The organism is Pedobacter nutrimenti (assembly GCF_003208655.1).
In the GTDB taxonomy this organism is placed as follows: Bacteria; Bacteroidota; Bacteroidia; order Sphingobacteriales; family Sphingobacteriaceae; genus Pedobacter; species Pedobacter nutrimenti.
Genome location: NZ_QKLU01000002.1, coordinates 1 through 57,671 on the forward strand (window position 1 = coordinate 1; position 57,671 = coordinate 57,671).

Annotated in this window: 51 protein-coding genes (1 of these 51 running past the window's edge); 8 read left to right on the forward strand and 43 right to left on the reverse strand. The window is 38.7% G+C overall.

Annotated features, from left to right (window positions below; all coding sequences use genetic code 11):
- From B0O44_RS04670 to B0O44_RS04745, 16 genes are all read right to left on the reverse strand, one after another.
- On the reverse strand, positions 1–91 hold a 91-nt coding region (locus B0O44_RS04670; RefSeq protein ID WP_146229772.1), incomplete at its 3' end, for a hypothetical protein.
- Between the two features lie 77 nt (positions 92–168).
- On the reverse strand, positions 169–1,092 hold the full coding sequence (locus B0O44_RS04675; protein ID WP_110827610.1) for an NAD-dependent epimerase/dehydratase family protein: 924 nt from the start codon (positions 1,090–1,092) through the stop codon (positions 169–171).
- Positions 1,076–2,287, reverse strand: a complete 1,212-nt coding sequence (locus tag B0O44_RS04680; RefSeq protein WP_110827612.1) for a glycosyltransferase family protein — start codon at positions 2,285–2,287, stop codon at positions 1,076–1,078. Before B0O44_RS04680 ends, B0O44_RS04675 begins: the two co-directional genes overlap by 17 nt.
- Positions 2,269–3,321, reverse strand: a complete 1,053-nt coding sequence (locus tag B0O44_RS04685) for an NAD-dependent epimerase/dehydratase family protein (protein WP_110827614.1) — start codon at positions 3,319–3,321, stop codon at positions 2,269–2,271. Before B0O44_RS04685 ends, B0O44_RS04680 begins: the two co-directional genes overlap by 19 nt.
- A gap of 2 nt (positions 3,322–3,323) precedes the next feature.
- The gene (locus tag B0O44_RS04690; protein ID WP_110827616.1) at positions 3,324–4,403 is read right to left on the reverse strand and encodes a glycosyltransferase family 4 protein; all 1,080 of its coding nucleotides are present in this window, start codon (positions 4,401–4,403) and stop codon (positions 3,324–3,326) included.
- Positions 4,404–4,761: 358 nt separating this feature from the next.
- A complete protein-coding gene (locus B0O44_RS04695; protein WP_170123277.1) occupies positions 4,762–5,796 on the reverse strand; it encodes an EpsG family protein in 1,035 nt (344 codons plus the stop codon).
- Positions 5,797–5,845: 49 nt separating this feature from the next.
- Positions 5,846–6,670 carry a glycosyltransferase gene (locus B0O44_RS04700; protein ID WP_146229773.1) on the reverse strand — a complete coding sequence of 275 codons (825 nt, stop codon included), beginning with the start codon at positions 6,668–6,670 and terminating at the stop codon, positions 5,846–5,848.
- 343 nt (positions 6,671–7,013) lie between these two features.
- Positions 7,014–8,318, reverse strand: a complete 1,305-nt coding sequence (locus B0O44_RS04705; protein ID WP_110827624.1) for a hypothetical protein — start codon at positions 8,316–8,318, stop codon at positions 7,014–7,016.
- A 257-nt stretch (positions 8,319–8,575) separates the two neighbouring features.
- Positions 8,576–9,466, reverse strand: coding sequence for an alpha-1,2-fucosyltransferase (locus B0O44_RS04710; RefSeq protein WP_110827626.1), 891 nt, complete (start codon positions 9,464–9,466; stop codon positions 8,576–8,578).
- A gap of 14 nt (positions 9,467–9,480) precedes the next feature.
- Positions 9,481–9,987, reverse strand: coding sequence for an acyltransferase (locus tag B0O44_RS25345; RefSeq protein ID WP_317047131.1), 507 nt, complete (start codon positions 9,985–9,987; stop codon positions 9,481–9,483).
- A gap of 123 nt (positions 9,988–10,110) precedes the next feature.
- Entirely contained in the window at positions 10,111–11,466 is a 1,356-nt protein-coding gene (locus B0O44_RS04720; RefSeq protein ID WP_110827630.1) for a lipopolysaccharide biosynthesis protein, read from the reverse strand.
- 97 nt (positions 11,467–11,563) lie between these two features.
- The gene (locus B0O44_RS04725) at positions 11,564–12,667 is read right to left on the reverse strand and encodes a GumC domain-containing protein (protein WP_110827632.1); all 1,104 of its coding nucleotides are present in this window, start codon (positions 12,665–12,667) and stop codon (positions 11,564–11,566) included.
- An 11-nt stretch (positions 12,668–12,678) separates the two neighbouring features.
- The gene (locus tag B0O44_RS04730; RefSeq protein ID WP_110827634.1) at positions 12,679–15,177 is read right to left on the reverse strand and encodes an SLBB domain-containing protein; all 2,499 of its coding nucleotides are present in this window, start codon (positions 15,175–15,177) and stop codon (positions 12,679–12,681) included.
- A 77-nt stretch (positions 15,178–15,254) separates the two neighbouring features.
- A complete protein-coding gene (gene gmd / locus B0O44_RS04735; protein ID WP_110827636.1) occupies positions 15,255–16,391 on the reverse strand; it encodes a GDP-mannose 4,6-dehydratase in 1,137 nt (378 codons plus the stop codon).
- A 172-nt stretch (positions 16,392–16,563) separates the two neighbouring features.
- A complete protein-coding gene (gene rfbD / locus B0O44_RS04740; protein ID WP_110827638.1) occupies positions 16,564–17,418 on the reverse strand; it encodes a dTDP-4-dehydrorhamnose reductase in 855 nt (284 codons plus the stop codon).
- A complete protein-coding gene (locus B0O44_RS04745; RefSeq protein WP_110827640.1) occupies positions 17,418–18,125 on the reverse strand; it encodes a hypothetical protein in 708 nt (235 codons plus the stop codon). The genes rfbD and B0O44_RS04745 overlap by 1 nt, the downstream gene beginning before the upstream one ends.
- A 483-nt stretch (positions 18,126–18,608) precedes the next feature.
- Here B0O44_RS04745 and B0O44_RS04750 point away from each other — a divergent pair, with 483 nt between their 5' ends.
- Together B0O44_RS04750 and B0O44_RS04755 are read left to right on the forward strand one after the other, a co-directional pair.
- The gene (locus B0O44_RS04750; protein ID WP_110827642.1) at positions 18,609–19,979 is read left to right on the forward strand and encodes an SAM-dependent methyltransferase; all 1,371 of its coding nucleotides are present in this window, start codon (positions 18,609–18,611) and stop codon (positions 19,977–19,979) included.
- Positions 19,964–21,322, forward strand: a complete 1,359-nt coding sequence (locus tag B0O44_RS04755; RefSeq protein WP_170123278.1) for a sulfatase-like hydrolase/transferase — start codon at positions 19,964–19,966, stop codon at positions 21,320–21,322. Before B0O44_RS04750 ends, B0O44_RS04755 begins: the two co-directional genes overlap by 16 nt.
- Before the next feature lie 67 nt (positions 21,323–21,389).
- Here the strand turns inward: B0O44_RS04755 and B0O44_RS04760 are convergent, their stop codons facing one another.
- Positions 21,390–21,938: an RNA polymerase sigma factor gene (locus B0O44_RS04760; RefSeq protein ID WP_110827645.1), complete on the reverse strand. Its 549-nt coding sequence runs from the start codon at positions 21,936–21,938 to the stop codon at positions 21,390–21,392.
- 218 nt (positions 21,939–22,156) lie between these two features.
- Between B0O44_RS04760 and B0O44_RS04765 the strand changes: the two genes are divergently transcribed.
- Positions 22,157–22,693 (forward strand): helix-turn-helix transcriptional regulator, encoded by a 537-nt coding sequence (locus tag B0O44_RS04765; RefSeq protein ID WP_110827647.1) that lies wholly within the window; start codon positions 22,157–22,159, stop codon positions 22,691–22,693.
- Here the strand turns inward: B0O44_RS04765 and B0O44_RS04770 are convergent.
- The 20 genes from B0O44_RS04770 to B0O44_RS04865 form a co-directional block, all read right to left on the reverse strand.
- Positions 22,690–23,463: a hypothetical protein gene (locus B0O44_RS04770; protein WP_110827649.1), complete on the reverse strand. Its 774-nt coding sequence runs from the start codon at positions 23,461–23,463 to the stop codon at positions 22,690–22,692. The genes B0O44_RS04765 and B0O44_RS04770 overlap by 4 nt on opposite strands.
- Before the next feature lie 14 nt (positions 23,464–23,477).
- On the reverse strand, positions 23,478–24,113 hold the full coding sequence (locus B0O44_RS04775) for a hypothetical protein (protein ID WP_146229775.1): 636 nt from the start codon (positions 24,111–24,113) through the stop codon (positions 23,478–23,480).
- Positions 24,114–24,124: 11 nt separating this feature from the next.
- Complete coding sequence (locus B0O44_RS04780) at positions 24,125–24,769, reverse strand: hypothetical protein (protein ID WP_110827654.1); 645 nt, start codon at positions 24,767–24,769, stop codon at positions 24,125–24,127.
- Between the two features lie 17 nt (positions 24,770–24,786).
- On the reverse strand, positions 24,787–27,540 hold the full coding sequence (locus tag B0O44_RS04785; RefSeq protein WP_110827656.1) for an OmpA family protein: 2,754 nt from the start codon (positions 27,538–27,540) through the stop codon (positions 24,787–24,789).
- A 1-nt stretch (position 27,541) separates the two neighbouring features.
- The gene (locus tag B0O44_RS04790; protein ID WP_110827658.1) at positions 27,542–28,018 is read right to left on the reverse strand and encodes a DUF4280 domain-containing protein; all 477 of its coding nucleotides are present in this window, start codon (positions 28,016–28,018) and stop codon (positions 27,542–27,544) included.
- Between the two features lie 19 nt (positions 28,019–28,037).
- On the reverse strand, positions 28,038–29,024 hold the full coding sequence (locus B0O44_RS04795; RefSeq protein ID WP_110827660.1) for a hypothetical protein: 987 nt from the start codon (positions 29,022–29,024) through the stop codon (positions 28,038–28,040).
- Positions 29,025–29,033: 9 nt separating this feature from the next.
- A complete protein-coding gene (locus B0O44_RS04800; RefSeq protein ID WP_110827663.1) occupies positions 29,034–29,465 on the reverse strand; it encodes a hypothetical protein in 432 nt (143 codons plus the stop codon).
- A 36-nt stretch (positions 29,466–29,501) separates the two neighbouring features.
- Entirely contained in the window at positions 29,502–31,190 is a 1,689-nt protein-coding gene (locus B0O44_RS04805; protein ID WP_110827665.1) for a hypothetical protein, read from the reverse strand.
- A gap of 3 nt (positions 31,191–31,193) precedes the next feature.
- Complete coding sequence (locus tag B0O44_RS04810) at positions 31,194–33,029, reverse strand: type VI secretion system Vgr family protein (protein WP_110827667.1); 1,836 nt, start codon at positions 33,027–33,029, stop codon at positions 31,194–31,196.
- Between the two features lie 126 nt (positions 33,030–33,155).
- Positions 33,156–33,551, reverse strand: coding sequence for a type VI secretion system tube protein TssD (gene tssD, locus B0O44_RS04815; RefSeq protein WP_110827669.1), 396 nt, complete (start codon positions 33,549–33,551; stop codon positions 33,156–33,158).
- 228 nt (positions 33,552–33,779) lie between these two features.
- On the reverse strand, positions 33,780–34,175 hold the full coding sequence (tssD, locus tag B0O44_RS04820; protein WP_110827671.1) for a type VI secretion system tube protein TssD: 396 nt from the start codon (positions 34,173–34,175) through the stop codon (positions 33,780–33,782).
- A gap of 41 nt (positions 34,176–34,216) precedes the next feature.
- Positions 34,217–34,627, reverse strand: a complete 411-nt coding sequence (tssD, locus tag B0O44_RS04825; protein WP_110827673.1) for a type VI secretion system tube protein TssD — start codon at positions 34,625–34,627, stop codon at positions 34,217–34,219.
- Between the two features lie 116 nt (positions 34,628–34,743).
- Positions 34,744–35,313 carry an NAD(P)H-dependent oxidoreductase gene (locus B0O44_RS04830; RefSeq protein WP_110827675.1) on the reverse strand — a complete coding sequence of 190 codons (570 nt, stop codon included), beginning with the start codon at positions 35,311–35,313 and terminating at the stop codon, positions 34,744–34,746.
- A gap of 135 nt (positions 35,314–35,448) precedes the next feature.
- Positions 35,449–36,837 (reverse strand): DUF5458 family protein, encoded by a 1,389-nt coding sequence (locus tag B0O44_RS04835; RefSeq protein WP_110827678.1) that lies wholly within the window; start codon positions 36,835–36,837, stop codon positions 35,449–35,451.
- A 36-nt stretch (positions 36,838–36,873) separates the two neighbouring features.
- The gene (locus B0O44_RS04840; protein WP_110827681.1) at positions 36,874–37,320 is read right to left on the reverse strand and encodes a hypothetical protein; all 447 of its coding nucleotides are present in this window, start codon (positions 37,318–37,320) and stop codon (positions 36,874–36,876) included.
- Between the two features lie 68 nt (positions 37,321–37,388).
- Positions 37,389–39,905, reverse strand: coding sequence for an ATP-dependent Clp protease ATP-binding subunit (locus tag B0O44_RS04845; protein WP_110827683.1), 2,517 nt, complete (start codon positions 39,903–39,905; stop codon positions 37,389–37,391).
- 9 nt (positions 39,906–39,914) lie between these two features.
- The gene (tssR, locus tag B0O44_RS04850; RefSeq protein WP_110827685.1) at positions 39,915–42,272 is read right to left on the reverse strand and encodes a type VI secretion system protein TssR domain-containing protein; all 2,358 of its coding nucleotides are present in this window, start codon (positions 42,270–42,272) and stop codon (positions 39,915–39,917) included.
- 10 nt (positions 42,273–42,282) lie between these two features.
- A complete protein-coding gene (locus B0O44_RS04855; protein WP_110827687.1) occupies positions 42,283–43,230 on the reverse strand; it encodes a PKD domain-containing protein in 948 nt (315 codons plus the stop codon).
- 28 nt (positions 43,231–43,258) lie between these two features.
- Positions 43,259–43,750, reverse strand: a complete 492-nt coding sequence (locus B0O44_RS04860) for a type VI secretion system transmembrane protein TssO (RefSeq protein ID WP_170123279.1) — start codon at positions 43,748–43,750, stop codon at positions 43,259–43,261.
- Positions 43,751–43,753: 3 nt separating this feature from the next.
- Complete coding sequence (locus B0O44_RS04865) at positions 43,754–44,275, reverse strand: type VI secretion system TssO (protein WP_110827689.1); 522 nt, start codon at positions 44,273–44,275, stop codon at positions 43,754–43,756.
- Positions 44,276–44,412: 137 nt separating this feature from the next.
- On the opposite strand from B0O44_RS04865, the gene B0O44_RS04870 reads away from it, so the two are divergent.
- On the forward strand, positions 44,413–44,847 hold the full coding sequence (locus tag B0O44_RS04870; protein WP_110827691.1) for a GPW/gp25 family protein: 435 nt from the start codon (positions 44,413–44,415) through the stop codon (positions 44,845–44,847).
- Positions 44,848–45,196: 349 nt separating this feature from the next.
- The gene (locus B0O44_RS04875; protein WP_110827693.1) at positions 45,197–47,053 is read left to right on the forward strand and encodes a type VI secretion system baseplate subunit TssF; all 1,857 of its coding nucleotides are present in this window, start codon (positions 45,197–45,199) and stop codon (positions 47,051–47,053) included.
- On the opposite strand, the gene B0O44_RS04880 is transcribed toward B0O44_RS04875, so the two are convergent.
- Positions 47,044–47,979: a type VI secretion system baseplate subunit TssG gene (locus B0O44_RS04880; protein ID WP_110827695.1), complete on the reverse strand. Its 936-nt coding sequence runs from the start codon at positions 47,977–47,979 to the stop codon at positions 47,044–47,046. The two genes, B0O44_RS04875 and B0O44_RS04880, sit on opposite strands and share 10 nt — an antisense overlap.
- Positions 47,980–48,139: 160 nt before the next feature.
- Here B0O44_RS04880 and B0O44_RS04885 point away from each other — a divergent pair, with 160 nt between their 5' ends.
- Together B0O44_RS04885 and B0O44_RS04890 are read left to right on the forward strand one after the other, a co-directional pair.
- Positions 48,140–49,033 carry a TssN family type VI secretion system protein gene (locus B0O44_RS04885; RefSeq protein WP_110827697.1) on the forward strand — a complete coding sequence of 298 codons (894 nt, stop codon included), beginning with the start codon at positions 48,140–48,142 and terminating at the stop codon, positions 49,031–49,033.
- A gap of 32 nt (positions 49,034–49,065) precedes the next feature.
- Entirely contained in the window at positions 49,066–50,223 is a 1,158-nt protein-coding gene (locus tag B0O44_RS04890) for a hypothetical protein (protein ID WP_110827699.1), read from the forward strand.
- A gap of 50 nt (positions 50,224–50,273) precedes the next feature.
- Here the strand turns inward: B0O44_RS04890 and B0O44_RS04895 are convergent, their stop codons facing one another.
- Positions 50,274–51,092, reverse strand: a complete 819-nt coding sequence (locus tag B0O44_RS04895) for a universal stress protein (RefSeq protein WP_110827701.1) — start codon at positions 51,090–51,092, stop codon at positions 50,274–50,276.
- Positions 51,093–51,264: 172 nt separating this feature from the next.
- Between B0O44_RS04895 and B0O44_RS04900 the strand changes: the two genes are divergently transcribed.
- Complete coding sequence (locus B0O44_RS04900) at positions 51,265–53,040, forward strand: aminopeptidase P family protein (protein WP_110827703.1); 1,776 nt, start codon at positions 51,265–51,267, stop codon at positions 53,038–53,040.
- On the opposite strand, the gene B0O44_RS04905 is transcribed toward B0O44_RS04900, so the two are convergent.
- The 4 genes in view from B0O44_RS04905 to B0O44_RS04920 are tightly spaced (at most 41 nt apart) and all read right to left on the reverse strand, a layout consistent with a single transcriptional unit that may run on beyond the window.
- On the reverse strand, positions 53,037–54,233 hold the full coding sequence (locus B0O44_RS04905) for an anhydro-N-acetylmuramic acid kinase (RefSeq protein WP_110829127.1): 1,197 nt from the start codon (positions 54,231–54,233) through the stop codon (positions 53,037–53,039). The two genes, B0O44_RS04900 and B0O44_RS04905, sit on opposite strands and share 4 nt — an antisense overlap.
- Before the next feature lie 41 nt (positions 54,234–54,274).
- Positions 54,275–55,567, reverse strand: coding sequence for a hypothetical protein (locus B0O44_RS04910; protein WP_110827705.1), 1,293 nt, complete (start codon positions 55,565–55,567; stop codon positions 54,275–54,277).
- Between the two features lie 5 nt (positions 55,568–55,572).
- Entirely contained in the window at positions 55,573–57,579 is a 2,007-nt protein-coding gene (locus tag B0O44_RS04915; RefSeq protein WP_110827707.1) for a hypothetical protein, read from the reverse strand.
- 35 nt (positions 57,580–57,614) lie between these two features.
- Positions 57,615–57,671: the end of a hypothetical protein gene (locus B0O44_RS04920; RefSeq protein WP_110827710.1), read on the reverse strand. It continues 621 nt past the right edge of the window; only the last 57 of its 678 coding nucleotides appear in the window; the start codon falls outside the window, past its right edge — the gene reads right to left on this strand; the stop codon is at positions 57,615–57,617.

Here is a 57,671-nt window from a genome sequence, read left to right on the forward strand (position 1 = left end):
TGTCAACACAGATAACCGTGTTTCCTGTTTCCGCCAAACATGTTCCGGTAACCAAACCTACATATCCAGTTCCTATTACAGCAATTTTCATTAGTTTCTTATTTTAATTTTAATGGTTATGAAGAGTACTTCAGCTCATTAGCTTGATTCTGTTTTGACGAGCTTATTTCAAAAGTTGTTTAATCTTCCTTGAAAAGATTTCAATGTCAAAGTAAGTCCTTCAGTTATTGTTAAAGGAAGAGATTTATTAATCGCTTCTTTAACCTTATGATTACAAACCACATAGTTTTCTGTTAGCTTATCTAAACGTTCTGTATTTATCGGAAGAGGCAAAAAGTCACCTGCTCTTGCGAGCAATCTAATTAACATTTTAGGCACCTTCCAAAGCCTTAAATCCTTACCTAATCCACTGCAAAACAGCGAAATAATTTCATTTGTAGATAAAGATCCATCATCAGCAACTAGATAAACACCTGAAGGTATATTGTTTTGCAAAATAAATTCCTTCAGAATGAAGCAAAGGTTCTCAACACTTAGAAAAGATCTTTGATTTTTAAAGGCAGCAAATGGATAAGGAATTCCTTTTCTAACAAATTCATACAGCAGATTCAAATTTCCTTTATTTCCTGGACCATGTATCATACAAGGTCTCAGGATATAAAATGACTTACCTTCTGGTAAAATTTGACTCTGAATATATTGCTCAGCCATCAATTTTGATTTTCCATAGTCCGTTTCTGGAAAAGACACCGAGTTCTCTGTTAAGGGGCCTTCAACCTTATCCGCTGCTGCTTTAACAGAGCTTAGGAAAAAAAAATTTGTAGCCTCCGATTTCAGAAAAAGATCATAAATTTTCTTTGTCAATTCAAAATTCACTTCATAATATTCCTGTGTATTGGACACGTTCCTAAAGTCATGTGCCTTCCCTGCCAAATGAATGACAGACGATGAGCCATCTAATGAATTAAAAGATAGTTGCTCTCTTAAATCGAGTTTCTTATAATTCAAACTATAATCATCTAGGTATTTAAGAAGGTTTTTCCCAACAAACCCGGAACTACCAGTTATAAAAATATTATTTTCCCGAGACATCCCTAATTAATTTATCCCATTTTTCACTTAATTGAATAACATCATGTTTAGCCCGTACTCCTTTATAGGCATTCGTTCGTTTTTCCAATAGCAAATCCTTTTGATTAAGAATTGTTTTTACCGTTGTATAAAAGCACTCAACAATCTCTGTAATTGATCGTTTTTTTGCTACATTGTCCAAATAATCACCATCGTTCAACTCTAATGATGAAGAGTAAATAGAGTTATTAACAACATAGCCCGCATTTATCGACTTCACAAGTACTGCCAAATCTGACCATTCAGGACATATTGCAAGTATAGCCATCCCGCCAGCCATCATCCCATAGGTTTTACTGGGCAGACAAACGCTTGCCCCACCAGGGCTTAAAGAAACCAAACCAATGTGAAAATTTCGAATATCTTTACGCCATTCATAGCTCGGTACAGCAGAAATAACTTTAATAGGATATCCTTTGAGCGCATTTTTCACGAATTGGGCCTGGGCACCACTTACATAGAAATTAAATTCTACTAAATCAGCTATATCTGATGTATAAATGTACTTAATAGACTCTACAATTGATATCGCGTCATGCAAATGTCCCAACTGTCCACCATAGTGTATAATCAATTTGCTGGAGGGGGGATTATGAACGAAACTCTCAGTATACAAAGCAAGATCTGTAGAAATGTCAATAGTTTCAGAACTCTTTGACCTACCCCACCTCTTCTCTGCATGAAACTTTAAGAAATCTCCAAGATAAACCGTTGCGTCACATTTGGCTTGACTTCTTCGCATAATATTTCCAATACCTTTGGATAAAAACGACGAACGACGAAATGCACCAGCTATTTCCAGGGCGTCAGGAAAAAGGTCATAAAGTAAGTGTATTACTTTTACCTTTCTTAAATGTAAAATATAAGACATTAACACTGGAGCAAAAAAAGTATTACTAGTAATCACAAAAATACTCTTCTTATCGCAAATACAAGCTTTAAAAAGCAGTAACCCTGGATAAAAAACATACATTTGAAGACGTAACCATATTTTCTTTAGTCCCGATGCTTTTGTCCATTTACGATAGTTTACCTCCGTAATCAAAAAAACGGGTTCTACCTCATAGTCAGCTTCTTTCAATGTTTTTGCCAAAAAGAAAAAGTAATCTATACCGACATTACTAGCGATATAAACTTTTAATTTCTTTTTGTCCATGACTCATAAATTTCTTCGAAGGTAGTCTTTAAAGATTTAGTAATACCCCATTGAGGATAGTGTTCCCTCATTTTACGAAGATCGCTATAATAACAAATATGATCGCCAATCCTATTGGTCTCTTCATATATATATTTCATTTCTTTACCACTAATGGCAGAAATCGTATCAAAGGCTTCCAATATGGAACAAGTATTTTCCTTTCCACCGCCAAGATTATATACTTCGGCAATTCTAGGCGCCTTAATAAATTCCTCTATGAATCTTGCCACATCGTAGGAATGTATATTATCACGGACTTGTTTTCCTTTATATCCAAAAACAGTATACTCTTTCTCTTCCAGATTACATTTGACTAAATAACTCAAAAAACCATGCAATTCAACACCTGTATGATTTGGCCCAGTTAAACACCCTCCCCTAAGGCATACAGTTGGCATATTAAAGTAACGACCATATTCCTGAACTGAAATATCAGCAGAAACCTTTGAAGCACCAAATAATGAATGTTTCGTTTGATCAATCCTAAAGCTTTCGGGTATACCATTTGCAAAATCAGGATCCGAATAGTCATACCGCTTTTCGAGTTCAACTATCTTGATCTCATTTGGGGCATCGCCATAAACTTTATTCGTCGACATATGTACAAAAGGAACATTTAAACTATATCTCCTAGTTGCTTCTAACATATTAAATGTACCTACGGCATTTGTATCAAAATCATCAAAAGGAATTGCCGCAGCACGATCATGACTAGGTTGAGCAGCGGTATGGACGATTGCATCCGGTTTAACATTTGCGATTAATTCAATCACTCCATCCCGGTTTCTAATATCGAGTTCATGGTGGTAAAAATTGTTTATTAAATCTCCTAACCTCTTTTGATTCCATCTTGTATCGCCATTTGGCCCAAAGAAAATAGCTCTTTGATTATTGTCTACACCATGTATCTCCCATCCTAGATTTGCAAAATGAATACAAACCTCAGACCCAATTAATCCCGAGGAGCCAGTAACCAATATTTTTTTTTTCATAGTTATTTATAAATTAATTCTTTATATAATTTTAGTGTTTCTTCTGCCGTCTTATCCCAAGTAAAACTTCTTGCAATTATAATACCCCTTTTAACAAGTGTATCTTTCAAATTATCATCTTTTAGCTCCATAATCGCGGTTTTAATATTCGATACAGTAGCACTATTGATTAATAAGGCCGCATTTCCTGTGATCTCTCGAATACAGGAGTTATCACAAGCAATCACGGGACAGCCACAGGACATCGCCTCAATTAGCGGTAAACCAAATCCCTCATAAGATGAAGGATATACAAGACAATACGCTTGGCTATATAGCCCGCTAAGTTCTTTATATTCCAGATTTGTCTTTATTGAGAATCGATTGGGTAAATGCAAGTTCAACAAATTTAGATGAGTTTTTGATACTTTTCCACCTCCAGCGATAATCAAATCAAAATCTTCAATTTTTGCTACTGCCGAAACAACTTTTTCGAAATTCTTATATTGTTGCCTCCCACCAACATACAATACATACTTTCGCTCGAACTTTAAACTTGTCTCTTTATTATCGATAAAATCGTCAGAGATACCATTGTAAATAACTTTAACTACCTTATCTTTAATTATTTTACCATAAAATCGTTCTAAATCTCTTTTGGTATTTTCTGATACACAAATTATTGCATTGGAATTTTGAATTGCAATTTTTTTAAAAAACAAATGTACCATCCTTTTTAAACCCCGTCTCATTATTTTCAACTCATAACCCAGATCATGAATTGTAATTATTTTAATAATGTTTCGCTGAAACGAATATCTATTATAGGTAGAGTGATAAATTGTATTATCAGGAAGTCTTTTAAATAATGGCATAAAGGGCAATAAAAATTTAGGAATCTTTATTTCCATTAATTTATTCACTCCCTCAATAGTAGATTTGTGTGTTAAATTATTAGTTGGCGTACGATTAATTATCAAATTAAGTTCAATATCATTTTCCTTTTTTAATCTTTCAATGAGTCTAGTAAACACAATACTTATTCCTCCAATTCTTTGTAAAACAAATATTGTATTATCAAAATATACATTAAGTTTTCGCATGGTCGATTTTACATAATTTCATAATACTATTTCAATAATTTGTAACCACATGACTGTTAAATCTAAAAATTGTTAAAATTTTACATTTTATCATGAGTCTCTTAAAAGATCTTAATTGTATAATTAAGATCTTCCCCATATGTTAAATATTTTCTAAAGCCATATAACAACATTCTTTTTTACTGAATCAACAAAGGTAACCTACACCTACCAAAATACACGGTTTCAAGATTATCAAAGCAAAAAATTGTTTTACAATTTTCTAAAATATAACAAATCTATAATACAACAAATCTAACCTATCCGAATCAAAATCGGATTAATCAGAAACAAAACAATATCGAAACCTGCAATTCAATTATTTCGTAACTATACTTTTAAATGGAACATACAGATCATAATAACTACCTGTAATAGTCACATAAAGTCTTGCAATTAAATATAAAACCATTATCAAAAATGATAAAAACCGCCAGGAATAAGATTTAATATTTTTAAGAACAAAGGGTATAATGATTATCATAACAATATCAAATGCAAAAGAGAGCCTTACCAATGCTATAGATATAGAAATTGTACTAAAATACAAAATTACTCCGGCCCAATATATATTGAGGTATCCTCTAAATTTATCGTCTGGATCTTCTAACTTCCCTAAAAGTAAAATTGACGCCCCAAAGACAAAAATTTTGTTAGCAAATCCTTTTATCATAATTGTAGACAGGGAAGAATCAGAGCCCATCGTATTTTCACTATCGCTCATATAAAATTGGAGTTTTTGTTGTACTACACCACCAATTACTCCCCCCAAATTTTCCATAATAGTGCTAATTGCAACAGAAATAAACATGCTTATTGCAATACAAGTGTATAAGGTTATGGGTTTCAGTTTTAGTTTATATACCCACCATGTAAATATAAATATAAATGAAGTTCGATGAAATAGCATCGCGAGGCCGACCAATGACAAGAATCTAAAAAACTTCTTTTCCTGAATAAACCTAATGGAATATAATAATATTACTGTTGCGATAGTTTGTCGTACAAAAAAAATGTTCCCAAAAAAAACACTCCAGAGTACAAGTAATGAAGTAATCGGATAGGGACTAAGCCTTAAAATCGCTTTGCTTTGAAAACTAAAAATGATTGTAGCTAGAACAAACAACAGAATGCTATAGTTATCAAAATATATTTTTATGCCCTCATTAATTCTAGCAAAGCCCCATTCAAACTCGCTTTCCATAAACCATTCTCCACTTTCGTTGAAAAACCGGAGATAAGAGTCCCAGTCCGTTCCAGTTTCCCATCTCAGGAAAGAAAGTGCGTAAAGAAAAAAAGAAGCAAGTCCAAACAGAATCAACCTATCAGACTTCTTAATTAAAAAAACCTCCATAAACGAGAATAGAGTTAATAATCCAAAAATTAAGAAATAAACTTCCATATTAATTATTCAGATACCCTATTCTACTTAACTCACTTAATAGTTGTAAACTTATAAGCTCGGGTGTAAGCTTATTCTTAAGTGTTTTGAAGTCTATTCTTTTATTTTCATTATCTTTAATCCTAGCACTCAACTCATCAATCATTTCCTCTAAACTATTGGCAAGAAATCCAAAATCTCCAATCTTTCGAAAAATATATTCAAAATAATCATTTCTAAGTGCCAAAATAGGCTTTTCATAAAAAAGAGCGTCTAAAATAGCGCCACTAGCAGTAATTTTGTAACTATCACCAGAGTAAAAAAACAGAATTAAATCCAGTTTATCTATACGTTCTTTAAAGTCTCTTCTCGTGAGACTTTCATTCTGAGAGCTTACATCAACATCTAACTCCTTTAGTGCAGAAATACCACACGTAACATGGCCAGTAATAGAAATCTTAATTTTATCTTTTATTGAACTATCTATTTTTGAAACAAATGAAACAAAAGTATCTAACCCTTTTATCTTACTAAGTGTTCCAACCGTTCCTATGTGGAAGGTGCCATCAGTGCTAGTCTTACAATTCAATTTAGAATCAAAAATATAAGGATGATCAATACAAATAAATCTTTCAATTACATTTGAAGAAAGGACCTTAGAAAGATTTTCTTTGACAACGTCACCAATTACACAGAAGTGTATACCTTCTGAAATCTTAAAATTTTGATTTAAAAAAAAATTCCAACACAATCGAGATAAAGTCCGATGTAAAATTCCATTTTTTCCAAAATCTTCAACGAGTACCTCCATTTCACCATGACAAAAAATCAATATTCTTCTTTTCAAGAATTTATTAATAAAATTAATCGCCTTCAATGAGAACAAATTATTAAATGGGTAAATCAACACTGCTTCTTTCGATGACAAGAGTAAAAAGAGTATGTTTTGAAAAGCACTAAATAAATATCTCAACATCAAAGAAAATCGACTTCTCCCTTTAACAACATAAAGCGAGCGAAAGGCGAAGTTAGTCGGGATTGGGTCACTTATTAAGTTCTCAAAAGCTTGGAGGACACTCCGGCTCATTCTACAGTCTATTTTATCAAAAATCATAGAACACATTAAAATCAACGAAGAATTAAACATTTCGTGCGAAGTCCCATAGGAAAAAGTATCTATATAAGAGACTTTAGAAAATAATGTTCTCTTTGTCATAATCCTTACTTAAAAGATGAATTTGTGATTCATAACGACTAAATGGTTTAAACACACGAATTAATAGTAGATATCTCTCAAACCCCAGTAATCGATAAATCAACCGCATCAATCTGTTAAATAACATTAGTTTAGATTCGAACCCTTGTAATGTAAATTTTGTTGTCCTTTCAATATTAATAGGAGTCTCTTTTGTCATGCCTAATTTTTGAAGACTTGAATAAAAAGATCTTTCCTCCGAAGAAAAGGGGGTATGGACAACCTGACCTTTGTTTTTTAAGGCGCGATATAGTCTACGGTGAATTTTTTTTATCGTAACACCATTATCAAATACTCCATATTTATACTTTTCTTTTATAAATTCATCGAAAATAAAACTATTTTCTTGTATTGCTCTCGCATAAAAATTTGTTAAAAGTTCAACATCTTCATATTTTTTTAAAGAAGCTATATTATTTTGAATCACATTTCCCTTTTTTAGTTCATTGTAGTTATAACCAGAATAGTGAACGAAAAGTACAGGTAAGACAACTTTTTCAGTATCTGTTTCCCTGTTGCGAGAGGTCACGAATAGCTTCTCATTCTTCAAAAATATCTTCCGCTCAAAAAAGTTCCAAGGAGCTATGTTCATTCCTAGGTGCCGAGTGACCAATAATTCATCGCTATTAAAAAAACACGGCAAGAAATCCATCCATTTCTGATCAGTAAAATACGTTTCATAAGAATCAATATAACACTTATCGAATAATCTTTCACTCCACCAAGTCAACATCCTTTTTGCAATCTCACTTCTCTTAATTGCGCAAAAACCCAGATTAAATACGCCATTTCCCATCAAATCTCTTTCGGGAGTCTCCCCAAGATGTATATCCTGAATAATCGAAAAGTGAGGTGTAATCACAATAGATTGTTCATCTAACATTTTAAAAATAACATCGAAAGAATTATAGACGTATATATCAGGATCCAAATAAATTATTTTTTCATATTCAGTACGTTTAAGGAGATGCATAAAACAAGTGGGCTTAATTGACGTACAAAATTCAGTAAGGTCATATTTAAAGCTCATATCTATCCATTTATCGTCTGGTATTTCTAGAATGCTTCTTGCAAATATGAGATTGTCAGGCAAATTAGTCGCGTTAGTCATATCGTCAAATTCATCTACAACAAAAACAAAAAAATCAGTTTCAGGATTATTATCTTTAAATGACTTCTCAAGTATTCGGGCTAACCCTATATAATTCTTTGCTACAATTGTAAAAGCACAATTTTTCATAATTCTTTTTTTAAGATTCTTTTTAGTCAAAAATAGATACTACTTCTTATTTTATCCTATAATCTTCTAGATCAAAAAACAGCATATAACTTTATCTATTAAATCAGAAACAAATGCAAATGAAACGTTATTTAAATCTGAAATAGAAGCTATCCTTTAGACAAAGGAATAAACAAATTTTCATTCATTATTACGACTTGAAGACCATCTCACACTTTTTGATCATATAAAGGGTTTGGTTAAAATTTAAGGTTTCACTAACTGTAGTTGGTTAGGATTCTCCATCTTTTTGGATAAACATCTTTTGTTTCCACATTATTAATAAAAAATTTTGGAACAATCACTATATTATTTTCATTAACATTAAGCCAGGCCGCCCACCAACTAAAAGAGCTATTTGAATTTATATTATACTTGCAATTACTTATTAGATACATATCTTTCCAACTATCTTTTCCTTTATTACAATCAATAATAGACATATTATCCATCATCAAATTATCTTTCACCCAAGGAATATCATTAGAAAAAATGTAAAAATGAGGATCCTCAACACAAGAACTAATTTCTGATATCGCCTTCTTAAAATAATCCTTTGTACATACAGCTCCAAAAACATTAAAGTTAGTTTCATTCATATAATCGCCTCTTCTAACATGTATTGAGACACTATTAGTTTCCTTAATTTTAGTAAATGCTTCAATATTTGATATATCATCACTGTACTCAAAACAAAAAGCCTTAAGTATCTCTTCTCTGTTTGATTTAAAATACTTCTCAGAATGCCATCCCCCGTAATAGAATCGAAGCCCTTTAGAAGGTGTCATCAAATTTTCATCATAATCATAATTAGGGGACTCTTTAATTAGTTTAATATTAAAAAAATTAAAAAACTTTAAAACGGGCCTAGAAAAATGCGGGAATCTCTCTATACTTAGAATTCGAAACACCAACCATAGTAAACGATTTACAAACATATTTCCAGAAGGAATACCAAAGACTCTTTCGAGTTCAAACCCATTATGCTGGGAGGAAGATCTTCGATCATAAATAAATCTCGTTTTTTTGTTTATACTCTTCTTTTTTAAAAAAAAAGCATATTGAGACATCTGATTCCCCAAGCCATTACATATTATCACAATATCCATTTCTATAAATTAACTCATCTCATTTTTATAAACTTAGCAGGATTTCCTCCCCATACTTGATTATCAGGAATATTCTTCGTAACGACCGAACCAGCAGCGACAATCACATTCGAACCAACAGTGACACCTTTTAGAATAATAGAGTTCATGCCTATAAAAACATTATCTTTTATTACAACAGGAGAACTTTTCATATTCTTTGAATCATTCGCGGAATGCCAATCTTCGGAATCCAAAGAATGAAAATCAGTGTCAACAATCGTAGCTCCACCGCCAACTAAGATATTATTCCCAAAAACAATAGACTTTGTTGAAACTATTGTCACATTACTAATTCCAATTTTGTCCCCAATAATCAAGGATGCACCTTCACCAACTACTATTTTACATCTATTATTTTTTCCTAAAACTGCACTCTTTGCATCATTTATCATTACAAACATCCTCCCTATACTAAATTTACCCTTAGGACTAATCTCCAAATTAGGTATTCCTAATGAATCAAAAGAAGAATAATCCACATCATTCAAGTAGAATAACAACCTACAATAAAGTTTACTATAACGTTGATAAAGTCTTACTTTAAAATATCTGTACAGTTTATACAATGAGACTAACATATTAATATCTTAAACTGGTTCAATCTATTTATTCCAAATGCCACTTGCTGTACCTGCAACAATTTTCTTATATTGTATATAGGAACAAACGACCAAAGGCATTAATACTATTGTTGAGGCATTAATTACACCACTAACACCCATAAATTTACATAACAGATATGCTAACGGTAGATAAACGATTATCGATACAATTGCGTGAATAGTTTGTATATAGACTTTTCCTGTCCCATTAATTACATAGTTATATGTTGAGAGTAAATTAAAAACAATTGCATAAGCGGCCATGGAAAGGGTCAAGGAAAGGGGTATTTTTATCGATTTTCCTATCCAAAAACGGTAAAAAAAACTGCCTATTACAATTAATAAGGCAGTAATTAAAAGCGAAAAAAGCCAAAGTATTTCAATTTTTTTTACCGTCCTTTTAATCCATACTAAATCACCTTTGGCGTACGCATTTGTAAACGCAGACCACAGTGGAGTGACAATAATAGTAAACACCATAATAACAATATTAAAATATTTGTAAGCAATATTATAAGTTGTTACTTCTTTTGGACCATATAACTGAATTATAATAAAATTAGCTGATGAAAATATTAGTAAACAGCTCAGCTGTATAACAAAAAATTTTATCCCTAAACCCAAAAGTCCCTTCACATATTCAATTTTTATGTAGTTGAAACTAGGAGATATCTTTTTATAACGCTTCCTAAATAAAATAACTCCAGCCACAAGAAATATAAGGGGTGGTGCTGCACTGAAGGCTATAGCTACATACTCTAACGACCCGTTTGTGGTTTTCGTGAGAGTAAAAATAATGCCAATCGAAAGAATATTACTCAAAACACTCAAAAAAGAATCAATAGCAGGTCGCTGATCAGCAGAAAGAATAATGCCTAATAATTTAAAAACAAAACGAAGGCAGAAGAATGCCAAAACCCAGATAACTATTTCACCAATATACTTCCCCATTTCGGAATCCACATTTAAAATGGAAGACCAGTTAAGAAAAGGATTGATACAAATAAAAAAGATAAAAAACATCAATGAAATCAATGAAAGAAAGGCAAATGATGTACTCACATAGCTTTTAGCTAAGTCGTATTCTTGCTTAGCTAATGCCTCAGATAGTTTATTTCGAAGCCCATGACCAATTCCTATATCAAAAAAATCTACCCATATAAGAATCGAGCTGAGGGTTAGCCAAAGCCCATATTCTATCGGATTCAAATAATTAATCGTCATTGGCACTAACAGGAATGATATGACAACACTCATTCCTTTCAACACGAATAAAGCTAAAATATTCAATTTTAACAAAATAGTTCGTTCGTGTCCTGTAGTAAAAAAGGCCTTTACTTTAGATAATGCGTTCATTAAATGATTATAAATTATAATACAATTATTTCTTGAGTTGAATTTTAAAATTTGTCTTTCTCAAATTTTATTTTGTAGTTAAAGCTCTATATAGATTTTAAATCAAAGAAATGAGCAACACCTTCCTAATTGATAAGGCTAATACTACAACAAAGACAAAAAGTATTCCTCCTAGTACTAATGCTTTTATCTTACCTATCTTTTCTACTTCCAACGGAAATACGGGGTTATCTACAACTTGGATTAAAGGGGTTTCTTTTAATAAGGACATTTTTGCCATTTCTAAATTTTTGACTAATTCTGTTAACATAGCCTTATTTGTTTCAGCATTAAACTGAGATCTTTGCATCGGAGCAATTCTCTGTACCTGCTTTGTAGGGTTTAAATTTACTGTTGCATCTACCACTGCAGCGGATGTATATATTGAACGATTCATACTTAATCTTACCGAGTCTGTTTTCTGTTGCAGTATTGAAATGTTATTAAGAGATTTTTTTGTTTTCGTCTGAATATAAAAATCATTTACATTTTTGACAATTTGATCATTAAATGCCTTCGCAAAAATTTCATCTTTAGACCTTACATCTACTTTAATTATACTCAGTTTTTTATCTAACTTACTTACACTTAAATAATTTTTATTTATGTCATCAACTATTAAAGTTATTATACTGTCTTTTAAGCGTCTGACATTTATTAAATCTGCATTTGAGTCATTACCAAAGTAAATTTTAGCCAAGCTTTTCTTTTTTCTCCACGATTCTCGCAGATGATTTATTTTAATATACCGGTCAATTAATAATTCATTATTACCATCATAATTAACGCCACTTAGCAAAGTCTTTTTAATCATTTTACGTGATTTATAAAGGACTAATATATTATCACCTTGAAAAATCCCCCCACCTCCTGCCATACCACCTAAGTCGATTCCAACCATGGAGGCAAGTCCAGCATACTGCCCCATTCCCCTACCACTATCTTCATTTTCCAGAACAAAAGTTGTAGAGGCAATAAAGACTGGTTTTTTATAATATGCATAAATAAATCCCACTATTGCACCCACAATACCAACAATTAAAATAAAAAGCCATTTCGTTAAAATGTATTTATACCAGTCTCGTATTTTAACGATTAATTCTCTGAGAGAAGTTTGCTCATCATAATTATCTAGGGAGGAATTCTGGCTATTTACAGTCATGAATTAATATATTATTTTAATAAACTCACCACAATTGCAGCTAAAGATGCCAAAGCTGTTCCAATACCAATCCAGCTTTGGGCAGTCAATCGTTCTCTTTGAGCACGTTTAGGCACTAATATCTCCGCACCGGGCTTCACTTTGGGGAAGTTATTAAAGAACAAGAATTTTTTCGCCGCTTCAACAGATCCATTTGCATATTTAATATACGCTCCACCACGCAATGCATTACTTGTAAAGCCCCCAGCTCCATTTATATATTGTTTAAATCCTTTATTCCCTGAATAAACAATACTATTTGGGTTTAAAACTTCTCCAGTAACTTTAACCGTTTGCAATTGCCTTGGAACACGAATCACATCTCCATCTTCTACAATCAGATCCATTTTAGATAAGGGTTTGTTCAAAATCCGCTGTAAGTCAATACCAACCAAATCAGATTGAATCAATTTTTGTTCAACATCTGCTTTCACCGTATCTTTTACACCTGCTTCCTGCGCTCTTTTTAAACCCAAAAACTTCTTGTCATCTTCTTCTTTATTGTTGATCGCGTTTTTATCGGCTGGATTAACTTTCTCTGCTCCGGGCCTTTTTAACGAAGCACCTTCCACATAGGCAGTAGGAGTTAACCCCCCTGCCCTTTTTATTAAGTCGGAAATCCGTTCATTTTTATTTGTAATCGTATAAATACCCGGGTATAATACCTCACCTTCCACTTTAACCTGTTTTTGTACCTGATAGCCTTCTGAACTCCTTACCGAAATTACATCAAAAGGTTTCAATACAAAGTTGTCACCTAATACTTTCAAATGCTCATCTACATTCACTGTAAAAACATCAGCAGTTTTCGCTGATGCCGACATGGCATCACTGTTTTTAATCCTTCTGGAAATCTCAATCCGGTTCGGTGTAGCACCTTCTTTAAAACCTCCCGCCATCTGAATCACGTCCTCCAAGCTCATGTTATCTGCATAATTAAAGGTACCAGGAGTTCTCACCTCACCCTGGATACTTACTTTATATTCGTCCTTTAAATCAAATAATGACGAAATGGTAATCTTATCTTCCCTTTGCAGTTTAATGTCATTATCTGTACCTGCTATAACCTTAGCCACATCAAAAGAAATCAGTGAAGGCGTATTATCGGCATTTAACCTATTAATATAGCCCCTATTTAAAAAGGCATCCTCAGTCAAACCATCTGCCTTATTGATCAGCCCCTTTAAGGTTAAACCTTTATCCAATTCATATTGTCCCGGACGAAAAACGGCACCAGAAATTTCTACCCTGTTTTCAAAACGGTCTAAAATACCTTCCACTACATATTTATCACCATTTTTCGGATAATAAGTATTGAACTCAGCAGCTGAAATATCTGTCAAACGACGTTCCTTATCTGTATTCTGAAACACCTTGATCTTTGCAGTATACGCTTGTGTATTAAAACCACCGGCAAAATCTAAAACATTCTGAAGCGTTTCACCTTTAAGTACTTCATATAAGGCGCCCGGTCTTTTGGTTTCTCCTACTACCTCTACACGGGTTTTATAAACGGGTATATTGATCACATCCTGGTCCTGCAAACGGACATTTCCCTTCTGGATACCACCGATAATAAAATCATAAACGTCTATAGAGCTGACCACTTTATTACCCCGGATGACCTGTATATTACGGAATGAACCATTTTCATTGGGCCCACCCGAAGAAGACAAGGCATTAAATACCGTAGCCAGAGAAGGCAATGTATAAGTACCAGGTTTTACAACTTCACCCGTTAATACAACTTTGATACTGCGAATATTTCCAAGGTTAATGGTTAGGTTAGAGCGGCCGGAACGCAAAGCCGGATAAGTTTTTGACATCGCAGACCTGATTTTTGAGCTGGCCTGTTCAATGGATAAGCCTGCTACAGAAACCAGACCAACATATTGCAACCTAATCGTTCCATCCGGACTCACTTTCAACCTGTAGCTGGCCTCATTATCACCCGTCAGGTCTACCAGCAGTTCATCATCCGGACCAATCACGTAGCTTTTAGGTGTAGCCATTCTTAAATTTGGTTCAAAAGTTATGTTGTTGTTTTTGAACAATTCAGAGCCAAAAATTTTAGGTTTTAAGCTCTCCAGCAAGTCCGGAGTTGGAATATTATTCTTATTAAAACTTCCTTTTCTGGAGCTGCTGTCTGCGTATTGACGGCTATCATCCTCCATAACTTTAGGCACAGTTTTGTCCCCGCCTGCATCACCCTGTTTACGAATTTTTGCTACCCTTACCCTCAGTTTTCCGATCTCCTCCTGCTTCATGCCCTGTGCGGCAGCCATTTGTTCCAGCTGGGCATCATTGTAACCAACAGACTCTGCCCTTTGGATCATTTGTCTGATCTGTGCATCTGATAGTTCGTCTACCTTCACATTCGCATAATTTGTTGTATTCTGTGCCCAGGAATTCACATTGAAACACAAAATGTTGAATATAATGATCAGTAGTGTAGTAAATTTTCTTTTCATAGGTTTCCGATTAAATCGGGGTATTCATATCAATATGTAATCACTTGCCATTACCCTTCAGTATCATGGCTTATCCCTTATTCAAAATAGTTAAGCGTCTTAAAACCACCATCTTTAAGGTACTCATCTTTCTTCATCAAATGCAAATCAGAGATCACCATATCCTTCACCAGGGCAGGCAAATCGTACTTTGGCTGCCAGCCCAATTGTGTCTTGGATTTAGTCGGATCCCCCAATAAAAGGTCTACTTCGGTAGGCCTGAAATATTTAGGGTCTACTTTAACAACAGTTGTGCCAAGTTTCAGATTGGCTTCATTTAAACCCAGTTCTGCAATCTTATTCTGATCCACATCTATAATCACTCCTTTCTCATGCTCATCTTTTCCTGAGAATTCAATTTCAATGCCCAATTCCGCAAAACTCATCCTCACAAAATCACGCACAGCAGTGGTAATTCCAGTTGCAATCACAAAATCTTCTGCTTTATCTTGTTGAAGGATCAACCACATGGCTTCGATATAATCTTTAGCGTGTCCCCAATCACGCTGTGCCGATAAGTTACCTAAATATAAACAATTCTGAAGTCCTAAAGCAATTTTCGCTGCTGCACGGGTAATTTTACGGGTTACAAAAGTTTCACCCCTCAAAGGGCTTTCATGATTGAATAAAATTCCGTTACAAGCATAAATGTTATAAGCTTCACGATAATTTACTGTAATCCAGTAGGCATACATTTTGGCCACAGCATAAGGAGACCTGGGATAAAAGGGGGTTGTTTCACTTTGAGGAACGGCCTGCACCAAACCATATAATTCTGAAGTAGAGGCCTGATAAATCCGGGTTTTTTTTTCCATACCCAAAATCCGAATGGCTTCGAGGAGCCTTAGTGTGCCGACACCATCTGCATTTGCGGTGTACTCTGGCATTTCGAAACTCACATGAACATGGCTCATGGCTGCCAGATTGTAAATCTCATCTGGCTGGGTTTCTTGTATAATTCGGATCAGGTTGGTTGAATCGGTCAGATCGCCAAAATGCAGTTTAAAGTTTACCCCATTTTCATGCTGGTCCTGGTACAAATGATCAATACGGTCTGTATTGAACAAAGAAGAACGTCTTTTTAAACCATGAACAAAATACCCTTTTTTCAATAAGAATTCTGTAAGATAGGCACCATCCTGACCAGTTACCCCTGTAATTAAAGCTACTTTCATTTAGTTATATTCCTTTATTCAACGATTACATTCACACAATCTTAATTCTGAGAATTTTATAGTTGAACTTTTAGTTAATTTTTAATTATTTTTCTGATTTGCGAATATACAGAATATTTGTTTTTACGACCTTATTTCTAATCCATTACCTCAATTCTTCTGTTGTTCAGGATTATAAATTATTTATACACTGATTTAAACTGTCCCTCCAGTATGGAATGGCCAGACCAAAAGTTTTTTTAAATTTTGTTTTGTCCAGAACAGAATAATGAGGACGAGTGGCTTTAGTCACAAAGACATCAGAATTGACCGGTGTAACGGTTATATCAATTTCTGCGAACTCAAAGATTGCTTTAGCAAAATCATACCAGGAGGCGACACCTTCATTACTATAGTGATAAACACCATATACCTGGCTACCTGAATGTATAATATGCACAATGGCTTTGGCTAAGTCAATTGCATAAGTTGGGGTACCCACCTGATCGGAAATCACTTGTAAATGATCCTTAATCTGGGCCAGTTTTAACATGGTTTTGCAGAAATTATTTGCCTTTTCGGAATACAACCAACTCGTTCGCAAAATAAAATACTGATTCAATGTAGCAGATAATACCTGCTCTCCTTTTAACTTGGACAGACCATATACATTGATCGGTCCGGTTGCTCCATCTTCTCTAAGTGGAACACCTGTCTTTCCATCAAACACAAAATCAGTTGAAATGTGTATCAGTACCGTTTGATGAACACGACATGCTTCTGCAATTCTTTGGATCGAAAGCTCATTGATTTCATGTGCAAGTTCAACATCTTCTTCTGCCTGGTCTACAGCCGTATAGGCTGCACAATTGATACAATAAGCTGGCTTGTACTGTTCAAATACATCTTTCACTTGGCCGGCATTGGTAATATTCAACTCCTGTTCGGATAAAAAGATATACTTAAAAAGCTTTGAAGGTATTTTAACCACTTCCTGAAGGCACTGGCCAAGTTGACCTCCTCCACCGATAACAATAATATTTTTCATTAATTTTTATTCACAAAATGAAACTGGATCCCTACAGACACAGGATTGATCAGATACTCCCCTTTGTTGTACTTGCTCAACGTACGGGTATTTGCTGCATCCTGTGTAACGGCATCCTGCCGTTCGTAAGAGTAAAAAAACTCCAGATTGGTTTCTGCAAATATAGAAATCTGTTTGACAGGACTAAATTTAATCCCAAGAACAGGCGTAATGGTAAAGCCTTCTTTAGTGGCAATAATACTGCTTGCCGGAATAGCAGCAGCTCCCTGGCCACCAGCTGCCAGTTTATCGGTATTTACAACAACAGAATTACCTGTAAAACGATTATATCTATAACCTAAGTCTATGGCGAAATAAGGCTGAACTGCAGTATAAGTTAAATTTTTCTCAAAGCCTAACTTGAAGGCGTAGTCCTTTAAATTGCCTTTAACCAGCTCACAATTATTACAATTGTTAAAAAATTCGTCCGATCGGGTTAAATAATTACCACTGATCCTATAACTGAACTGGTTGTCATTAAATTTGATCATCCCCCCATTAAAATAGGCCTTCAAATAGTTGTTGCTATTTGACTGGTTCAAGATTTTAGGCATTTGTGCATAACTGAATCCGCGGACAACGATGCTGTAATTGTAGTCACCATTTTGCTGGGAAAAAACGGTTAGAGAGAGCGTTATAAAAGAAAAAATGAGTAGAATTTGTTTCATATATAACTTTTTGGGAATTTTTTACTTAAAAATAAGGATTTAAATGCATAAAAACCATTGCCAAAGCTCTAAGCAAATACCCGTCCAAAGATTTACATATATACCTTATACCGGAGATTTAACATAGAATTTATATGAGCAGCATAAATACTGGCTCTGGTTCAATACAATTTTTAGTACTCGAAAAGACCTAAAATCTTCAATTGTTGGTTCCAATTTTACAGAACATGCATTTTTAATCTCATTTTAATTGCTTTTTAACTAAAATTTAATTTTTATAGTTAAACTTTGATCAATAATACCTGTCTTACCTAAAACCTCTATACCTATGTTAAATCACTTACTTTACATTGACCCTGGAACAGGAAGCCTGTTTTACCAGGCCATTTTATCGGCAATACTCACCGTCTCGATTTTTGGCAATAAAATTAAACTGTATTTAAAGAGCATAATACACAGAACCAGAAACAAGGAGGGCAAAGGATGACACCCACCCAGCAAGAGATTTCTTATAAAGATCCTGCTGGTTTTGTGGTTAAGTTGGAAGATGGATTTTTCAGGTTCATTGCTTATGAATATGCTGATACATTTAATTACCTGATGCAATCAGGTTTGTATCAATTATTGGTCGAGCAGCAATTAATGATCCCTCATAAAAATGCAGATTCAAATACTGAATTCCCTTCTTATTATCAGAAAATTTTTCCACAGCAGCTCGATTTTATATCCTATCCATTTGAATGGTCCTATTCACAATGGCAGCAGATGATTTTAACTTACATCCGCATTAACGAAATTGCCTTAAAGCATGGAATGATCTTAAAAGATGCGTCCCCTTACAATTTCACTTTTTACGGCAATAAGTGTATTTTAATTGATACTTTGTCTTTTACCTTTTACAAAGAAGGAGATCCCTGGATTGCTTACAGGCAATTTTGTGAGGAAACCTTATCTCCCTTCCTTTTAATGCACTACAGAGATCCCAACTGGCTCAAATTGTATAGATCTGCCCTAAACGGCCTCCCTCTACGTTTTGTTAGCCGACAGCTTCCCCTTTCTACCTATTTCAACCCGGTTTGCTTAATGCATATCCATTTGCATAGCCGTTTTCAGACGAATAGGAAAGATAATGGCTCTTCAAGTACAGGATTAAACAAAGAGAAGCTCCAAGTCCTTTTGAGTTCCATCAAAAACAGCATTGCTAAAAAAACCAGGCCATTACTCAACACGAGTATTTGGGACAATTATTATGAAAAGGACATTGAAAGTGAAACTTATATAAAAGACAAAACAGAAATCATTACCCAATGGCTAAGAGAGATCAAGCCCAACAAAACAATTGATTTAGGTGCAAACACCGGAAAATTCTCCCGGATTGCCTCCAGTTTTTCAAAAGTAGTGTACGCCCTAGAAAGTGACATTTATTGTATTGATGAGATTTATAAAAGTAACCAGCAGACCGGATACAATAATATCACCCCCATTTTTTCTGACCTCGTTGATCCCTCCCCAGGCTTGGGCTGGAGCAACAAAGAGAAATCACCTATTTTAAAGCGTTTAAAAGGAGATATGATTATGGGCCTGGCCCTGATCCATCACCTTTGCCTAAGCAGAAACATTCCTTTGACTTTTGTTGCCAGGTTATTTGCAGACCTAAGCGTTTCTTTTGCCATTGTAGAATTTGTTCCCAAAACGGATCCAAAGTCGCAGCTTTTACTTCAAAACAAAGGGGATATATTTAGCCATTACACCGAAGAAACTTTTATTGAGTCCTTTGAATCGCATTTCAATCTAATTGCAGAGCATCAATGCAAAAATTCGTTAAGAAAATTATATCTATGGGAGAAAAAATAAAAAAATGGCTGGGCCGACCAATATATATTTATCTGTTTGGATTGTTTTTCCTCATTTACAAGACTTCTTTATGTTTTATTTTTTTTGACCCTTTAGTTTTTGTTTTTTTTTTATTTGGCTATTGTTCGATCAATTACATCATTATTCTGATACTTAAAAGGTTAAACCTGTATAAATATGGCGTACTTTGGATCCTATTGCTTTGGATATGTGTATTATTCACATATCCAATTGTATTAACATTAGAAAACTTTATAAATCCTGTCTTGATACGATTCAGGTACTTTCTAAGTATCATTGTCTTATTGACTTTTCTTATTTATCAAATTAAAAAAAGAATATCCCCTAAAAAAACACGAGCCATCAACTATGTACTAAATACTTTTACACTAATATTAACTGGATCGGTACTCTTCTCAGGATTAAATTCAGCAATAAAGGAACAAAAAAACTATACTAATCTTCAAAACAAAAAAGCCCCATCCATAGAAGTAAAAAACAAGAAAGACTTGATTTGGATTCTTCTAGACGAATATGCTTCTCCAAATAGTTTAAAAAGTCAGTTTAATTTCCATAATCCTTTAACCGACTCCTTAAGTTCAAAGAATTTCTATATCTTCAACACAATATTTTCAAGAAATGATACTACAATTCATTCTTTAAGTTCCCTATTCAATCTAGACGATAGCATTCCCAACCAGAATTTCACTTATGCCGCCAACAAACTAATTCATAGTTTATGGATTAAAAAATTAAAACAAGATGGATATAATTTCACAAATCTCGATTTTTTAAATATCGGGGCTGAACCAAAATTTCAACACTTAAGGATATTTCCCGATAATTATATTGATCAGATTTTAAATGAAACTCTTATTGCTGGTTTATGGGATAAGTTTAAAGGTAATACAATGCCATTTGACAACTACAACCAAAATATAATTCAAAAACTCCCCAGCATACTCCACCAAAAACACAAACAGCCTAATTTCTTATGGATACATCTTCTGATTCCTCATCCCCCATTTTACCGGGACGCAAACGGGAACTTAAACAAAAATCCAGTAGATGACCCCAGCAAATTCCCACCTTCTGAAGTCATTAAACAATATACCGGCTACGTCTCCTACGCCAATAAAGTCGTCCTAAACATCCTTAATCAAATCCCAGACTGGAAAAACAAAGTCATTGTCATTTCGGGAGACCACGGTGCAAGAATGTTGATCCCGCCCAACGACCCAAGAAGAAAACAGCCCTTCGCGGCCATCTATTACCAGGGTATGGACACAACCGCACTAAGCAAAATCAAATACTTACAACAAATCCCATTTCATCTGCACTAAAAAAACCTTTCAGCCGGGGGCCCATCTCTCTTATTTTCCCGGCCCCCGGAGAACAGTAAGCCCCAAGCTATCTCAGCACTTTAATACGGAGCAATTTAAGTGCATTACTGATTTGCTTCTTTACTGTTTTGTCTGAAAGGTTTAACTTTTCGGCGATATTTTTCTGGCTCATGTATTCATTTCTGCTCAGTTCAAAAATCTGCCGCATTCTTGGTGGCAGGGAAACCACTGCAGCCTGGATGGCAAGTGTCAGTTCTCTTTCCCTGATATAATCATCTGTAACAAAATCGCCTTTATCTATAAAATCTCCAAAGAAGACCAGGTAGCGCTCTATCACCTTTTTACGGTTGGCCATATTCAGGACCATGTTCCGAACAGAACCATACAGATAAGACCTTAAAGAAGTGGTAATCCGGATTTCTTCGCGTTTGGTCCATATATAAGCCAAAACTTCCTGGACAACATCTTCGGCATCTTTATGGTCAAACAATAGCTTGCGGGCATACAGATACATAATTCTCCAATAACGTCTGTATATTTCATTGAAGGCAAACCTGTCATTTTCTTTAAGCAGAGCCACCAGCTCTGCATCCGAAAAGGCTTTGTATTTTATCATTTTCACTGATTAAATTAAAAATCACTCCTGTTTTAGAAACAGTCCTTGCCCAGGGGACTGTTCACTCCACGCTCTTATTTCAAAATATTGTATTAATTAACAAATTATTACTCATTTTTATTATCTAGTTAAATAAATACACTCAAATATAAATAAATCTTATTCAATATACCAAATAATATATTAAATAAGATAAATCTTATCGCTCCCTTTGATTGGTGTCTGAAACTCATAAAAACGCAAAGACGGAATATGCAGAACGCTTAAAAGCATTCCGCAAAATGGCAGATGTCTCTCAGGAGAACCTGGCAAAGGCGATTTTTGTCCATCAACCTTATATAGCCTCCTTAGAAGCCGGAAATATTAGCATCGGTTTGGACAAGATGGAACAGATTGCCGCTTATTTTGGGGTAAAATATTATCACCTGGCCGATCCGGAGTACAGCATTCCGCCCAGACAGGTGCTTCGTGAAAATATAGAAAAGTATATTCGCTCTACCCAGACCGAATCAGGCTATCTGAAAAACGAAAGTCCTAATTTCACCAAAAGCATTGACCAGATACTGCAGGGTAGTTTTTTAATACAGCCCAGAAGCGCAAAAGAAATTGCAACAGAATGCAACAGATTATATGCTTCAGGCATCAGTTCTTCGAGGGTTTCAGATATTCTGGCACGTTCACCAAGAAAGGACCTGGTCGAAGTATTGAAAACTGCGAAAGGCCGGATCAAGCGGTATCAATTAAAACAAGTTTAAATAACTTCAAACTCTGTTTTCCCGGCAGGAACATAAAACATCAGGTCCAGCATTAATTCCTCTCTGGTTTGCTCATTCAGTAGATAAAGCGCAGGCTCCCCATTTGGTTTTTTCAGGGCAGCCGTTTTTCCACCCCCGCAAAGATGTACAATCGCATCTGCAGCAAGGGGAGCCATTTCGAAACCGGATTCAAAATCTTCAATCAGTCCCCCGACCCTTGCGTTGGCCTGCCCCTGGTCCAGATACATGGAAGTACACATAATATGTTCTCGTGCGGCAATGAGTTTTTTGAACCCATCATAATCTTTACGGCTTATCATTTTTCCAATCCTTTCATGAGCAGCCCTTAATTTGATTCCCACATCTTCTACATCCTTTAAAGGCCTTCCATTTTCCCAACCCTGCAGGTCATAAGGAACTGTTGCAGAAAATTCATTTTGATAGCGTTCAGCAGGAATCGGTTTTGCCTGATCAACCGCTGGGAATTTCTGCTGCAACAATTGCTCTTTAAACACAAATTCTCTTTGCGTATCATACAATTTTAGTTCAAACTCCAGAAAGGCTGCCGGGTTAAGGCTAAGTTCACCAGGATGCGGAAGCATTGTGGCCTTTATTGATTGCTTTCCGCTTTTAAGAATTGCAAAATTAACGGGGGCGACCGATGCGGCCTGACCAGGCAGGTTAAGCGTCATGACCGGGACATCGTTAATCCGGATCTGGAACATACAGCAGCCTGCACTAAAATGCAGCATATAATAGGGTTGTGCCATTGTTTGTGATTCAGTTAAAACCTTTTTAAATTTTTCTTAAGGGCATCCAGCGCGGTTTCGTTATTCCCGTTACCAGGTGCTTTTACATCATTATCCATGATAAATACATCTATGGTATATCCTTTTCTTTCTCCGTGACCAGGAAAATTATCCACCACGATCATCGTCTGATTGCTTCCTTGTCGTTTAAACATAAAAGGAGCATAACCATTCACCTTGTCCCTGTCCCGGTCTTTAGGGGCCGGACGCTCAAAAGACAGAGGCTGACCATAATTACTCCAGATATAACTGCGCAGCTTTTTGGCTTCCACCTCTTTTTCAATGTGCAGCTCAAGTCCCACCAAACGACCGTGCGCCCCATCATCGAAAACAAAGGTAACCCTGTTTACAGGAATATCTTTTGGCCCTTTTGCGCCACCATTACTAAATTCAACCGGACCAAAACGGAAAATACCCATGTTTTCTGTTTTCATTCCTGGCAAAAAAAACCAATCCGAACGTTCCGTGGCATAGGCGCCGGCTACCTTTAAAATACTTTCTGCTCCGGTATGATATGGTAGTTTTTCCAGATCTGTTTTTTGCTGTGCTCCGGCCTTTGCGGCCCATAATACGATCATAGTTATGGATAACAAATAAAATCTTTTCCTCATGGTTTCTCTGGTTATTTGTTCGCTTTTTGTTTCATCGCCGCGGTTACTTTCTCTATCATAAAACCAACATCTGGTGTGTAATTTTTTAAAGAGGTCAGCTGGGCCATTGGCTTGTCTGTATAGTTAACCATCGCCAGTCTGGCTTCTTCTTTATCCTGCGGATTTAAGGAAACCGTTAAAAAATAAGCCATGCTGTGCTCCACATCCAGCCAGGTTCTTTCAAAATACCTGATATTTTTATTAAACACAGTGGTATACGCATCCTGCGGATAAGGTGCCTTGCCCAATTTCTGGTCCATCGCAGCAGTCAATAATTTCACCTGCGTCTCTGAAAACAAGCGCAGCTCCACCAGGTGAATGGTGTTATCCTTAACCGAATAGTGGATCAGTACTTTATTTACAGAATCGGTTCCTTTACCGGCCAGTTCTGCATCCCCAAACTTCAGGATTTTAGGGTCGCTACTTTCAAAAATTTTATAGCCCGAAAGTGTCATGGCTCCGGACTTCCCATTTTCCAGCTTTAATCCGGTTTGCTCCATCACCTGGGTAATACTGACCTGGCCGTTAATGTTCGCCAGGTCAAAGCCGGCAGGTTTTGTGTTCTTACAGGAAAAATTCATCAGTGCCAGGGCAACAATTAAAATGGCTTTCTTCATAGGTTTAAATTTTACTCTTAATTCCTCATTAGGGGCACTTGTATAGTAATTCCGGATACTTCTTCCAGGCTTTCGATCACATCAAACTTTGGAATGATGCCTTTAAAATCGCCTTTGGCAATTACCCAGTCCCCTTTTTTATCTTTGATCACTTCAGCAGCCGGTACACCTTTTTTTGCCGCCAGCCCGACGCTGGCAGTAATCACATAATCTGCATCCATTCCGTCAAAGCCCAGTTTTGGTTTATAATACAATCCTTTATCATCATAATAAACACCATGCCCAAAAGTCACAGAGGCCCTTGCACTGGCCGAAGCTTCAAAATAGCCATCGACTTTAACCACGACCATAGCCAGTTCTCCTTTTATAATTACACCGGCCTCCAGTACAACACCCAATTTATTTGTTGCCTCTATTTTAAAAGTATCGTCTTCTCTTCCCGAAACGGTATTGAATCCGAAGCCTACATCGGTACTGATCCTGCTGAAAATTTTCAGGTTCATAAAAATGTCGGCATTTGCCTTAAAACCAACATCGTCATTCCCCAGCTTTAGCCCCGTTTTTAATTTATCTTTGAGCAAATAGTAAAATTTCAGTACGGGTTGTGAGGCGGTCCCTCCTGATACCGCTCCTGCGGCTGCCCCAATCAGGGCACCCAGTAAATCAATGGTCACTTCAAGGCCAATGAGTGGCTGGGCATGAAAGCCAATATCTATCCGGGTGCCCACTCTGGCAATAGGTGCCCTGTCTTTTTTTGCCCTTTGAAGCATCCAGGTTGCATCCAGGTCCAAATTCGGTGGCTCCACTTCAAATTTTACCGGAAGTTTATCAAAACCAATTCCCCTCACCGTACCTTTTGTAACATTGGTAATCCCGTCGGCAATAGAATTCAACGAAGAAAACAGGTCATAAAGTTTTTTGAACTTCCCTTCATGTTCCTTTTTAAATTCATCATGAGCTGTATAAGCTCCCTTCTGACTGTTCCAATCGCTGGTCAGGCTAAAGCCAAAGGTTGCATCCTTCTGTTTCCATCTCCGTTCAGCACCTTCCTTACCCGCCTTCTTTTGCATCTCTTTGTGCTCGGCTGGTGAAAGATTTTGCCATTTAACACTTAAAGCATTGTTTAGTTTCAGAAAAAAAGTAAGTCTCCACTTAATGTCCGAGTAAGCCTTAACCACCAGACTGTGTTTGTCCCTGTTGGTAAAATAAGCGCAGGAATTAATGTAAAAGAAAAAGCTGTTATAGGTGGTAGACATTGGCCAGATGTACTCATAGGCATGCTCTTTATCATCCAGGGGTGAATAAATTTTCGGGTGAATAGTTTCTTTCCCGTCCAGCTGCAAAGGCGTTTTTTCCTTTTTTTGGACCAGGTTACCGTAAGGTACATTGACCTGATGAGGGTTGGAAGGAAAATTACAAAGGCCCGCGGTTTTAAAATTGGCAATCTGAATGGGCAGTTCCCTCGCCTTACTTAAACCGGGGGCAATGGTTTCATATTGCATACTCAATGCATTGTGTGTAAAAATGAGCAGCTTGATGGTTGTCCTGCGGTTGACCAGGCTTTCCTTTTTATCCAGGTTCGGATCGGGATTGGCCAGCATGGTTTTGCCATAACCTTTGGAAACAATCCTTGAAGCATCCACGTTCCGGGAAATCAGGTAATCCATAGCGGCTTTAGCCCGCTTTTCCGAAAGCTGTAAATTGTACTCTGCAGTACCGAAGCGATCGGTATGTGAGCCCAGCTCCACGGGGATATAAGGGATTTTCATCAGTACTTCAGCAATTTTATCCAGTTTCTTTTTATCTACGTCCCGGACCTTAAAGGCATCGAAATCATAATTGATCTTTTCGTCTATATAAAATTTTGACTCCGTTATTTGTCCTTTAGCGTCAATTTTACCTTCATCAAAAACAGGGACCCTTTCCCCAAGGTCGGAGATCTCAATTTTGGTAAATTTACAGTGGTCAGGCTGCTTCAGGTTTTTTAGTGGCTCACCCACCGTCGCCACAGTCAGGTTGGTAGATTGTGCCATCGCCGAGGTCACCACTTTATTTTCCAGGCGCAGGAACCTGGCATGGATGTCCTGGTTCCGACTGTCTTTTACATAGGTTTTGGTATGGTTATCGATGATCTTAATGTAAAGCTCCTGTTCGCTAGGGCCAGATTTCAAGGCAGCGTACCATTTATAGGTGTTGCGGATCAGGTAATTGATTTCACCATTCTCACAAAGCACATTGTACAAGGTATCCACCGGCTCGTCTGTAAACCATTTGCGCCGGAAAATCTGTACAGTCAGCCGGTTTCCATTCAGTCCTTCGGTTTCCACGTGAAGGTGCACATCATCTCCAAAACGGATGGGCGATGTACCCAGGGGCGCTCCTTTATAGCTTTTACTCCAGTTGGATTTTACAATCAATTGCCCACAAATGCCCCTAACCAACAGGCCGGCATTTATTGATTTTTCCATCAGGCCACTTAAACTGGCTTCCAGGTAATACATCGGCACACTCCCACATAGTTTTTTCGGAACAGCAAAGGCCCTGAGCGACGGTCCACCTGTTTTAGTGGAGGTGAGTACTTTGGTTCTTTTGGCATCTTCGAAGAGCCAGCTGGTGTCATTTTTCTGAGCATCGGTTGTGCCGGGAAGCCACTCTGTAACTTCAAATGCGTGCGCTACATCGGCCGTTACGGCAATGACACCATTATTGGAAGAGCCTTTGTAATAACGTTCTCCAACACTTAAGCCTATTTTTTTTGGTCCTTTTGCCATATTATTCAAAGATGATACCTTCAATACTCACCGGTTCTTCTGTAAGCTCTCTTGGATCCACCGCCGGATTTAAGGTTTTGCTCACTTTAGGTTCGGCATTTTTAAAATTCTGACTGCCAGGTTCGGCTGTTTGGCCGTGTTTAATAATTTTAATACATCCTGACCCGCCTATAGGGCAGGTTGCGGTACTGTCTTCCAAAATGATTTTACCTCCATTGGTCAACAGGGTATGTTCATAAAAGCCCTTCCATTCGGTTACCACGGCTGTACAGGGATTGTTTTTCTGCTTTGCGCAAGAACCAAAACTATTTTTTTGAAAGGTTGATCCAATGTCTTTTGTACTGGCAATGTATTTGGCAGCACCATCTTTATCATTTGCATATTCTTGCTGATGCGTTTTTACCTTCAGGTTATCTGGGCTTGTACCGAAATTACACATACACATCGCCCCGTCTACCACTAAATGTTTTCCTGCCATAATGCGTGTCTTTAAATGATTAATCCCATAAAAAATTAAAAATACTGGTGATCTTCCGTTCCTTACCAGACTTGCCGCCGTCTATGAAAACCATGCCTGGTCTGATGGGTTCTTGACCCTGTTCTTTTATTTCCTGTTGATCTTGTTCCAGGATTTCAAATATTTTAAGTTCTGTCTCTTCCTGGCTTTCAAAATCAAGCAACCAGGTAGCATAAATTGAACGGATGGCCTTGGTTTCGGGTTCCAGTACATATCTCGCTGCGTACTCCCCTGTTAAGGCAGTAGCCTCAGGATTGGTCAGCTGTTCTATGGGAAAGCAATGCCCATCGAGCAAATCCTGTTCGGTTCTGGGATCACAGGCATTTCCTTTGCATTCAATTTCTACATTCCCCGCTTCATTAAGTAAAGGGTTCACCTGTTGAACAGACGCAAATCGAAACGGATCTACCCGGCTCAACAGCGGTACGCTGACCTGATTTTCTTTTTTAAGTTCAGGTCCGTAGTTAATGTATAAGGGAACAAAAAAAGAAGTAACAAACAGATCCTGCCTGAAAATCCTGCTTACCTGCTCCGATGAGGAAAGGGCAAGGTCCATGAGATCCAAATACTTTTCGGTATATATGCCTTTGAAATATTCATTGACTTTTGGTCTGAGCGTCTTCCAGCGCGCAATAATTTCATCATAATTATAAACAGACAGGTATTTTCCCTCAAAATCAATCTCCAGTAATAGTGGATAAAATACCTTTCCACAAGCGTAAGCCAGTTCATCTGCAATCAAATCCGGCTCGCTGTCATTTACATAGACATCCTCACTCCGCTCAAGCCGAAAAATCCTAGACCGGTCCAGAAGTGTCCTGACATAGCTGACATCCATATTGTATTTTACACTTTGCTCCTGATCGCCTTTGGCATAACGATGTTTCACCGCATAATGCCGCATAAACGCTGAAGCTTTCAGCTGAAGCTTTAACGAGAAATGATCTGTAAAACTAACCTTTTCCATAGGATCATTTTATTGGTCTTTTAACGTCAGTTCTATACCCTTTTTATCAAAACATGGTTTGAAAATATCCAGATAACCGGGATTAACCAGCATCGCTTTTACCTGCCCCTGTTCGTTGTAAAAGCGTACAAAAAGCAATGGGGTCTTTTTACCTGCCCGAAAAAACTGATAAAGGGTAGTAGACGCCTCCTGATTCACTTTTTGATGATCCTTAATCAGATACCCTTTAAGCTGATCGGTATTTACATTGATGGTGCAAGTGAGTTTTTGTTTTACCTGGCAAACTTTTAAGCTGACCCTACCTTCCTCGCAGACATCACTGTCTGAGGTTGCCGTGTACACTTTATTGAAGCGTACATCTTCAGTTTTTGAGGTTTTATTTTGTGCCGCAGCAATAAAAAAACAACAAAAGGACATCAGAATTAAAAGATATTTTTTCATAGGGAGATTTTGTTTACGATCTGTTGTTACAATTAGTTACTGACTTCTCTCAGTTGCAGTAGCAATCTGGCTTTCCAGTTTGGTTTTTTGCTTTTCTTCGTTTTTGGTTAATTTTTTCTTTGCTTTAAGTGGAGTAAGTGCCTGATTGGCCAAAACAATGTACCTGCTATAAGCAGTCTTGGAAGTTTCAGTTCCCGAGTGGGCATCATTTTCACCGTACAGCAGGTTTGCAAATTTCCAGACTGAATCTTTTGAATCATTGCATTTACTTGTCGAAAGCAAATAAGTCCCCAGGGTACTCAAATCCTTATTGGCACAACTGCCAATGGCATTTAAATTTTTCTTCAGGTTTTTTTCCCTGTCCCTGTATCCGTTAAAGCCACCATTGATCCTGTAGGTCACATAGATCAGGTCGTCATCATCCGCGTAAGTATTTAAATTCGTTGGTGATAAATGTACTTTCCAGTACCAACCTGCTGAGTCCACGGCGTACAATGGTTGTTCCATTTTCAGGTTGTTCTCGCCGTCGGTAAAATTTACACTTTTATAGGTTCCATAACTGGTGTAATTGGCCCTTCCGGTAATCTGGATCAAACCCCGGCCCATAAATTTCTTACCATCCCCGGTTTCGGTATTGCCCAGATTTGTATTTCCCTCGTAGTTCAGCTGATCGGCGGTAGGTCCCCAGATTTCTTTACTGGCTGTAAACTCTATGGATTCATGCTTAAGTTGGGCAACAAAATGAGCAATCCGGATACAAGTATTAATTTCGTAGTTTTTAATGGCCGCGTTCATTCCATCCAGAAAATCCCCTGCTTTTTTATCAGAAATCCCCAGAGAAACCAAATCATCCTTTTCCAGTTCCCGGTTGCAAAAACAGGTTTTAAGTTTCAGCCACAAATCGGCTTTATTCTGAAAAACCCCTTTGTCTGTACTGTTTCCTTTGATCGCATCGTCTTCATTGGAGTAGGTGACTTCTTTCTCTCCCTGGGCCTTCACGGTTAAATGAAAAAAAGCTGCCTTTTCCTTACTGTCATTGATCTTTTTAATCCAGTCTTTTTTGGTATCATCGCTTTTAGGTTTAAATTCGATTTCCACAACAGCCTTGTTTTTAAAGAATACTTCAGGTGTTTCAAACTCTGTTTTGGTAACATAAGCACCAACCTTCGCATTGATTTCTGTTTTTTCAGCCCCTCCTTCCAACACACTTGCAGTTTCTCCGGGCTTTAGAAAAGTGGTATTGTTACTTCCTATAATCTGGAAAGTAATGTTGTCATCTATCAGGCCTGTGGTTTCGGCCACCAGAAAAATTTTTGAGCCAAGAATTGCGCTTTTGATCCTTTTCAGCTCAAATTTGTTTTCATATGATTTGATGGTTATTTTCTTACCTGGAACAGGTTTTTTAGGAATTTCTGCTTTATCTACGCCTTTGTCTTTTGCAATAGAGGCTTGGGTGTCCCCTTTTGCGACCGTGTACTCTTCTGTAGACTTAACTACTTTTTTTTCGTATTTTTTTGCAAAATAAGCTTTGGTCACACTTCCTTTTCCGGCGACTGCGGGTGCATCAAGTGGCTTATTCCCAAAAGTTACCCCTGAATCATCGCCGTTCATATTCATTTTGTTACCGGGGTTAAACTGTACAGTATCCCCGTATACATTGAAATCATTATTTACTGTGGTCTGAATATTCCCACCCGCAATTTCAGTGATCTTTCCTCCAGCCATGATTTAGAACAATAAGCTTTTTTCTCCACTGTTTGACTTGACTTCCTTTTTCGCGTGATGGTTTATATTACCACTCAGGCTATTGACCACCACATCTTTAGTGCCTTGTTGGGTGTGGGTCTCGGAGTGGGTTGTAATGTCTCCTGTGGCCATTTTTAAAATATTTGCCGCGTTCAAAGAATAATCCGAAGTCACATTAATCTGATGACTTGCCCCAACAGTTGTGTTCATATTATTGCCAGCCATCGTACTCATGTCTTTCCCAACCTGTATATTCAGGTCCTGGGTAACATTGATATTCATATTTTTTGCATTCAGGGACATATTTTCGTTGGCCGTAATGGTAATGTTATTCCCCTCAGTATCAATATGTATAATATTCCTATTGATATCGGTAATGGTGATCCCCTGCGCCGTCGGGCCATCGTTAAACTCGATCAAGTGCCCGCTCCTAGTGGTAATACTTTTCATGTGGTTCGATTCCAATCCCCCGGCACCTGTGGCACCATGAAAAATGCTACCCATAACAAAAGGCCTATCGGGATCATTATAACGGAAACCTACAATAACCTGATCTCCAATTTCGGGGATAAAAACATAGCCCCTGTTTTTAGCGAAAGGTTCACTGCTCCCGCCATCGGGGGTCAGTACCCGGATCCAATCTGTAGTCATGTTTTCTTTTTGCCACAGCATCTGAACCTTAACCCTTCCGCTCTGTGAAGGGTCTGCATTATCGGTCACAATAGCTACTTGTGATTCAGCCACGGGAGCTTGTACCTGGTCCACAGGCAGGGATTCTGTATCTGCCGGAACTCCTTTAAAGGAGTTGATATAGCGGTTTAATCCATCAATATGATGGGTAATTTCTGTAATTAAAAAACGGCTTAAAGCTTCTTTGCTAAAAACACCGCTCAAATCCTGACGGGAAACCTGCACGTCCGCAATAGAACCGATGTTCAGCCCGGTCTGGGTACTCTCGCCACAGAGGTCTGTAAGGCCTGCGGCCATTGCAGCTTTATGTTTTTCGGCCAATCTTTCCAATTGTCCTTTACTTTCAATTCTGGGTTTTACCGGATGGCTTACCTGGTCCTGAAACACACTAGAGGATTGTTGCAGGGCATGCCTTGAATAATCATTTAGTCCTTTAACCTGAGCCGGAGCATCCGCATCGAAAGTAGAATTTTGTTGTGACCTGTAAGAATAGTAGGAAAAATTTGCAGGAAGAATACGAAGCGCCATATTCATGACATTCAGGTTTTCTCCATGAATCAGGTTAACTGTTTTTTGATTTGCGGGTTTGCCAAAATGCAGTACCCTGCCATCATAATAAAAAAGCTCTCCGTACTCAGCACTCAGGCGGTTGATAAAAGCAAAATTACTTTCCCTGAACTGGGTAATGTATTTGAGGCTTTCTGTATAATCTGGTTTAATGGCATATTCCATATCATTAGCGGCCAGTGAAGAAGTCACTTTTTTCACAATGGCATCCAGGGGCATATCGCTATAGGAAACCAGATGACTTCCTGTTTCGAGCAAAATGGTCGGGGAATAGCCCTTGACAATCAGGTTCCCTCTTAGGCCATGGCCCTGGGAAAGATTTACTTCACATACAATACCTTTAAAATCAGTATTGCCCTGATCTATGCTGACCACAAAACTTTTCCCAACCCAGGCTTTAGACTGGTCTATTTTAAAAGACGCAGTTTGTTCGATCACATCCTGGTTGATGATCAGTTCAAACTCATGATGACGGTTAAAGGCCTGGGTAATCCTCAGAGAATTAAAATGAACGATTTCCCGGTCATCAATATGTATTTCCAGATTAATTTTCTTTTCCATGGTAGGTGATGATGGTTTTTAAAATTCAAAATGATCATGGTCCTGTAGGCCCAGTGATGATCCTGATCAAGCCGGATTTATCATAAATCGTTTTGTAATTCATAGGTAGATGAATAAACAATAGATTTAACCTTTTGGCCAATTGTTAATGTGTTCTGCAACTCCCATTTTTAATATCCGGGCAGAAATAACAAAACTCAATGTCATTGGGGTTTTGTCATTCACCGAAATCCCTTCATTATACTGGATAATATAAGCATCTTCAAAAGACAGCTCTTTCATTTTGGCATCTTCTTCTCCCTTTTTGAAAATAATACTGCCCCTTAGTGGCTTATATTGATTGTTCACCATAGATTCGATCACCGAGGTATCCTCGGTTGACTCAATCTCCACATGAATGGTTCCGCCGTATACTCCGGAAGAAGGCCTTCCTTTTGCATCAACATCCCTGCTTAGTGAAAAATTGCATTGTAATACATCATAATCTTTTGGTCCAAATTTTAAAATAGTTCTAAATGACATAATAGTGTGTTTATAAATTATAATTGTTGTAACTGATCAGAACTAAATTAGCGATAATTCCCTGATACCCTGAACAAAATGAGCACAAACAATAAGCACAACTATTGATCAGATTTCACTTCTCAACTGAAGTACAGCACATTGTAACTCCTTAGACCCGGGCATTAAAAAAAGAGAAAAAATGCCGGTGATGCAATTGTCACCGGCATTGATGTATAAGATTTTGAGTTAAGCCACCGGCCAGGTATTCACCTGCTCTGCATTGCCCATTTTTAGCTTTCGGGCAGACAGGACAAAACTCAATGTCATTGGTGTATTGTCGTTCACGGCAATACCCTCATTGTACTGAATAATGTAAGCGTCCTCGAAGTGCAATTCCTTCATTTTAGCATCCTCCTCACCTTTTTTGAAGGTGATTGTTCCGGCAAATGGTTTATACTGATTGTTAACCATCGACTCAATAATAGAAGTATCTTCTGTTGATTCGACTTCCAGATGTATGGTTCCCCCATAAACACCTGATGACGGACGTCCTTTAGCGTCCACGTCCCTGTTTAATGAAAAGCTGCATTGCAGCACATCATACTTTTTTGCTCCAAATTTTAATTCGGCATTGAATGACATAATCGTGATTTTTAAATGTTAAACTTCCTTTTAATTTTGAACTAGCTGGCAGAATTAGCAGTTTCAGGCCATTTGTTGACCTGCGTTGCATTGCCAATAGAGAGCTTGCGTGCAGTAAGCTGGAACTTGAGGGTCATTGGATAATTGCCAACAACATTGATTCCTTCGGAATACTTAACAATGTACGCATCTTCAAAAGTCAATTCCTTCATTTTGGCGTCTTCTTCTGATTTTTTGATCAGCAAACTTCCTGATAAAGGTTTGTACTGGTTGTTTACCATTGCTTCAACAATTGAAGTATCATCGGTCGATTCGATTTCGATATCGATTGTTCCGCCATATACTCCGGAAGAGGGTCTTCCTTTTGCATCCACATCACGGTTGAGGGAATAAGAACAATTGAGCACATCATGCTCCTTGTTCAAACATCTAAGATTTGCTTTGAAAGCCATAACTTTTTGATTTGGGGTTATTTAATAATGGTTAATTACAAAAGCAAAAACAAAAAGTTTGCCATTATTCTCTTGTAATCAGACAAATACAAAAAACCTCTGTATGGCTTTTGAAGCTACATTATTTTTGAGCCAAAGCTTTCCAACTTTCTCAACCACTTTTTACTGTAGTCATTTTCGAGCGAATAGAGCTGCCCTATAGTGCTGGTATGGACCGGTGAGAAGCGGCAGTTTTCAAATACGTTTCTTTTTATGGACAGATATGTCACCTTTTTGTCTGTTTTCCAGTACTCAAAAGTTTCTTTATCCAGTATGGAAATAATCCGGGCTGATTTTCCGCTGAAATTATTGCTAATGTTTTGGTTTTTAGAAAGAAAAACCTGATCGGGCATAAAGATCCTGTCAAAAAAACCCTTGATTCGGGTGGGTATAGAAGAGAGGTATACCGGACAAAACAAGACCACATGATTGGACCAGGCAATCAGGTCCAGGGCCCTTTTCAGATCTGGTTCAAGTTCGGTTCCCCGGTTATTAAACTGCTTATTGGAATTAAAAATCAAATCAATGATGTAGATTTCTTTTACATGCCCCCCCGCAGCTTCAACTCCGTTACGATAGGCATGTACCAAATGACTTGTAGCCGCAGTTTTTTCGGGATCACCATTTAAAATCAATACTTGTTTCATTATATGTGGGCCTACGTAAAGATTAAGGCCCTAAAATATAAAGAAATTGTTAAGCCAGGAAATTGTAGCCCTGTTAAAAAAATATCCGGACAGGGATCAAACCTGTCCGGATAGTCAATTGGAAGACAAAAACTGCTACTGCTGTGCGTATTCTGTATTCCAGGTGGTTTCTTCATCTTCCCCTTTCTGACCGTCGAGTTTCACGACAAAACTTTTAGCCGGAAAATAAGGTGTAATGTGTATGTCCAGATGTATTTTATCCTTTTGAGTCTCATCCCTTTCAAAACGCATAATCTTAAAGCGTTCAATCAGGCGATCGGGCCCCTGAATACCATCAAGGAACTTAACAATCTGTCCGCGAAGGTCTTGCTCTGTCCTGGAATTCCAGTTTTCAAAGGCCCTTCGGTTTAGAAAATCAAACAATACTTTGGTTACGTAGTCAAAAACCCGCACCACCGAATAGGTTTGTAAACCAATATTATCACCGTTAAACAGGGTTTTAGCAGAAAAGGCCATTACTTTCCCGTATTCATTGACCATTGGCACCAGACCAATCCGTTCCAGGTGTGAAATTTCACTTTTTTTCAGGTCAAATTTCACGCCGTCCACATCATTAATGGCACCATGTTTTTTACCGGCCGTAACTTGTGACATGAGGGTATAATACATTTTTCCAGCTAAGGCTGCAGAGCCCGGAACACTCAGGTCGTCTTCTTCTCCCACTTCTGAAACCTTGCCCCTTCCGACCAGCCAATTGCAGGTCATAATCACATTGGACCTGAAAGCGTCTCCACCGGTCAGGTTTGCTGCGGTGAAAAGGTCTATCACATCATCCGGCTGATCCAGGTCGGCGAAATCAGTCACCAGCATGGCTTTGTTCTCATAGGCAATTTTGCCCCATTTTTCGACAACTTTATTCGAACCCATATAACCGGGAATAACCATCAGGGAATAATTTTCCCTCAGGTCCAGCCTGTCATATTTTTGTTTCAGCTCTGCGCCTACGTAATCAATAAATCTTGGATTGTCCAGGTCTTTGATCTGGTCCATAGAAGCATTCAATATGACAATGTTTTTCAATTTATCTGATTCTGTATTCTGATAAAACAGATTCACAGAACGGTAAGCCTGCTCCAATTCCCTTGTCGCTTCCAACGCAAGCCCAATATTTTTGTTTAAATTTTCGTCCGCTGCATGGAGTTTAGAGGTACTTTTATCGACCATCGCTGCAACTGAACCAGAGCCTTCCAGGACATCTATCCAAAGCTGAATTTTCTTTTTAAGTTCTTCCCTTTCTTTTTTCTTTTCGTCACCGGTAAGAAAAATCTGTTTTCTCGCTTTTCTTTCCGGATTTAAGTTTTGAAGGCCATCTACGGTGGCTTCCAGCAGGTCAAAACCACCTACTCTTGCCAGTTTATCCAGGCTTTCCTGAAGGGAAAGTTTTTCACTATGTTGTTTTTCTGCCGGCTTAAATGCGGTTTCTGAGGAGGCCTGTGCTATTTTTTGTTCTTCTGGAGTTGCCATTCTAATATTTTTTTATCGTTTTGAGGATCAGCTGGATTATTTGTTTTCTTCTAATTCAGCCACAAAATTTTTCAGGGCACTGATAAATGCATTTTTGGTTTCTTCGTCATCGAGTGTTGCTTTCAGTGTCTTATTGGATTTCAACTGCTTGATGACATTCAGTGACATCTCCTTTTCAATGTTCACATTGTTCAGATAAGTACTCTGATTGATAATTTCTTTTACAGAAAAATCGCCAAGGTTGTGGAATTGAAGGGTCTCATTCGCTGCCGATCCATCTTGCTTTTCAAAAGAAACATTCACCTTTGGTTTATAATGATTAAAAACCTCCTGAACTGTTTTTAATCCTTCTACCTTTTCGGGTTTGATGGCCTCGTTATCTGTTAGTTTTTGTATAAACAGGGTCTTATTGTGGGCGATGTCTGCGAATGCTTCCGAAGTATCAGTTTTTCTCTCGTTACCACCTATTTCATAGTTAAACATAGTGTTGATATTTAGGGTTTTACGTTTTATTTAATTAAAAATATTCAAAAATATTTAAGAAACAGTATTTATTGTATTTTGTTTTCCAGCGCTTTAGCCATTTTAGGCTCTACAATTTCCCATTCCAGGCGCTCTTCATTTTCGTGCTTTCTGATCCGGATCCCGCTGCCTTTTTTCAAAGCCCCGGATATAATGTATTTGGAAATCGGGCGCCGCAATTCATTACGGATTACCCCGGAAAGTTGTCTGGCACCATACTTTGGTGTAAAACCACTCAGGGCCAGCATCTTCACTGCTTCAGATTCAATCTCAAAAGTTATGCCTTGTTTTTCCAGGGCCTCAATTAAGCCTTTGAGCTGTATCTCAAAAATACGAACCACATTCTGCTCACTGATGGGTGCAAAGGGAACGATTTCAGACAAGCGGGCCAGGAATTCCGGCCGGAAATGACGGGCCATAATTTCCATAAGCTGCTGAGAACCCGGAATTGTTCCACTATTGACCTGTTCTGCGATCCACTCACTTCCAATATTGGAGGTAAATAAGATCAGGGAATTTGAAAAATCGCCTTCCTTGCCCAACCTGTCATGCATGTGACCTTCATCCAGAATTTGTAAAAAGGTGTCAAAAACAGAAGGGTGCGCCTTTTCAATTTCGTCAAAAAGAAGTACCGAATAGGGTTGTTGCCTGATTTTATTCACCAGCAAGCCCCCTTCCTCATAGCCCACATAACCCGGAGGCGCACCATACAATAGCGCAGCAGAATGCTCTTCTTTAAATTCAGACATGTCGAAACGGATCATCGCTTTTTCATCATTGAATAAAAATTCTGCAATGGACTTGGCCAGCTCTGTTTTTCCGGTTCCTGTTGGTCCCAGTAAAAAGAAAGAACCAATAGGCTGTCCTTTTTTATTCAGGCCGCTCCTGGATTCCAGGATGGCATCTGAAACGGCTTTCAAGGCCTGGTCCTGACCAACGACCCTTCTTTTAAGGAACTGCTCCATATTGAGCAGTTTTTCCTTCTCCTGGGCCTGTATTTTACCCAGGGGAATACCCGTTTTATAGGACACGACAGAAGCAATATCCTGTTTATCAACCAGGTCCGTTTTGGTTTCCGACAATACTTTAAGTGCACTAAGGTTTTGCCGCAAATAACTTTCGTATTCTTCTGGTGTTTCAAAAGCCTCCACCTGGGTCTCATCGGTCAGCTGCCCAAGCAATACCGGACTGACCTTATCCTGCATTTGGTTGTACAGCCACCTGTAGTCTGCAAGTTTTTCTTCTTCCTGCTGGGCCAACAGGCCAAGTTCCTCCAATTTACCGCTGAGCTCCTGCAACACCTTATCAGAAGTATCATTCATCATTTTCATAGCGGCCATGGTCCGGTCCAATAAGTCGAAAGCGGAATCAGGCAGCCTGCGGTCCTTCATGTAGCGCTTTGCAAGCCGCACACATTCCGGGATCGCTTCTTTTTGGATGGTCAGCTGATGATGTTGTTCATATTTTTCCCGTAGTTTTTCCAGCATCTTAATGGCTGCGGCTTCATTAGGTTCATTCACCTGCAGTACTTCAAACCTTCTGCTGAAAGCCTGTTCCGGCTCTATAATTTTACGATATTCATCCAGGGTTGTGGCCCCGATCACTGTAATTTCACCCCTGGCCAGTTCTGGTTTCAACAAATTGCCAACCCCACCACCTATAGGGCCTTTATTGTCCAAAAGTGTATGGATTTCATCAATGAACAATACAGCCTTATCAAATTGTTTGATCTCTTTAAGAATGTTTTTCAACCGGTCCTCAATTTCTCCTTTATAAGAAGCCCCCGCAATCAGGGAGCCCAGGTCCAGTTCGAAAAGCTGTACGCCCTTTAACAGCTCGGGTACATTTCCCTCAATAATGTCCTGGGCAAAGCCATCTACCAGCGCGGTTTTTCCAACTCCGGCATCGCCGGTAATGATCACATTAGGTTTGGTCCGTCGGCACAGGATTTCCATGATCATTCTCGCTTCCCGGTCCCGGCCAATAATAGGATCTGTTTTACCATCCCGGGCCAGGGCAATCCGGTCAATACAATATTTATGCAGGGAGGTTGTTCCAGGCTGCTGCGCCTCAGAACTTGGTTTCCCACCGGAAGAAAGCACTTGTTGCACCTGCTCTTCTTTAATATACAGGTCCAGCAGTTCTTTTTCTTTGATGGGAAAAGATTTCAACTGGTCGGGTTGAAAACCAACGGTAGGCTTACACAATGCGGTCAGCACACAAACCGGGGTAATCAGATCCAATCCCAGTTTAATTCTCACCAGGTCTGCTTCTTCAAAAACCTTCGGAACAGCAGCGTTTCCAATAATTTCTTCAGGAACAACCGCGACCCTTTCCTGTTCATCAATCCTAACCTCAGCCCATTCACTGATGTATTCTTCATCCTTACCGATAGAAGCTAAAAAAGACCGCAGGCCAACCTCTTTATGCATTAGGCCTTTGAGCAAATGGGCAGGACTAAACAGAGCATGATGGTATTCCCTGGCCAGGGACTGGGCCACTTTGATGGCCAGTTTGACGGACTCACTGATGTTGCTAAGACTCATACACTTTAATTAAGGGTTTTCACTTTTAGGAATTTGCAGAAAATTAGCTTCTGTGATGTAATAATAGTTTTTACCATTAGAAATGAACTGCTGACCAAGCTGTGTTTGTCTTTTGATGTTTTCGCTGGAGCTCATTAAAAACTTCAGATAGGACTCAAAGTCTGCCTGCGACATATTGCTTTGTCTTTTCAAGTCGGCGACTTTGTATTTATCCAGCAGCTCTGTATGTAGCGGTAAACCAATTACAGTCTGGATATATTTCGACAAAGGCATGTCCCTGATTTCACTTTTTGAAAATTTAAGACCAAGCAATTTACCTGGTATATTGAGGTAGTTTTTTTGCAGTTTGCTGCGGAAAGAGCTTTGATCGGGTTGCAAATTTTGGCCAATCATCAAGGAAAGGATATCGCTGACCTGTTTATACTCCATTGTACTGAGCATTAAACTGTATTGCAATAAAGTTTTATTTTTAGACACCACATCCACCGGGGCTGTAGAGGTCAGGTAATATTTAAAGGCATTGTGCGGCATCTTATCGGCAACCTCTTCCGATACAGGTTGAGGAAGATAGGTTTCCAGGTACGGAGAAAGTTTTTTTCTTTCAATACCTGTCAGGCGGAATGCACTGTCCAGAGAGTTGATCTGTGTATTGATGTCCCGGTCTGTTTCTCTTAAGAAGCGTCTCACAGCGACTGTGATCAGTTCATTGGAATTTACCCTACCTTTTGCAGGAAAAACAACGCCACCTTGTATCAAACTGTTTTTCGGATAATCCAGGTAATAAGAAACCGAATCCAGCTGACTGGTATTGTAGGCCTGGGTATTGTTTAACCCTTCGCCTTTAACCAGGAACCGTTTTTTTCTGTCTGCAGCATATACAGCCGATTCAGAAACCAATCTTTTGGACTGCAATACAAAATTATTGAAGGAGGGATCATAATCACTATACAACTGGATGGCCAGTAACCTGGCATCTGCCCTGGCAAAATCTACAGAAAGGTCACCCATCTGTTGCAGCGAAGAAGACTCATTACCTGTACTTCCAATCAGGATCACCAGATTGGTTTCATTCGGATGGTTTTTCAGCAGGCTTAATGCCGATCTGATGCCATCATACACAGGTTGCATTTCTATTCTTCCGTTACATCTTTCGGTCTTTTTGGTTTCATCAGTTAGGAAATTCATCAGTTTTCTGTAATCGGATGATAAAGGCGTATTAAAAATACCCGGCATGGTGCAACTTGAAGCAGATCTGTATACAACACCTCCATAACTCAGTTTTTGTTTGCGGCCAAATTCATTAAATACATTTTCAAAAGACTGGATGGTATTTCTAAGTCCCGAAAAATACTTGGTCATTGGACTTCCTCCGTCTACAACAAAAACGACATTCACTTTATGAATATTTTTTCTCAGGTCCAGGTAACTCAGGTAGTTCAGCACCGAGCCGTTAATGGTAATTACATTGTTCCCCGACTTATTGTAAACATCTGTGGCCACACCCAGGGTATAATTTCCGGGGCCGTCAGCAGCCACCACAGGGGCACTACGCAAAATAAGGTCATTGTCATTACCCAGTAGTGGGTCCACATGTGCATTGTTCAGCAACATGGACAGGGAATCGCTTTGTTCATAGGAATCCATTTTCTGTGGGGAGAGATACAGACGGTCGCCCCAGTTGTGCACGGCATCGGCAGCGACCCAGCCATAAATACTTTTTCGGGCACTGTCGGCAACCAACTGGTCTTCATTACCAATCAGGTATTTTTTACCGTCCTCAGATTTTTTAAATACATAAGCAATTTCATGCAGTCTGATTTTGGCTGTTCTTTTTTTAAGCTCGGGCGAATCATAAACATACATCGAATCCGTTGCATCGAAGTAAACCCTGGAAGCTGTTAATGGCAGTTTTCCATTAATTATCGCAATTGCCTTTTCTGAATAACCGGATTTGGGATTTGAATAAGAACGCTGCCACAGCAATAATTTGGATTTTGAAATCCAGCCATAACTAATGGCGCTTTTTTTATCATTGATCTTTCTTCCCCGGATCATTCCGGCTTTATACTTAATTAATTTTAAATAGCCGTTCTCTTGCTGAGATACATAAAAAGGCTCCATAAAATTAAGTTTTTTCATGATCAGACTTCCGCCCGGGCTGGTCGTGGTATAATTGTCGTCCCTGTCCGAAAAAACAATCCAGGGAAGAGAAGACGTTCCGCCTTCATCATTAATCGTGGTCGAGGCAGAAGGTTTTTCATAAGCCTTAGGCATGTACTTTACCTTCTTTCCAAATGCGGCAGGTGATTGTGCCATTGCATAAGCTGATGGCAAAATCATAAATAGTATATATATAATTCTTTTCATAGGGGGGGGATTATTTTTTTACAATCTTGGCAGAATGTTGTTTGATATTCACAAGAGTTGCACAGGTAGAACTTGGACTGATGGTCAGCTGTGCTTCGTCAATAACGATTTCACCGCCAAAAGTCAGTCCCATACAGTAAGAATAAAAATCTGTTGATTTTTTGATGCTGTCCTGGTCTACATTCACGGTAACTTTCTCATTATTACACATGTATTTTCTAACCAGATAATAATAATTGGTATTGAAATCTGCGCCGTTAGCGATAGACTGGAGCCGGGCCCGGATGTCATCAATGACTTTACGTTCCCCCTCTCCAGGCACCACAAGTTCTGTTTCCAATTCTGCGTTCGGATCGGTAATAAAAATGGTATGAAAAATTGGTCTCCTGCTTCTGTCTGTGGTCAGCTTAACCAGGTATTTTCCCGGAAGATGGTAGGTATACAAGGCTGTACGGCCTTTCACATCGACACGATTGGTTTCTCCAAAGGACCATTCAAAAAGGCCGGCCTTTCCATCCGCCTCTAAACGGACTTCTTCATCCACAACCCCGGAAGTCGGGCCACTGATACTCACCAGGGTATCCTGGGCCGCAGCAATCGTATCCCTTACATTCACCGGAAACTGCTGGCGGAGCTCTCCGTCAACGGTTAGCCGAACAATATAAGACCCCGATTTCTGATAGCGGTAAGAACCATTTTGTGCATTTGATTTTGCCCCGTTTCCAAATTCCCAAAGCCATTTTTTTGCATTACGGGTGTTGTCGGTAAAAACAAGGTCTTCATTTAAAGACAGTTCGTCTTTCAGGATCCTGGCGTCAATATTCCTCTTGTCAAAAAGAGAGCTTTTGAAAAGAAAAATAACTCCGGCCAGGATTAAAATTGCAATAAAAATATACAGAAAGATATACCCCTGTGAATTACTGCTTACTGATTTTCCATTAGTAGTGGTATCGGCCATATTTTTTAGATTGATTTAAATAATTCGGTTATCTGCTTTGTGCACCCATGGTTTGTCTTAACTGACGGGTAGAGAGTTTACAATCCTCCAGCGACTTGTTAAACCTGTCCAGGTCATTTCTATTTCCTTTAAGTTCTCTCCTATTGTAAAAAAGGCCACTGTATAGCTGAGAAGCCTGCAAAAATATTTTGTAACGCTGGTCTGCAGCTTTTCTTTCGTAAGCCGATTTTATAGAACTTAAGGAGTTTTTGATGTCATTTTCCAGAAATACAGCCTGGACACCCGGATCAAATTTCATAATCTGCTTATAGGTGGAATCTATTGTTGCGCGCTGGTCTTTTACGGTTTCCTCAAAATCTGCATTCTGAGAAAGTTTTTCGGCAAGGTCTTGTTTGGAAATTAACCTGTAATCTCCATAGTCGTTAAAAAGCCCATAACTTAACAATGCCGTGGTGAACAGAAATATCCCGATAAAAAACAGGAACTGCTCTCTTCTTTCTTTGATACTCAGCTTAATCATAACTTATTTTGTAAATCGTCCTGCTTTTAATTTCCCCACAGCTGTCTGATTTGTCTTCAAACAGGATTGCAACTGGGTCCTTACATTTTCAATCTGGAAACGGGTATTAAATAGCGAATCCTGAATGCCCGCCATTTTAGCAACATCATCTGTCATTTTTTTATACAGCAAAAAACTTCCGGTCTCGGAACTTTCTTTTTTCACAAGATCTTTGATCTTAAAATTTGCGTTTTGTATATCTTCCAGCAAAATGGCCTGGTTGTTCATTTCTTCCGAATTGAAAGAAGTGTATTTAGAAAGCTGACTGAACCTTAAAAGGATGACGTCAAATTTATCATTGATTTCTCTTCTTTTGGACAAGAGTTGGTCTGTTTGTTTAACCTCTTTTTCCAGCAAACGATACTCATGTTTCGAAGCTGCAAAAAATAGATAGATGCTAAAAATGGCCGCAGCAGTAAGCATCATAAAATTAAGTACAAAGAGCCAGTAGGAACGGGAGAGTTCCTTAGCGTTTATTGGTTTCATAGGGAGATGTAGGGTAGATGGTTAATTGTCTGTCTGTAACTATTTCATTAATTATCTGTTTATGTTTTATTTGTTCCAGTTTGGTCAAAATATTGTTTATCCTTTTCCAATTATTGTTCCATTTAAATCAGCGGCCCATGTCCGATTCACTGTACAACAAACCTTTACGGCTAAAAAGAATTTTTGAAAATCAGGATCTGCTGGAAACGGACCTCGGAAAATCCATTTCCCAAAATATAGAACTGATTATTTTTACCAGGTTTGGTGAACACCGGCATAACGGAAATTTTGGCTGCGAAATCTGGGACCTTGACTTTGAATTAATCGTAAGTGAAACCACCTGGGAAGAGAAATTCAGACAATCCCTTCTTCGATCTATTACTTCATATGAACCCCGTTTGTATCAGGTGGAGGTGGAGATTCGGATGACCGAGGTAGAAAAAATATTCTCTGTCAGGAAAATCACAGAAGTAAAAAAACAAGTGGACATTTCCGTTCGAGGTAAGATAAATGTTACAGGGGAAAAATATTTTTTCAATACCAACCTGTTCTTAAGCCCTTTATCCAGCTAAATAAAAATTGTTCTGTTTTAAGGAAAATTGCACAAAATTATAGACAGTCACAAGAATGCCATTTTTAAAACCACATTCTTCATTATTAAAAAATTTAACACTTAAAAAGAACCTGACCAACGCCTTTTCTTAAAGACTGTACCTGCATACACCCGATGACCATTGAAATTAAATAAATAGCAACTATGAAACCTGCAACAGCTAACTGAAACCACAACAACAAAGCTGGTGCACGCTTCATGACCATTGAAATTAAATAGACGACAACCATGAAACCTGCACCAGCTAACTGAAACACAACAACAAAGCTGGTGCACGCTTCATGACCATTGAAATTAAATAAACAACTATGAAAAACATTTTTTACTCTTCCAAAGACGAAATCAGAAACCGGATTTTAAAAAACGCACGCGATTATTGGGGAGTAAAAAACACCAATGATTTTGATCCGCTGGTTAAACTGCTCATCGAAGCATTGAGTACAGAGCTGTTTAATGTTTCTAATGATGTCAAAACGCTAGAAAATAGGATTCTGGACAAAATTTCCCGCATTCTGGCCTCAGACACCCTTACTTCTGCAATTCCGGCACACGCAATTATGCATGCCCGCCCCATTGAACCCATAGAGACCATTAGCCCTAAAACACAATTTTTTTATAAAAAGAAATTGAAGGACAAAAAAGAAAATACTGTAGAAAATACGACAGATATTTTTTTTAGCCCCCTCAAACCCATAAAAGTTTTTAACGCAGCAATCTCCTGGCTGGCAAGTGGCAACAACATGTTCCAGATCGATGCCCAGCACAACAAATCCTTAGCTTTTACAACAAGCGCAGGGCAAAGACTGGCAAACAATACGATGTTCATTGGCATAGAGATCCCTTCATCATTAAAAAAAGCACAAAACTTTAATTTCTATTTTGACTGGAAGAATTATGTTGTTGATCAGGGCATTTATGACCTGCTCGCACTATCCAAATGGTTCATTAAAGATATTTCGATCAATATTACCTCCAATGCATTCTATCTGGATACTGAAAAAGAACACATGTCCCCATTTCAAAAACAGGATGTTTTAAGCCGCCTGACAGAAGACATCCATGCTTTTTATTCCAATCGTTTTCTGAGCATGGACCTGGGACAGGAAGATCCTTTACAACCTTTTCTTCAATTGTATCCTGAAGAATTTCAAACTGCCTTTTCTGCAGACAATCTGGCTAATTTAAAAAAAGAAGCCCTGTGGATCAAAGTTCAGTTTCCTGCCGCCATTACCGGGGCCATGCTGGATGAATTACACCTGTCTATCAATGCATTTCCGGTTGTAAATAAAAAATTACACGATGTCAAACACCGTTTAAAAATGATGAGCAACATCATTCCGGTGAAGCTGGAAGATCAGGATCAGTTTTTAAGTGTTCATACCCTTTCGGATAATATGTCGCATCGTTATACAGAAATACCACACAGCCAGGATGATGGTAGTACGGGCTCTTTTTCTATACGTTACGGAGGATCTGAACGCTTCGACAATAGAAATGCAAAGGAAGTTGTTGACTATCTTTTTGAATTGTTAAGAGATGAAAAAGCAGCATTTTCTGCGCACGGCTCTGATTTTTTAACCAATGCATTAAGAGACCTGGAACAAAACATTTCGGTTATTGAACAAAAAACTAAAGGCCAGCTCAGCAACATCAAAGAACTGCTCAATTATATTATTGTCAAACCACTGGACAAGGCCGATATTATGTTTCTGGAATTCTGGACCACCAATGCAGAGCTTGGAAACCAGATCAGGTCCGGAACCCTGCTGCAGTCTTTTGAAAGCAGTAAAATGGCCAATGAAAGTTTATTTCTGCTTAGCAATTCTCAGGGCGGACGGTCAAGACTCAACGCAAGTAACAGGGTCCAGGCTTATAAATATGGCCTGACTACCGGAGACCGCCTGGTTACCCAATCAGATATTATCAATTTTTGTTTTTATGAACTGGGAAATAAAATTACAGCCGTCAATATTAAAAAGGGATTAGAGGCTGCTTCCAATCCAAAAGAAGGCTTTATTAAAACAACAGACATCCTGCTGAGCCCTTCCAGGTCCAGTGAACTAAATTCCGAAGAATGGAAGGCAGTACTGGAACTCACCCGGTCCAAATTAAAGAACCGCAGCACCATGAACGTGCACTACAGAGTAATGCTGGATCAGAGGTAAACCGTATAGCCTAAAAAAGAATGACTACTATCGGTTCCCAGCGCACCGATACGATGTTCATTTTCTGTAATCAACTTAATTTTAACATCGGTTTCTATGGGCAAAATATAAGACACCACTAAATCCAGGATACCTGAGTCTGCTGTGCCGGGCATAAAATCAACGAGCCTTTCTGTTTTGGCCGGACCAATATGAATGTGGATTTCCTCTTGTTCATTGTCAAAATTACGCCCTATAATGGAGTTAATACCCAAAGCACCACTTCCCAGCTTAAACTGAAGTGTTTCCTGAATCTTTACCTGCCGCAAACCCGTATAGCTTTCTATCTTTACCGGCACTTTAAATAAAAGTGTAAGTAAACGTCCTAAAAACTCAATATCATTCCGCTTCTGATGGATCATGGGCAAAAAATGCATCCAGATAACGCTTTGTTCTTTTCCAAGGGATTCAAACTCTTTCCATTCAGAAGCAAAAATTCTTGTCAGATCATCATAGCTGGTTTTCTTGTCCAGTCTGTTTTCATATAACTCCAACAAGGTTTTCAGATAATTCAATTCCGCTTCAAAGGGTATAAAGAATTTCCTTGCATCCTTTTCTTCTTCCCTTCTCTGCTGCACATCATTGATCATTTCCTGTTCGGACAATCTGGAACTTCCTGTGGGTGGCTCATGAAAGACCCCTTCGGGCAGCATATCATAAAACCCTTCCTGATTCACCTCTATATGGATGCATTCCTTTCGTTTGCTTTCCGAATAAAAAAAGGAATGGCCACCTATATCCTTTGAATAGGCACTATGCTTAGGGCCGGCCGGGACAATGATCACCTGATCACTATCAAACACACCATCTTCAATCAGTTCTGCGACCTTAACAATAACCTTAAAATCGGTATCCAGATTATTCTTTAATTGTAAGCCTTGCTCCATATTTGATTTTAAACAAAACAGTATGCCTAATAATTATACCATTTTTTACAAAGCGGTTTTTTCTCCTTTTTACCTGTGTGTTAACGCATAAAGATCAGTTTCAGAACATTAAGGTATTATATTTGTTAGGACATTAAGTTATAACATCAAGTATAATTTAATGGACGTTCAATCATTCTTTCTCCGATATTTACTTTTTCCTTTAATTTTTATTGTTTCTACGGCATTACTTTCTATTGTTAACAAGAAAAACCAATTTCTAAGCAACAAAAGGCTAATTGTCAGTATTCTAATTTTAAGTATTGCCCTGGCGCTCCCGGGCTTGCTGGGCTTTTTAAGTTTTGACTTCATGCCCTGGGGTTATATTATATGCCAGATCTATTTCCTGGCACTGGGTTGTTTTGCGGTATACCTGCTGACAAAATATTATCCAACCGAACTGCTGGAAAGAAAAGGTCTGATATTTTTTTCTATCCTGATTGGCTGTATTTTAAGTTTTTATTTGTTTCAGCTGGCCTTCAACTGGCTAAGTGACATCCATTTTGGCATCTGGGCAGCCACCAGTATATTTACTTTTATTCTGCCTTTAATGTTCTGGTGGGCCTATGTGGCGCTAATCAGTATTCCAACAGAAATATATAAAATCTGGCAATATCCCCCGGCCCCGATCCGGATCGACATGGACCACCTAGATTTTGACCGCATGCTGGTCCTGGAGCTTGAACTGTACAAAAGCACCAATGACCCTGAACCATTAAAAGTTAAAGCAAAGGCCCCTGAAAATATGATTTTTGGCAATTGGTTTTATAAATTCATTGAAGATTACAACTTAAAATTCCCAAAGAGTCCGGTAAAATATACAAGCGAGGATGAAGAATCTTACAAGTGGATCTTTTTTATAAAAACCTCTTTTTTCAAAAAGAACCGCTTTATCGATCCGGACCTGGACATTATTAACAATGGAATTACAGAAAAAGTAACCATTTATGCGAAAAGGGTTTCTGAAAATGCAAACCTTCCGGAAAAGATTGGAGATGAAGCCGTATTTATATAATATGTTACCTATACAGTACTTAGATAAAAGTTATGATTTCACCGCTAAAATATAAACCCGTTAACTGGGTAGATGGCATGAAGCTGTCCAGCAATCATTTTATTGCAACAGATCAGTTCAATCAGGATTTTGTACGTGATGCCAGCTCCATACAATTAAATAATTTTAATTATGGCCTTCTTCCGCCTTTTGCCGGACAAGCGGTTTCTCATGATATAGAGATTATAGAAAGGGCAACCAATCATATTGAAATCAGGGTAAAGCACTGTAATGCAATTACGGCCGAGGGCTGCCGGATTGATATTCAAAACAATCCCAATTACGAAAAACAATTAAGTCATATCCATCATTTTAATGCGGAAAATTCTGATTATTCAAAAACGACTACCTACAATGTGCTGCTCCTGGTAAATCCATTTGAAAGGGTTCCGGAGGGTTTGCCCGACCCGGAAGATACCCCGCCAAGATATCCTGACGTTTCAAAAAGTTATGACATTACCATACTACCTGCCTCACAAATGCCTCCAAAGGCGGCAGACAGTTATCACCTGACCATTGGCCAGTTGGTCCTGGAAAACGGCAGAGTTTCCATCAATACAAATTATATTCCCCCAAGCAGCACCGTAATCAGCCACCCGGGGCTCATCAGATATTATGAACTGTTTAGCAGCCTGCTCAATGAACTTCAGCTCTCTGCCTTTAAAATTGTTGATAAGACATCTGCAAAAGAAGGCGTAACTCCGTTAGGAAAAAACATTCGCCTGCTGTCTGTAAAATTACTGGATTATATCGCTCAGGTATTTTTCAGTTACCGCAACCTGGGTTATCAGCAATCACCGGTATACATCGCTGGTTATTGTTCGAACCTTGCCCATGTTTTTTTTACGGGGATCAAACTAATTGAACCTAAGGAAAGGGAAGAAATGCTCAAATATTTCTATGAATGGAGAGACGTCACACCAGGAAATTTTGAAGAATTGCTTGCAAAAAACATTGAGCTGGTTTATGACCATCAGAACATCTATGGAAGCATGTCTATGATTGAAGAATTCCTGAAAGTCATGGTTGCTTTATGGAACAAGTTAAGCATGCTTGAATATATTGGCCAACGTAAGGAAAACATTGTTGTTGCCGAACAGCAGGTGGTCCAGCAGGTACAGGCCAAAAGAACCTGGACATTATTGGATTAAGCAACAATATTTTGCAACAGAAGAAAGACTTCTGTTGCAAAATATTGCCATTATACAGGAATGGAAAGCAAAGGAATGTCCAAACCTGAGGCCATGGTCCTGGTTTTGCTTTTATGAACAATAGAAGACCAGAAGCCATATTTTTTAGGCACCATAATCAAAATATCTGCTTCAAATGCTTTAATTTCAGATTCAATTGCCTTGATCACCGTATTGGACTTCACATTTTTATAATAATAGCTAATGCCATCAAGTCCTTCATCCAAAGCATTGAACACCGCCGCGCTTGCTTCGGATTGCAGATCTTCCACTTTCTGATCTACATTAAAGATTTCTACTTCTGCATTAAACAGTGCGGCCAGATCTCTGATGCTCAACAATACTTTATCGGATAACCCGCCCAGGACATCACAGGCAAATAATACTTTTTTAATATGATCGGGCCTTGCCCCTGCCGGCACGGCAAGTACAGGAAATTTTAATTTCTTAATGGCCGCCGTTGTGGTATTTCCCCAAAGATCCTGTTCTAAGGTTTTAGCTGGCATGCCCAATACCAGCAAATCGGCTTTATACTTACGGATAAGCAGCAGCAGTTCATCTTCTATAAAAGAAAAATTCGCTTCATGCCTTACTTTAATGTCATAAACTGCAGCCAGCAGTAATGCCTTTGCCTCCAAACGGTTTTTGCGCTGCTCGAGCAGCTCCTGAATGCCATCGGCAGGAAGCATCGCATTCGCCGCGTGTACAGGTACGACAAAGGCGTTGTATAAAATGAGTTCTGATCCGGTTTGTTTAGCAATGGAAGCTGCATAAGCGACTGCATTTTCAGCAACCGGTGAAAAATCGGTAGCGGCTATAATTTTCTTCATATCTGATCTGTTAAATGGTAAATTTAGCAAACGGCCAAAGGTTTTACCCTCATGAAAATGTCAGGAAAATAAATAAAGAAATTTTCGTGTTCACAGAATAAAAGCAAATTTGTCTAAGTTTGCTCACAGGGAACAGAACAACTCCCGACCCAATTATTAAAAACATCTGGACATGACTTATCAAGAAAAACTGAGCGAGATCCGTAAGCAAATGCAAGCCGACAATGTACAGGCTTATATCATTCCTTCTGCTGATCCGCATATGAGTGAATATCTTCCTAAACGCTATAAATGTATTCCTTTTGTTTCTGGATTCAGGGGTTCTGCCGGAACCCTGGTGATCACCCCAGACTTTGCAGGTTTATGGACTGACGGCCGTTACTTTGAACAGGCCACTGAACAGCTTGCAGGAAGCGGCTTTGAGCTCGTGAAACAAAAAGTACAGCATGCGCCCGAATATATACAATGGCTGGCGGAAACCTTAAAAAAGGGGGCAACAGTCGCTACAGATGAAAAATTATTGTCGGTTCTTTTAGGTGATCTTTTAAAACAAAGCCTGGGTGCCAGAGAAATTAATCTAGTACACAAAGATTACATTGACCCGATCTGGGAAAACAGACCGGAACTGCCTGCCGAACCTGCTTTTTTAATTGAAGACCAGCACATTGGGCAGTCAGTAGCTTCCAAACTTGATGAAGTCCGGTCCGGAATAAAAAAACATCTGGCCGATGCACACCTGATCTCTTCATTGGATGACTTGGCCTGGTTGTTCAATGTCCGCGGTAAGGATGTGAGTTTTAATCCTGTGGTATTAAGCTTTGCGCTGATTAGTGCAACGCAGGCCGATTTATTTATTGATGAAGCCAAGCTCAGTACGGATGAAAAAGAAAAACTGAAACAAAGCGGGGTTCAGATCCAGCCTTATGACCAGATAGAGCAAGCACTTAAAAATTTACCAGGAGGCTCTGCCCTGCTGATTGATCCAAAACGCAATTGTTATGCCTATACCAAAATTTTGCCTGCGGATGTAAAAATCATCAAAGAAACCAATCCTTCGACTTTGCTGAAGGCGGTTAAAAACCAGACAGAACTTGAAAATACCCGGGCCGCCATGATCAAAGATGGCCTGGCCCTAACCCGTTTCTTTAAATGGCTTTCGGAAAATATTGGAAAAACCAAAATTACTGAACTTTCGGCCGCGGCCAGGTTACGTGCTTTCAGAGAAGAACAGGAAGGTTTTGTTGGAGACAGTTTTACCACCATTAGTGCTTACCGGGCACATGGTGCTTTACCACATTATGCTGCAAATGAAGAAAGTGATGCTGAGTTAAAAGCAGAAAGCCTCTACCTGGTTGATTCCGGAGGCCAGTATTTCTATGGCACAACAGATGTCACCAGAACAATTCCTATGGGCAATACCACTGCACAGGAGCAAACAGATTATACCCTGGTGTTAAAAGGTATGATCGATGGCTGTAAGTCGGTTTTCCCTAAAGGTACCTGCGGATATCAGATTGATGCCATTGCCAGAAAACCAATTTGGGAACAAGGAATTAACTATGGACATGGAACAGGCCATGGTGTTGGTTATTTTTTAAACGTTCATGAAGGCCCTCAGGTATTCAATCCGACAAATAACCCTGTTGCCATTGAGCCAGGTATGATCACCTCTATAGAACCAGGTATTTACCGTCCGGGGAAACATGGTATCCGTATTGAAAATCTGGTCGCAACGATCTCAGGTGTCAGCAATGAATTTGCAGAATTTTATGCCTTTGAATCTTTGACCATTGCCCCGATCAACACAAAAATCGTAAAAAAAGACCTATTGGAGCAAAGCCAGATCCAGTGGCTGAACAGCTATAATCAAATGGTGTACAATAAACTCAGCCCCCAGCTTACAGAGCAGGAACGCAATTGGTTAAAACAGGAAACGGCTGCAATTTAAGCAGGAAGACTGATTTTTCCCATCAAGACACTTGGCAGACCGGGACGGTTTCCAAAATCGAGCCGTCCCCCTGTTACACATTCATTGGCCAGTAGCGCAAAAAGAACCGCTTCTTTTGCATCAGGATCAATATCAAGTTCTTTGGTATCCCTGAGCGGAACATTTAATTTTTGCCCGATTTTTTGAACCAGCAAGGGGTTGTGCATCCCCCCTCCGCTCATGTAAATCACAAATTCCTGGTCCCGGGCAAGTGTCCGTTTAATCGCCTGTGAAATTCCTTCTGCCGTAAATTCACAAAGTGTGGCCAGAACATCTTCATTGGAAATACTCTTTTGACCGGAATAACTTATCGCCCGGTCCAGATACTCCATATTAAACAATTCAGGGCCTGTTGTTTTGGGAAAAGGCAGGTCAAAAAAGGGTTCCTTCAATAAGACTTCCAGGAGCCATTGATTCACATGCCCTGCAGATGCAAGGGCTGCATTTTCATCATAGGCAAGCCCCGGATAATGCAATTGTACAAACTGGTCCATCATGGTATTCCCAGGTCCAACATCTGTTGAAAAGACCTGTTCCGGCCCTTTTCCTGCCGGCAAAAAAGTAAAATTGGCAATTCCTCCTATATTGAGCAGGATGCGGTTTTCCTGCTGATCTGAAAACACCAGGTAATCTCCATAAACGGCCAGAGGCGCTCCCTCTCCACCGGCTGCAATATGTTTCTGGCGAAAGTCACTGATGGTAATGATTCCGGTTTTTACGGCCATATGGTCCCCATCTCCGATTTGAAGGGTGGCATTGGAATAAGGCTTTAGATGGTGCTTGGAAAAAGGAGCATGAAAAATCGTTTGCCCATGGCTGGCAATAAGGTCTACCTGCTCGACCGGGTAGGCCCATTCTTTTAAGCACTGCAAAATCAGTTCTGCATGATAATTCCCGACATAAGCATTTAACAAGGTCACTTTTTCAAGATCAACACTTGCTTTAAAGGAAATGGATTTTAACTCCTGTTTAAAAGCAGAAGAATAACTAATGGTCCTGAAGTGCAACAATTGTGTTTTTGTATTTTTCCCTGAACCCTGAAAGCGGCACAAAGCCACATCAAGTCCATCGAGCGAGGTCCCGGACATCAATCCAATAATGACCCTTGATCCTGCTTCAGAGAGTACAGCAAGCTTCTTAATGTATTCGTTCATCTCAATCCGGTTTAATCTTCCGGCCAAGATAATTAATCTCTTTAATTTCCTTTATTAAAAAGAATTTCCATTTCAATTTTGCCAGGTTCATTTCCCGTTTTAGTCCCTTTTAATTGCAGGTGCTCCAGGTTTTCTATGTAGGGACCTAGAAAAGGGAACATCTTCTGTTTTTTCATCTGATTAAAATCAATGTCCAGATATACAAAATATGGACTGGGTTTCATTGTTCCTGACCCAATTTTTTCTGAAGAAGTGCTTAAACTCAGAAAGTTCCGCCCGGTACTTGCATAAACACGATAAAGAGGAAATAAATCTCTGTTCCAAACTCCTTTTTCAGAAATAAATTGATGATCCCGAAGATAAGTAAAAAGTGCGCCGGGCTCAGGGCTTCCGATTTTTACCTGCAAGCGGGGCACCTGTACCTCCTTCAGCTGAACCTGGGCTGTCTTTTCAAAATCATCATTATAGACATAAGTAATTACCGAATCCGTCTGACTAAGGGTATTTTTAATTTCTGCATCGATGTAACCGCCGTAATATTTCATTAATCTGGCCTTTTCGAGCACATGTCCTTTCAAATTAAATTCCGTTTTAGAGAAGGTTTTTTCAAGGTTTGCGTTCAACCAGAATTTCAAGACGCCTCCAGGCCCGGGTGCTAAAGCAGACACAGACTGTGCAGGTGGGTTCAAATCATGGGTAGGAATAGTCCCCCGCAGTTGTAAAAGGTTGTGGTGAAATTCACCGGTACCTTTATAATTTTCAAAAATGTAAGAAAACTCTGCTGGTTCTTTTTTCAGCAGCTGTAATCTTGGGTCCTGTGGATCCAATAAATTGTTTTTATTCAGTAAATCGGTTAAAACGTCTTTTGTCTGCGTTTTTTTTAAGCTATAAGAAAAGGCCAGTTCATTGGCGTTACAGGCCACGTTCAGTCTCCCATCAGTAGAATGCCCATAACTATTTCCTCCCTTATCTGTACTGAACTGGTTTATTTTCCATGAATTTTTAAGGTACTTCTTCAATGCAGCGGAATCGTTGATCTTAAGCACACAAAAGAAGCTGCTCAGCGGTTCCTTTTTTAAAGAATACAAAACAATGCTTGATGGCGCAGAAACTCCCTCAGGAATCAGCTTATTGTTTTTGTAGGCATTTAATGGTCCACCTGGATGCTTCAATTCAGAAAAAAGAAGTGCATCCAGGTTGATTTTAAAAATCAGCGCAGCATCTTTATGGACGGGTTGCCGGAGGGACTGATATTTCCGCAACTGCCAATAACCATAAATTGCTCCAAGCAACAACAATAAAAATATTGCTGCAATACGCAATTTCTTTACCATGTCTTTTATTTTTTAAAGTCTTCAACCAAAGAGATCAGGTAGGTTAATGCATTTTTTTGTCCGGCAGGGATGTCCATGCTCACTTCACCTGAAAAAGTATCGCCCTCTATCTGATCCGATTTAAGATAAATGTCTCCCATCGCACTTAAAACTTTATTTGTTCTTTTTATTTTATCAGGATTACCCAATTCTTCGGCAGGAATCTTTCCGACAAGTTTTTTAGCACTGAAGTAAGCCGCATAATTTGTATTGGAGAGCATTCTTCTGTTTCTGGAAGAAAGGCTTCCGGAGAACCGGTCACCTGCAATCTGCTCCATTTCTACAGCATCGCTGCCCAAAAAGATGATCCCTTTACGAATCGTAAAATAAAGGGTCATTGGACTTTTTGGAAAAGCAAGTTCATAGTAAGGCCCATTATTTTTTACCACTTGTTTTTTCAGACCGTAAGCAATCAGTTTATTGATCAGGCGGGTATCTTCCGTTGAAATCATACAGAGAAAGTCGGGCAGGGTTTCTTTTTTTGTTTTCTGAACCTCTTTAGTCTCGAAATTCTCTTCATTGTACTCGTAAGTTTTATAACTGACTTCCCGTTGTTTTAATCCGTTAAATGCAAAAAGGACATCTCCTTTTACCACCTTACTTACAGCCTGCTCGTCCAGCAACAAAGAAATCAAATCTGTTGCAAGGCTAATTTCATCGGCATAGGGACTCGAAGCGTACATCCTGGAAGTTAAACCTGGATATTCTTCCAGGTAGGCTTTTGAGTCCATAGCATAGCCCACATAACCAATCAGTTTATCCTCGTTCAGGTAGTTTAAAAATTCTTTGTTGATTTTCCTGCTGTTCACTTTTTTGAAAACGCGGGCCATATCCTGAGAAAAGGTTATAGAGGTGTTGATTTTTATGGACTGTTCATTCAGGTAAAGCCTCGCGTTGGCAGTTCCATAACCATTCAAAAAATTTATCCCTTTAAAGTAATTGCTCTGCGGCAGATAAGCCTGTAAAAGTCGATCTGCCCCTGATATCCAGACGGTAACTTCTGCATTTGGATCAATACTTTTTTTAAAGTCTTTATTGTCCTGAATAGAGTTGCTGGTTTTCTCGTTGAAAAAGCCTTCTGTTTTCTTTATCGCCCAATCTGACAACAGCCTTTTTTTAATCCGGAGATCGGCATAATAACTACTGTCTGCAGAGGCTGGTACAGTTTCCTCCACAGCGCCCAGCATTTCCTCTTTTGGTTCAGCTTCTTTTACAACAGGGGGCTTGATGATCCTTTTTTTCCGGGGATGCCTTTGCCCTTTTTTTACATTTTTTTTCGTTTTACCCGATTTGGACTTTCTAATTTGTGGTTTTTCGGGCTGAGGTATTTGCTGTGCCTGCACAACCGTTACCGCAGAATCCACTGCAACAGTCATCGCCTGATCTGCAACCACTGCAGCAGAATCAGCTACCGCTGTCGCAGCTGCAGCTGCGCTCGCATCATAAGCGCTTAAACCAAAACGCTTACGCACATCTAGCCTGGAAAAATAACCACTTTTCTCCTCCGCTTTAACAAAAAGCAACATCTGCTCATCCCAAATAACAATACCCGTTGAATCCTCATCGCAATACGTTCTGATCTTTCCCTTTAAATGGAAAGACTTTCCAGCGCCGCTATAGAGCTCATCTACTTGAGCCACATTTTTTACCGGCGCCAGGAAACAGTTATAAGTTACACTGTCATTACTTTGATTGTAATAATAAAAAGTAGAAGATAAATCAAAACCAAGATCATCCAGGCTTTTAAATGTCTTATTGCCCGAACGCGAAAGTTTATTTAAAACTTTTTCTCCAAGAAAAGTGTGGTTAAACTCTTCAACGGACAAAAGTTTAGTCAGGTTATTTCCCTTTAGGGTAATCACCGCAAGGGCGTCGGCTGGTATCTTTTTGCTTAGATCCTGAGCGTTGATATTAAAACTGCCCAGCAGGAAAGCAAAAATTGCGGCCCATTTAAAAATAAGATCGGTTTTCATTAGATAGATGTTAGCATAGGTGTAAAAGATGTAATTTATTTTGTAAGTACAATTGTATTGGAAATGTTTGTTTTGCCATTAATCAACCCCAT

What these genes read in the sequence shown, in the direction of transcription:
- B0O44_RS04730 (WP_110827634.1), bottom strand. Translation starts at nt 15,177, where the DNA reads ATGAAAAGAAAATTTACTACACTACTGATCATTATATTCAACATTTTG.
- B0O44_RS04795 (WP_110827660.1), bottom strand. Translation starts at nt 29,024, where the DNA reads ATGGAAAAGGTTAGTTTTACAGATCATTTCTCGTTAAAGCTTCAGCTG.
- B0O44_RS04865 (WP_110827689.1), bottom strand. Translation starts at nt 44,275, where the DNA reads ATGAAACCAATAAACGCTAAGGAACTCTCCCGTTCCTACTGGCTCTTT.
- B0O44_RS04880 (WP_110827695.1), bottom strand. Translation starts at nt 47,979, where the DNA reads ATGGAGCAAGGCTTACAATTAAAGAATAATCTGGATACCGATTTTAAG.
- B0O44_RS04775 (WP_146229775.1), bottom strand. Translation starts at nt 24,113, where the DNA reads ATGAGGAAAAGATTTTATTTGTTATCCATAACTATGATCGTATTATGG.
- B0O44_RS04710 (WP_110827626.1), bottom strand. Translation starts at nt 9,466, where the DNA reads ATGGATATTGTGATAATATGTAATGGCTTGGGGAATCAGATGTCTCAA.
- B0O44_RS04900 (WP_110827703.1), top strand. Translation starts at nt 51,265, where the DNA reads ATGACTTATCAAGAAAAACTGAGCGAGATCCGTAAGCAAATGCAAGCC.
- B0O44_RS04675 (WP_110827610.1), bottom strand. Translation starts at nt 1,092, where the DNA reads ATGTCTCGGGAAAATAATATTTTTATAACTGGTAGTTCCGGGTTTGTT.
- B0O44_RS04810 (WP_110827667.1), bottom strand. Translation starts at nt 33,029, where the DNA reads ATGGAAAAGAAAATTAATCTGGAAATACATATTGATGACCGGGAAATC.
- B0O44_RS04750 (WP_110827642.1), top strand. Translation starts at nt 18,609, where the DNA reads ATGACACCCACCCAGCAAGAGATTTCTTATAAAGATCCTGCTGGTTTT.
- B0O44_RS04770 (WP_110827649.1), bottom strand. Translation starts at nt 23,463, where the DNA reads ATGGCACAACCCTATTATATGCTGCATTTTAGTGCAGGCTGCTGTATG.
- B0O44_RS04705 (WP_110827624.1), bottom strand. Translation starts at nt 8,318, where the DNA reads ATGAAAAATTGTGCTTTTACAATTGTAGCAAAGAATTATATAGGGTTA.
- B0O44_RS04910 (WP_110827705.1), bottom strand. Translation starts at nt 55,567, where the DNA reads ATGGTAAAGAAATTGCGTATTGCAGCAATATTTTTATTGTTGTTGCTT.
- B0O44_RS04860 (WP_170123279.1), bottom strand. Translation starts at nt 43,750, where the DNA reads ATGATTAAGCTGAGTATCAAAGAAAGAAGAGAGCAGTTCCTGTTTTTT.
- B0O44_RS04890 (WP_110827699.1), top strand. Translation starts at nt 49,066, where the DNA reads ATGATTTCACCGCTAAAATATAAACCCGTTAACTGGGTAGATGGCATG.
- B0O44_RS04800 (WP_110827663.1), bottom strand. Translation starts at nt 29,465, where the DNA reads ATGAAAAAATATCTTTTAATTCTGATGTCCTTTTGTTGTTTTTTTATT.
- B0O44_RS04840 (WP_110827681.1), bottom strand. Translation starts at nt 37,320, where the DNA reads ATGTTTAACTATGAAATAGGTGGTAACGAGAGAAAAACTGATACTTCG.
- B0O44_RS04855 (WP_110827687.1), bottom strand. Translation starts at nt 43,230, where the DNA reads ATGGCCGATACCACTACTAATGGAAAATCAGTAAGCAGTAATTCACAG.
- B0O44_RS04690 (WP_110827616.1), bottom strand. Translation starts at nt 4,403, where the DNA reads ATGCGAAAACTTAATGTATATTTTGATAATACAATATTTGTTTTACAA.
- tssD (WP_110827669.1), bottom strand. Translation starts at nt 33,551, where the DNA reads ATGTCATTTAGAACTATTTTAAAATTTGGACCAAAAGATTATGATGTA.
- tssR (WP_110827685.1), bottom strand. Translation starts at nt 42,272, where the DNA reads ATGAAAAGAATTATATATATACTATTTATGATTTTGCCATCAGCTTAT.
- B0O44_RS04845 (WP_110827683.1), bottom strand. Translation starts at nt 39,905, where the DNA reads ATGAGTCTTAGCAACATCAGTGAGTCCGTCAAACTGGCCATCAAAGTG.
- tssD (WP_110827673.1), bottom strand. Translation starts at nt 34,627, where the DNA reads ATGGCTTTCAAAGCAAATCTTAGATGTTTGAACAAGGAGCATGATGTG.
- B0O44_RS04875 (WP_110827693.1), top strand. Translation starts at nt 45,197, where the DNA reads ATGAAAAACATTTTTTACTCTTCCAAAGACGAAATCAGAAACCGGATT.
- B0O44_RS04830 (WP_110827675.1), bottom strand. Translation starts at nt 35,313, where the DNA reads ATGAAACAAGTATTGATTTTAAATGGTGATCCCGAAAAAACTGCGGCT.
- rfbD (WP_110827638.1), bottom strand. Translation starts at nt 17,418, where the DNA reads ATGAAAAATATTATTGTTATCGGTGGAGGAGGTCAACTTGGCCAGTGC.
- B0O44_RS04760 (WP_110827645.1), bottom strand. Translation starts at nt 21,938, where the DNA reads ATGATAAAATACAAAGCCTTTTCGGATGCAGAGCTGGTGGCTCTGCTT.
- B0O44_RS04915 (WP_110827707.1), bottom strand. Translation starts at nt 57,579, where the DNA reads ATGAAAACCGATCTTATTTTTAAATGGGCCGCAATTTTTGCTTTCCTG.
- B0O44_RS04720 (WP_110827630.1), bottom strand. Translation starts at nt 11,466, where the DNA reads ATGAACGCATTATCTAAAGTAAAGGCCTTTTTTACTACAGGACACGAA.
- tssD (WP_110827671.1), bottom strand. Translation starts at nt 34,175, where the DNA reads ATGTCATTCAATGCCGAATTAAAATTTGGAGCAAAAAAGTATGATGTG.
- B0O44_RS04685 (WP_110827614.1), bottom strand. Translation starts at nt 3,321, where the DNA reads ATGAAAAAAAAAATATTGGTTACTGGCTCCTCGGGATTAATTGGGTCT.
- B0O44_RS04725 (WP_110827632.1), bottom strand. Translation starts at nt 12,667, where the DNA reads ATGACTGTAAATAGCCAGAATTCCTCCCTAGATAATTATGATGAGCAA.
- B0O44_RS04835 (WP_110827678.1), bottom strand. Translation starts at nt 36,837, where the DNA reads ATGGCAACTCCAGAAGAACAAAAAATAGCACAGGCCTCCTCAGAAACC.
- B0O44_RS04780 (WP_110827654.1), bottom strand. Translation starts at nt 24,769, where the DNA reads ATGAAGAAAGCCATTTTAATTGTTGCCCTGGCACTGATGAATTTTTCC.
- B0O44_RS04805 (WP_110827665.1), bottom strand. Translation starts at nt 31,190, where the DNA reads ATGGCTGGAGGAAAGATCACTGAAATTGCGGGTGGGAATATTCAGACC.
- B0O44_RS04785 (WP_110827656.1), bottom strand. Translation starts at nt 27,540, where the DNA reads ATGGCAAAAGGACCAAAAAAAATAGGCTTAAGTGTTGGAGAACGTTAT.
- B0O44_RS04755 (WP_170123278.1), top strand. Translation starts at nt 19,964, where the DNA reads ATGGGAGAAAAAATAAAAAAATGGCTGGGCCGACCAATATATATTTAT.
- B0O44_RS04895 (WP_110827701.1), bottom strand. Translation starts at nt 51,092, where the DNA reads ATGAAGAAAATTATAGCCGCTACCGATTTTTCACCGGTTGCTGAAAAT.
- B0O44_RS04680 (WP_110827612.1), bottom strand. Translation starts at nt 2,287, where the DNA reads ATGGACAAAAAGAAATTAAAAGTTTATATCGCTAGTAATGTCGGTATA.
- gmd (WP_110827636.1), bottom strand. Translation starts at nt 16,391, where the DNA reads ATGAAAGTAGCTTTAATTACAGGGGTAACTGGTCAGGATGGTGCCTAT.
- B0O44_RS04745 (WP_110827640.1), bottom strand. Translation starts at nt 18,125, where the DNA reads ATGAAACAAATTCTACTCATTTTTTCTTTTATAACGCTCTCTCTAACC.
- B0O44_RS04870 (WP_110827691.1), top strand. Translation starts at nt 44,413, where the DNA reads ATGTCCGATTCACTGTACAACAAACCTTTACGGCTAAAAAGAATTTTT.
- B0O44_RS04790 (WP_110827658.1), bottom strand. Translation starts at nt 28,018, where the DNA reads ATGGCAGGAAAACATTTAGTGGTAGACGGGGCGATGTGTATGTGTAAT.
- B0O44_RS04695 (WP_170123277.1), bottom strand. Translation starts at nt 5,796, where the DNA reads ATGGAGGTTTTTTTAATTAAGAAGTCTGATAGGTTGATTCTGTTTGGA.
- B0O44_RS04885 (WP_110827697.1), top strand. Translation starts at nt 48,140, where the DNA reads ATGGACGTTCAATCATTCTTTCTCCGATATTTACTTTTTCCTTTAATT.
- B0O44_RS04905 (WP_110829127.1), bottom strand. Translation starts at nt 54,233, where the DNA reads ATGAACGAATACATTAAGAAGCTTGCTGTACTCTCTGAAGCAGGATCA.